The 56,165-nt window shown below is 68.2% G+C and carries 55 protein-coding genes, 1 tRNA gene and 1 other RNA gene (1 of these 57 running past the window's edge); 32 read left to right on the top strand and 25 right to left on the bottom strand.

Annotated features, from left to right (window positions below):
• Positions 1–308, top strand: partial view of a dihydrolipoyl dehydrogenase gene (gene lpdA, locus RS85_RS06980; RefSeq protein ID WP_046012720.1) — the end only. 1,066 nt of this gene lie to the left of the window's left edge; the window shows 308 of its 1,374 coding nt (coding positions 1,067–1,374); its start codon lies beyond the left edge, outside the window; the stop codon is at positions 306–308.
• Positions 309–375: 67 nt separating this feature from the next.
• Entirely contained in the window at positions 376–2,199 is a 1,824-nt protein-coding gene (gene sucB, locus RS85_RS06975) for a 2-oxoglutarate dehydrogenase, E2 component, dihydrolipoamide succinyltransferase (protein WP_046012719.1), read from the top strand.
• A 10-nt stretch (positions 2,200–2,209) separates the two neighbouring features.
• On the opposite strand, the gene RS85_RS06970 is transcribed toward sucB, so the two are convergent.
• Positions 2,210–3,652, bottom strand: coding sequence for a hypothetical protein (locus RS85_RS06970; protein ID WP_046012718.1), 1,443 nt, complete (start codon positions 3,650–3,652; stop codon positions 2,210–2,212).
• Positions 3,653–3,815: 163 nt separating this feature from the next.
• Here RS85_RS06970 and RS85_RS06965 point away from each other — a divergent pair, with 163 nt between their 5' ends.
• Positions 3,816–4,526: a DUF4191 family protein gene (locus RS85_RS06965; protein WP_046012717.1), complete on the top strand. Its 711-nt coding sequence runs from the start codon at positions 3,816–3,818 to the stop codon at positions 4,524–4,526.
• Between the two features lie 61 nt (positions 4,527–4,587).
• On the opposite strand, the gene RS85_RS06960 is transcribed toward RS85_RS06965, so the two are convergent.
• On the bottom strand, positions 4,588–5,775 hold the full coding sequence (locus RS85_RS06960) for a RimK family alpha-L-glutamate ligase (RefSeq protein ID WP_046012716.1): 1,188 nt from the start codon (positions 5,773–5,775) through the stop codon (positions 4,588–4,590).
• Positions 5,776–5,792: 17 nt separating this feature from the next.
• Between RS85_RS06960 and RS85_RS06955 the strand changes: the two genes are divergently transcribed.
• Positions 5,793–6,281, top strand: a complete 489-nt coding sequence (locus RS85_RS06955; protein ID WP_046012715.1) for an ATP-dependent zinc protease family protein — start codon at positions 5,793–5,795, stop codon at positions 6,279–6,281.
• A gap of 25 nt (positions 6,282–6,306) precedes the next feature.
• Here the strand turns inward: RS85_RS06955 and RS85_RS06950 are convergent, their stop codons facing one another.
• Positions 6,307–6,735 (bottom strand): RDD family protein, encoded by a 429-nt coding sequence (locus RS85_RS06950; protein WP_046012714.1) that lies wholly within the window; start codon positions 6,733–6,735, stop codon positions 6,307–6,309.
• A gap of 121 nt (positions 6,736–6,856) precedes the next feature.
• Here RS85_RS06950 and glnA (RS85_RS06945) point away from each other — a divergent pair, with 121 nt between their 5' ends.
• A complete protein-coding gene (gene glnA / locus RS85_RS06945) occupies positions 6,857–8,281 on the top strand; it encodes a type I glutamate--ammonia ligase (RefSeq protein WP_046012713.1) in 1,425 nt (474 codons plus the stop codon).
• 50 nt (positions 8,282–8,331) lie between these two features.
• Here the strand turns inward: glnA (RS85_RS06945) and RS85_RS06940 are convergent, their stop codons facing one another.
• Positions 8,332–9,180 (bottom strand): tyrosine-type recombinase/integrase, encoded by an 849-nt coding sequence (locus tag RS85_RS06940; RefSeq protein ID WP_235282364.1) that lies wholly within the window; start codon positions 9,178–9,180, stop codon positions 8,332–8,334.
• Between the two features lie 234 nt (positions 9,181–9,414).
• On the bottom strand, positions 9,415–10,074 hold the full coding sequence (locus RS85_RS06935; protein ID WP_268748001.1) for a helix-turn-helix domain-containing protein: 660 nt from the start codon (positions 10,072–10,074) through the stop codon (positions 9,415–9,417).
• Positions 10,075–10,180: 106 nt separating this feature from the next.
• Here RS85_RS06935 and RS85_RS06930 point away from each other — a divergent pair, with 106 nt between their 5' ends.
• From RS85_RS06930 to RS85_RS06870, 13 genes are all read left to right on the top strand, one after another.
• Complete coding sequence (locus tag RS85_RS06930; protein WP_046012710.1) at positions 10,181–10,381, top strand: helix-turn-helix domain-containing protein; 201 nt, start codon at positions 10,181–10,183, stop codon at positions 10,379–10,381.
• Positions 10,378–10,878 carry a hypothetical protein gene (locus RS85_RS06925; protein WP_046012709.1) on the top strand — a complete coding sequence of 167 codons (501 nt, stop codon included), beginning with the start codon at positions 10,378–10,380 and terminating at the stop codon, positions 10,876–10,878. Before RS85_RS06930 ends, RS85_RS06925 begins: the two co-directional genes overlap by 4 nt.
• Before the next feature lie 999 nt (positions 10,879–11,877).
• Positions 11,878–12,204 (top strand): hypothetical protein, encoded by a 327-nt coding sequence (locus RS85_RS06920; RefSeq protein ID WP_152642356.1) that lies wholly within the window; start codon positions 11,878–11,880, stop codon positions 12,202–12,204.
• Positions 12,201–12,920 (top strand): hypothetical protein, encoded by a 720-nt coding sequence (locus RS85_RS06915; protein WP_046012707.1) that lies wholly within the window; start codon positions 12,201–12,203, stop codon positions 12,918–12,920. The genes RS85_RS06920 and RS85_RS06915 overlap by 4 nt, the downstream gene beginning before the upstream one ends.
• Positions 12,917–13,255 (top strand): hypothetical protein, encoded by a 339-nt coding sequence (locus RS85_RS06910; RefSeq protein ID WP_046012706.1) that lies wholly within the window; start codon positions 12,917–12,919, stop codon positions 13,253–13,255. The genes RS85_RS06915 and RS85_RS06910 overlap by 4 nt, the downstream gene beginning before the upstream one ends.
• A gap of 197 nt (positions 13,256–13,452) precedes the next feature.
• A complete protein-coding gene (locus RS85_RS06905; RefSeq protein WP_046012705.1) occupies positions 13,453–13,743 on the top strand; it encodes a hypothetical protein in 291 nt (96 codons plus the stop codon).
• Positions 13,740–13,937, top strand: coding sequence for a hypothetical protein (locus tag RS85_RS06900; protein ID WP_046012704.1), 198 nt, complete (start codon positions 13,740–13,742; stop codon positions 13,935–13,937). The genes RS85_RS06905 and RS85_RS06900 overlap by 4 nt, the downstream gene beginning before the upstream one ends.
• The gene (locus RS85_RS06895) at positions 13,937–14,737 is read left to right on the top strand and encodes a hypothetical protein (RefSeq protein ID WP_046012703.1); all 801 of its coding nucleotides are present in this window, start codon (positions 13,937–13,939) and stop codon (positions 14,735–14,737) included. The genes RS85_RS06900 and RS85_RS06895 overlap by 1 nt, the downstream gene beginning before the upstream one ends.
• A gap of 306 nt (positions 14,738–15,043) precedes the next feature.
• A complete protein-coding gene (locus RS85_RS18955; protein ID WP_052703464.1) occupies positions 15,044–17,917 on the top strand; it encodes a phage tail tape measure protein in 2,874 nt (957 codons plus the stop codon).
• The gene (locus tag RS85_RS06885; RefSeq protein ID WP_046012702.1) at positions 17,917–18,351 is read left to right on the top strand and encodes a hypothetical protein; all 435 of its coding nucleotides are present in this window, start codon (positions 17,917–17,919) and stop codon (positions 18,349–18,351) included. Before RS85_RS18955 ends, RS85_RS06885 begins: the two co-directional genes overlap by 1 nt.
• A gap of 382 nt (positions 18,352–18,733) precedes the next feature.
• A complete protein-coding gene (locus RS85_RS06880) occupies positions 18,734–19,858 on the top strand; it encodes an AI-2E family transporter (protein ID WP_046012701.1) in 1,125 nt (374 codons plus the stop codon).
• Positions 19,859–19,947: 89 nt separating this feature from the next.
• A complete protein-coding gene (locus tag RS85_RS06875; RefSeq protein ID WP_046012700.1) occupies positions 19,948–20,436 on the top strand; it encodes a pyridoxamine 5'-phosphate oxidase family protein in 489 nt (162 codons plus the stop codon).
• A 260-nt stretch (positions 20,437–20,696) separates the two neighbouring features.
• Positions 20,697–21,836 carry an AI-2E family transporter gene (locus RS85_RS06870; RefSeq protein ID WP_442921928.1) on the top strand — a complete coding sequence of 380 codons (1,140 nt, stop codon included), beginning with the start codon at positions 20,697–20,699 and terminating at the stop codon, positions 21,834–21,836.
• Between the two features lie 10 nt (positions 21,837–21,846).
• On the opposite strand, the gene RS85_RS06865 is transcribed toward RS85_RS06870, so the two are convergent.
• From RS85_RS06865 to RS85_RS06850, 4 genes are read right to left on the bottom strand one after another with little or no spacing between them, the layout of a single operon-like run.
• Positions 21,847–22,767, bottom strand: coding sequence for a diacylglycerol/lipid kinase family protein (locus RS85_RS06865; RefSeq protein ID WP_046012698.1), 921 nt, complete (start codon positions 22,765–22,767; stop codon positions 21,847–21,849).
• A gap of 49 nt (positions 22,768–22,816) precedes the next feature.
• Positions 22,817–25,792, bottom strand: a complete 2,976-nt coding sequence (locus tag RS85_RS06860; protein ID WP_046012697.1) for a bifunctional [glutamine synthetase] adenylyltransferase/[glutamine synthetase]-adenylyl-L-tyrosine phosphorylase — start codon at positions 25,790–25,792, stop codon at positions 22,817–22,819.
• A 9-nt stretch (positions 25,793–25,801) separates the two neighbouring features.
• Complete coding sequence (gene glnA, locus RS85_RS06855) at positions 25,802–27,139, bottom strand: type I glutamate--ammonia ligase (RefSeq protein ID WP_046012696.1); 1,338 nt, start codon at positions 27,137–27,139, stop codon at positions 25,802–25,804.
• A 2-nt stretch (positions 27,140–27,141) separates the two neighbouring features.
• On the bottom strand, positions 27,142–27,369 hold the full coding sequence (locus tag RS85_RS06850) for a hypothetical protein (protein ID WP_046012695.1): 228 nt from the start codon (positions 27,367–27,369) through the stop codon (positions 27,142–27,144).
• A 68-nt stretch (positions 27,370–27,437) separates the two neighbouring features.
• On the opposite strand from RS85_RS06850, the gene ppgK reads away from it, so the two are divergent.
• A complete protein-coding gene (ppgK, locus tag RS85_RS06845) occupies positions 27,438–28,184 on the top strand; it encodes a polyphosphate--glucose phosphotransferase (RefSeq protein ID WP_046012694.1) in 747 nt (248 codons plus the stop codon).
• A 53-nt stretch (positions 28,185–28,237) separates the two neighbouring features.
• Here ppgK and RS85_RS06840 read toward each other — a convergent pair whose 3' ends face one another.
• The 5 genes from RS85_RS06840 to RS85_RS06825 form a co-directional block, all read right to left on the bottom strand.
• Positions 28,238–28,792 carry a hypothetical protein gene (locus RS85_RS06840; RefSeq protein ID WP_046012693.1) on the bottom strand — a complete coding sequence of 185 codons (555 nt, stop codon included), beginning with the start codon at positions 28,790–28,792 and terminating at the stop codon, positions 28,238–28,240.
• A gap of 94 nt (positions 28,793–28,886) precedes the next feature.
• Positions 28,887–29,243, bottom strand: an RNA gene (rnpB, locus tag RS85_RS18965) — RNase P RNA component class A.
• A gap of 43 nt (positions 29,244–29,286) precedes the next feature.
• Positions 29,287–30,984 carry a bifunctional 3'-5' exonuclease/DNA polymerase gene (locus RS85_RS06835; RefSeq protein WP_152642354.1) on the bottom strand — a complete coding sequence of 566 codons (1,698 nt, stop codon included), beginning with the start codon at positions 30,982–30,984 and terminating at the stop codon, positions 29,287–29,289.
• Positions 30,985–31,018: 34 nt separating this feature from the next.
• The gene (locus RS85_RS06830; protein WP_046012691.1) at positions 31,019–31,753 is read right to left on the bottom strand and encodes a zinc ribbon domain-containing protein; all 735 of its coding nucleotides are present in this window, start codon (positions 31,751–31,753) and stop codon (positions 31,019–31,021) included.
• Between the two features lie 37 nt (positions 31,754–31,790).
• Complete coding sequence (locus RS85_RS06825; protein ID WP_046012840.1) at positions 31,791–32,204, bottom strand: YchJ family protein; 414 nt, start codon at positions 32,202–32,204, stop codon at positions 31,791–31,793.
• A gap of 73 nt (positions 32,205–32,277) precedes the next feature.
• On the opposite strand from RS85_RS06825, the gene RS85_RS06820 reads away from it, so the two are divergent.
• On the top strand, positions 32,278–33,117 hold the full coding sequence (locus RS85_RS06820) for an aldo/keto reductase (RefSeq protein WP_046012690.1): 840 nt from the start codon (positions 32,278–32,280) through the stop codon (positions 33,115–33,117).
• Between the two features lie 6 nt (positions 33,118–33,123).
• Here RS85_RS06820 and RS85_RS06815 read toward each other — a convergent pair whose 3' ends face one another.
• Positions 33,124–33,963, bottom strand: coding sequence for a helix-turn-helix transcriptional regulator (locus RS85_RS06815; RefSeq protein WP_046012689.1), 840 nt, complete (start codon positions 33,961–33,963; stop codon positions 33,124–33,126).
• Positions 33,964–34,063: 100 nt separating this feature from the next.
• On the opposite strand from RS85_RS06815, the gene RS85_RS06810 reads away from it, so the two are divergent.
• Positions 34,064–34,828, top strand: a complete 765-nt coding sequence (locus tag RS85_RS06810; RefSeq protein ID WP_046012688.1) for an SDR family oxidoreductase — start codon at positions 34,064–34,066, stop codon at positions 34,826–34,828.
• Between the two features lie 15 nt (positions 34,829–34,843).
• On the opposite strand, the gene RS85_RS06805 is transcribed toward RS85_RS06810, so the two are convergent.
• The 3 genes from RS85_RS06805 to RS85_RS06795 form a co-directional block, all read right to left on the bottom strand.
• Entirely contained in the window at positions 34,844–35,797 is a 954-nt protein-coding gene (locus tag RS85_RS06805; RefSeq protein WP_046012839.1) for an L-lactate dehydrogenase, read from the bottom strand.
• A gap of 103 nt (positions 35,798–35,900) precedes the next feature.
• Entirely contained in the window at positions 35,901–36,788 is an 888-nt protein-coding gene (locus tag RS85_RS06800; protein WP_046012838.1) for a TIGR01777 family oxidoreductase, read from the bottom strand.
• A 25-nt stretch (positions 36,789–36,813) separates the two neighbouring features.
• Positions 36,814–36,886, bottom strand: a tRNA-Val gene (locus RS85_RS06795).
• A 154-nt stretch (positions 36,887–37,040) separates the two neighbouring features.
• Between RS85_RS06795 and aceE the strand changes: the two genes are divergently transcribed.
• The 6 genes from aceE to RS85_RS06765 all read left to right on the top strand — a co-directional run bounded on the left by aceE (position 37,041) and on the right by RS85_RS06765 (position 44,664).
• Positions 37,041–39,767, top strand: a complete 2,727-nt coding sequence (gene aceE / locus RS85_RS06790) for a pyruvate dehydrogenase (acetyl-transferring), homodimeric type (protein ID WP_046012687.1) — start codon at positions 37,041–37,043, stop codon at positions 39,765–39,767.
• A gap of 31 nt (positions 39,768–39,798) precedes the next feature.
• Complete coding sequence (locus RS85_RS06785; protein ID WP_046012686.1) at positions 39,799–40,998, top strand: PucR family transcriptional regulator; 1,200 nt, start codon at positions 39,799–39,801, stop codon at positions 40,996–40,998.
• A gap of 101 nt (positions 40,999–41,099) precedes the next feature.
• Positions 41,100–42,020 carry an ACP S-malonyltransferase gene (locus RS85_RS06780; RefSeq protein WP_046012837.1) on the top strand — a complete coding sequence of 307 codons (921 nt, stop codon included), beginning with the start codon at positions 41,100–41,102 and terminating at the stop codon, positions 42,018–42,020.
• Positions 42,017–43,018 carry a beta-ketoacyl-ACP synthase III gene (locus RS85_RS06775; RefSeq protein ID WP_046012685.1) on the top strand — a complete coding sequence of 334 codons (1,002 nt, stop codon included), beginning with the start codon at positions 42,017–42,019 and terminating at the stop codon, positions 43,016–43,018. The genes RS85_RS06780 and RS85_RS06775 overlap by 4 nt, the downstream gene beginning before the upstream one ends.
• Before the next feature lie 67 nt (positions 43,019–43,085).
• The gene (locus tag RS85_RS06770; protein ID WP_017830435.1) at positions 43,086–43,334 is read left to right on the top strand and encodes an acyl carrier protein; all 249 of its coding nucleotides are present in this window, start codon (positions 43,086–43,088) and stop codon (positions 43,332–43,334) included.
• Between the two features lie 91 nt (positions 43,335–43,425).
• The gene (locus RS85_RS06765; protein ID WP_046012684.1) at positions 43,426–44,664 is read left to right on the top strand and encodes a beta-ketoacyl-[acyl-carrier-protein] synthase family protein; all 1,239 of its coding nucleotides are present in this window, start codon (positions 43,426–43,428) and stop codon (positions 44,662–44,664) included.
• Positions 44,665–44,735: 71 nt separating this feature from the next.
• Here the strand turns inward: RS85_RS06765 and yczE are convergent, their stop codons facing one another.
• A complete protein-coding gene (gene yczE / locus RS85_RS06760; RefSeq protein ID WP_046012683.1) occupies positions 44,736–45,401 on the bottom strand; it encodes a membrane protein YczE in 666 nt (221 codons plus the stop codon).
• 96 nt (positions 45,402–45,497) lie between these two features.
• On the opposite strand from yczE, the gene yczR reads away from it, so the two are divergent.
• Complete coding sequence (gene yczR / locus RS85_RS06755; RefSeq protein WP_046012682.1) at positions 45,498–46,901, top strand: MocR-like transcription factor YczR; 1,404 nt, start codon at positions 45,498–45,500, stop codon at positions 46,899–46,901.
• Between the two features lie 152 nt (positions 46,902–47,053).
• Here the strand turns inward: yczR and RS85_RS06750 are convergent, their stop codons facing one another.
• Positions 47,054–47,557 (bottom strand): DUF3145 domain-containing protein, encoded by a 504-nt coding sequence (locus RS85_RS06750; protein ID WP_046012681.1) that lies wholly within the window; start codon positions 47,555–47,557, stop codon positions 47,054–47,056.
• Between the two features lie 196 nt (positions 47,558–47,753).
• Positions 47,754–48,527 carry a hypothetical protein gene (locus RS85_RS06745; protein ID WP_046012680.1) on the bottom strand — a complete coding sequence of 258 codons (774 nt, stop codon included), beginning with the start codon at positions 48,525–48,527 and terminating at the stop codon, positions 47,754–47,756.
• A 175-nt stretch (positions 48,528–48,702) separates the two neighbouring features.
• On the opposite strand from RS85_RS06745, the gene RS85_RS06740 reads away from it, so the two are divergent.
• From RS85_RS06740 to RS85_RS06730, 3 genes are read left to right on the top strand one after another with little or no spacing between them, the layout of a single operon-like run.
• Positions 48,703–50,706, top strand: coding sequence for a DUF262 domain-containing protein (locus RS85_RS06740; RefSeq protein ID WP_046012679.1), 2,004 nt, complete (start codon positions 48,703–48,705; stop codon positions 50,704–50,706).
• Positions 50,706–51,962: an alpha/beta fold hydrolase gene (locus RS85_RS06735; protein WP_046012678.1), complete on the top strand. Its 1,257-nt coding sequence runs from the start codon at positions 50,706–50,708 to the stop codon at positions 51,960–51,962. The genes RS85_RS06740 and RS85_RS06735 overlap by 1 nt, the downstream gene beginning before the upstream one ends.
• 54 nt (positions 51,963–52,016) lie before the next feature.
• Positions 52,017–52,301, top strand: a complete 285-nt coding sequence (locus RS85_RS06730) for a hypothetical protein (RefSeq protein WP_052703462.1) — start codon at positions 52,017–52,019, stop codon at positions 52,299–52,301.
• Between the two features lie 66 nt (positions 52,302–52,367).
• On the opposite strand, the gene RS85_RS06725 is transcribed toward RS85_RS06730, so the two are convergent.
• The 3 genes from RS85_RS06725 to glgA all read right to left on the bottom strand — a co-directional run bounded on the left by RS85_RS06725 (position 52,368) and on the right by glgA (position 54,725).
• Entirely contained in the window at positions 52,368–52,628 is a 261-nt protein-coding gene (locus tag RS85_RS06725; RefSeq protein ID WP_046012677.1) for a type B 50S ribosomal protein L31, read from the bottom strand.
• 109 nt (positions 52,629–52,737) lie between these two features.
• Positions 52,738–53,523: an ABC transporter ATP-binding protein gene (locus tag RS85_RS06720; RefSeq protein WP_046012676.1), complete on the bottom strand. Its 786-nt coding sequence runs from the start codon at positions 53,521–53,523 to the stop codon at positions 52,738–52,740.
• Between the two features lie 17 nt (positions 53,524–53,540).
• On the bottom strand, positions 53,541–54,725 hold the full coding sequence (gene glgA / locus RS85_RS06715) for a glycogen synthase (protein WP_046012675.1): 1,185 nt from the start codon (positions 54,723–54,725) through the stop codon (positions 53,541–53,543).
• A 70-nt stretch (positions 54,726–54,795) separates the two neighbouring features.
• On the opposite strand from glgA, the gene RS85_RS06710 reads away from it, so the two are divergent.
• Positions 54,796–56,037 (top strand): glucose-1-phosphate adenylyltransferase, encoded by a 1,242-nt coding sequence (locus tag RS85_RS06710; protein ID WP_046012674.1) that lies wholly within the window; start codon positions 54,796–54,798, stop codon positions 56,035–56,037.
• On the opposite strand, the gene RS85_RS19225 is transcribed toward RS85_RS06710, so the two are convergent.
• The coding region (locus RS85_RS19225; RefSeq protein ID WP_152642353.1) for an integrase core domain-containing protein at positions 56,034–56,165 on the bottom strand (132 nt) is incomplete at its 5' end. The two genes, RS85_RS06710 and RS85_RS19225, sit on opposite strands and share 4 nt — an antisense overlap.

The following is a 56,165-nucleotide window of genomic DNA, read 5'->3' as shown; positions in this document are numbered from 1 at the left end:
CTGCGGTCACCGAGCACGGCGCGGATGCCGTCGCCTCCTACGAGTACAACCTCGCCGGCAACGGCAAGAGCGAGATCATCGGAACGAGCGGCCTGGTCAAGGTCGTCCGGCTCAAGGACGGGCCGGTCATCGGCGTTCACCTGCTCGGCGACCGTGTCGGCGAGCTGATCACCGAGGGTCAGCTCGCGGTCGCCTGGGAGGCGCATCCCGAAGACATCGCTCCCCTCATCCACGCGCACCCGACACAGAGCGAAGCCCTGGGCGAAGCCTTCCTCGCTCTCGCCGGAAAGCCGCTGCACGCCCTCTGAGCACCAACCGGTGCCCGAGTCACTAAGCTAGATACGCGTCATACAACTTCTTGAAGGAGACTCAGTCATGAGCACATCCGTGGTCCTCCCCGCTCTCGGTGAGAGCGTCACAGAGGGTACGGTCACCCGCTGGCTCAAGCAGGTGGGCGACACCGTTCAGGCGGATGAGGGCCTGCTCGAGATCTCGACCGACAAGGTCGACACCGAGATCCCCTCCCCGGTCAGCGGAGTGATCGAAGAGATCCTCGTAGCCGAGGACGAGACCGTAGAAGTCGGCGCACTGCTCGCTCGCATCGGTGACGGCAGCGCCGCGGCCCCCGCGTCGGACGCTCCGGCTGCAGCCGAAGCCACCCCCGCGGAAGCCGCGTCTGCGGAAGCTTCGCCGGCCGAAGAAGCACCCGCCGCGCCTGCAGCAGAGCCCGCTCCTGCGGCTGAGGCCGCGCCTGCTGAGGCCGCACCCGCCGCCGCTCCTTCGGAAGACGCGAAGGACATCGTGCTCCCCGAACTCGGTGAGAGCGTGACCGAAGGCACCGTGACGCGCTGGCTCAAGCAGGTCGGCGACACCGTCGAAGTGGATGAGGCCCTGCTCGAGATCTCGACCGACAAGGTCGACACCGAGATCCCGTCCCCGGTCGCCGGCGTGCTGCAGGAGATCGTGGCCGCCGAAGACGAGACCGTCGCCGTCGGCGCTGTTCTCGCTCGCGTCGGTTCGGGCGCTGCTCCCGCAGCTGCTCCTGCTGCCGAGGCTCCTGCCGCTGAGGCTCCCACGGCCGCCCCCACCGAGACGCCCGCTTCTCCCGCCGAGGCCCCGGCTGCTCCTGCGGCCGAGGCTCCGGTCGCTCAGGCTCCGGCGGCTGAGGCCGCACCTGCCCCTGTCGCTCCCGCGCCTGCGGCAGCACCAGCCGAGCCGGCACCCGCCGCGGCGTCGACTCCTGCTGCGGAAGCAGCTCCGGCGCCGAAGCTCAACCTGCCGACGGAGAGCGACAACCTCTACGTCACCCCGCTCGTGCGCCGCCTGGCCGCGCAGCAGGGCGTCGATCTGGCGTCGGTCACCGGTACCGGCGTCGGTGGTCGCATCCGCAAGGAAGACGTGCTCAAGGCTGCGGAGACCGCTTCGGCTGCTCCCTCGGCGTCAGCGCCCGCCGCCGCTGCGCCCGCCCCGCTCGAGGTGTCGCCGCTGCGTGGTACCACGCAGCCGATGTCGCGTCTGCGCAAGGTGCTCGCGAAGCGCGCAGTCGAGTCGATGCAGCAGACCGCTCAGCTCACCACTGTCGTCGAGGTCGATGTGACTGCTCTCGCGGAATACCGCGACAGCGTCAAGGCGTCGTTCCTGGAGAAGACGGGCGACAAGCTGTCGTTCCTGCCGTTCTTCGCTCTCGCGACCGCTGAGGCTCTGCAGGCGTTCCCCATCGTCAATGCCACGGTCGACGGCGAGAACATCGTCTACCCCGCGAGCGAGAACGTCTCGATCGCGGTCGACACGGAGCGCGGCCTGCTCACTCCGGTGCTGCGCGACGCGGCGTCGAAGAACATCGCTCAGATCGCCCGCGAGATCGCTGATCTCGCGGCGCGCACGCGTGACAACAAGCTGAAGCCCGATGAGCTCGCCGGTGGGACCTTCACGCTGACCAACACGGGATCGCGTGGCGCGCTGTTCGACACTCCGGTCGTGTTCCTTCCGCAGTCGGCGATCCTCGGCACCGGTACGGTCGTCAAGCGTCCCGGTCTGGTGAAGGTCGGCGGCGCTGACGCGATCGCGGTCCGCTCGTACGTGTACCTCGCGCTGTCGTACGATCACCGGATCATCGACGGTGCAGATGCCGCGCGGTTCCTCGGCGCCATGAAGGCACGCCTCGAGGCGGCGCAGTTCGCCGCTCAGCTCGGAGCCTGACGCCACAGCATCACCCTGGCTGGTCCGCGACGCCGTAGACGTCGCGGACCAGCCATTTCTCGTCCTGCCGCACGAGGACCATCATCTGATCGGCTGCCTCGGTCTCGACGTCGTCACCCGGTGCGGCGGCGGCGCTCGAGGAGCCGACGCGGATGACCGCGACGTCACCGTACTCATCGACCACCTCGAAGGTCGGATCACGTCCCGCCGTCACGGCCAGCGCTTCCACCACCCCGATGGAGCCCTCGGCCACCGCTGCCGGGCAGACGAGGTCACCAGCGGCCCGGCATCCATCGATCACCGCCAGGAGTGCGGCGGCCGCGCCCGCCGGCCCCTCCTGCGCCGGCGGAGCGGGAGCGGCGGCGTCCTTTCGCTCCGCGTGGTCCGTGCTCGGAGTCGCCGATGCGGCATCCGATGGCTGAGCGAAGGGTCTCTGCTCCCGCGCGGCGTTCGCAGACTTCGTCGCCTCGCCTGTGGGCCACAGCAGACCCCCGACGAGGACGGCTGCCGCTGCGGCCCCGGCGAGGATCAGCACGCGACGGCGACGCGGAGGGACCGCGCGGTCGGTCCCCGGTTCCGCGGGCCTCTCGGGCGACCCGGTCGTGATCGAGTGGCGCCCGCGGATGCGGGATCGGACGACATCGAGAGCCGACATCAGAACTGCGGAGCCGTCCGCGAACAACGCCCGCGACCCGCGTGGCCCCGAACGTCGCCGATCGCCCCGCCGCGAAGCGCGGCTCGGTGACGCGGCATGCTCCGCCGCTGCCGCCCGCGCGACGTCTCGTGAACGTTCCGGCGCGAGCGTCTCCCGTCCGAGCGGCCGCGGCGCGGCGATCGCCAAGAGCTCCTGCTCCCACTGCTCCAGGAGTCGTCGAGGCACGCGCGGCTGGGAGAGCGCCTTCTCGAGACCCTGCTGCATCGCCCGGAGCGCCCGTCCCAGCGTCTTGTCCCCGCAGTGCTCGGCGAGCCTCGTGACGATCCCCGCCGCCCCCGCTCGCGGATCGTCACCCTGACCGATGACGAAGACGGGGCGGCCGCCGTCGGTCAGCCACCACATCCCCGTCTGCACCTCGTCGACGCCTGCTCCGAGCTCGTCGAGTCCCCGCAGCAGGCTCACGACGAGCGTGCTGCACTCCCCCGACGACAGGGCGGAGCCTGCGGCCATGCGACGGACCAGGAGCCCCAGCACCCGGTCCGTGCACCACGGCAGCAGAGCGTCGTGGCCGTCGCGACGCCGGATGACGTCGACGGGACCCACGACATGCTCCGCCCCCGCGAATCGCCACCCCACCCATCCGGCGAGAGCGGTGGCATCCACCCGCACGGCCACTTCGTCCCCACGAGTGACCAGTGCGCCGGCGAACGGGCCTTCTGTCGGGTCGAGGATTCGGACCACCCGATGCGCTCCCGGGAGGAGCGCGGTACTCCGGTCTTCGATCTCGACGTCTGCCATGCCTCCATCACAGCCCAGCGTCCACCCTCGCGGCAGCGATCCGGCAGGATGTGGACGGATCACCCGCAGTCGAACGATTGTGCAGGACGGGTCGCCTGACAGATCGCTCCGCTGGACGCGAACTCGGCATCACAGCATCCGTGAACTGGGTAGGCTGGTGCCCATGGCAAAGCGTGCTCCCGAACCCGAGAAGCGTCCTGGGTTCTTCTCCCAGATCAAGTCCCTCTTCCGGTTCACTCGCGAGGCGTACCCGTGGCTTCCGTGGGTCCAGGTCGGCATCCTCATCGCAGGTGTGCTCCTCGGCCTCATCGCCGGCTACCTCATTCCGCCGTTCCAGATCTGGACGCTCGTGCTGTGGGGCATCACCGGTCTCATGCTGGGTGTCCTGGGGGCCCTGTTCCTGATGACGCGCATGTCCACTTCGGCCATGTACACGAAGATCGACGGCATGCCCGGTGCCACGGGCCATGTGCTCAGCACCAGCCTCGGCCGCAGCTGGCAGGCCGCCGAGACGCCGGTCGGCATCAACCCGAAGACGCAGGAGGCGGTGTACCGCACCGTCGGACGCGGTGGCATCGTCGTCGTCGGCGAAGGCGCCCGCGGACGGCTCACGCGGCTCGTGAATGAGGAGCGCAGCAAGGCGCAGCGCGTCGCCCACGGTGTTCCCGTCACGGTCCTGTACGTCGGTCACGGCGAGGACGAGGTCCCGATCGCTGACCTCTCCAAGACCATCAAGAAGCTGCCGAAGGCGATCGACAAGACCACGATGGCCGCCGTCATCCGACGCATCGACTCCGTGTCGCAGTCGGTGTCGTCACTGCCGATCCCGAAGGGCATCGACCCGACGAAGGTCCGCGCTCAGCGTCCACGCTGAGCCGCAGCATCCGCCACGAAAGCGCGGCCGCCCTCTCCCGAGGTGAGGCCGCGCTTTTCGTTCACTCGGAGAGAGGCTGACGCGGCAGGCGACGGACCTTCGCCCTGCGTCGGCGACGCTCAGGCACCATCGAACGCATCTCCTCGAGCTTGCCGAAGCAGAAGAGCCGGTCGTCTGCCTCGAGCACGACGTGCTTGCGCGGGTTCGGGATCACGCTGACACCGCGGTGCAGGGTGAGCACCGTGATGTCGCGCTCCCAGAGCCCCGCCTCCCCCAGCGTCTTGCCGACGAGGTCGACCGCGCCGTGCACCATGAGCTCTGCGACGCCGTAGCCGGTGGAGACCGTCAGACGCTGTCGCACGTCGATCTCGGGGAACGCCACCTGGCCGGCGATGTAGTCGATGATCGCGCCGGCGACATCGAGCTTGGTCGCGGTCTCGATGCCCTGCAGGCCCGGCGAGGAATTGACCTCCATGACGAGCGGACCGTCCTCGCCCTCGAGCATGTCGACACCGGCCACCCGCAGGCCCATGATCTGTGCCGACCGTACGGCTGCACGCTCGTAGACCGGATCGAGCTCGATCGCCGCGACCGATCCACCCCGATGCACGTTCGACCGGAACTCGTCGCCGGCCGCGGACCGCCGCATGGCCGCTACCACGCGGTCCCCCACCACGAGAGCGCGGATGTCACGCCCGCGGCTCTCGGAGATGAACTTCTGGATGAGCACGTTCTGCTTCGTCGAATGCAAGGTCTCGATGATCGCCTCGGCGACCTTCACCTGCGGGGCGAGGATGACACCGATGCCCTGCGTTCCCTCGAGCAGCTTGATGACGACCGGTGCACCGCCGACCCGCTCGATCGCGGGACGCACGTCCGCGCGATTGCGCACGAAGGCCGTCGGCGGCATGGCGATGTTGTGTCGGGACAGGATCTGATTCGCCCGCAGTTTGTCGCGCGCGCTCGAGATGCCGTTGGCGGTGTTCGGCGTGTACACGTCCATCTGCTCGAACTGTCGCACCACGGCGGTGCCGAAGTACGTGATCGAGTTCCCGATGCGCGGCAGGATGGCGTCGTAGTCGCTGAGCTGACGGCCCCGGTAGTGAAGATCGGGTTCGTCGGACGTCAGATCGATCGCGAAGCGCAGGGTGTTGAGCACCTTCACGTTGTGACCGCGCTGAAGCGCAGCCGCACGCAGTCGCTGGGTGGAGTACGCCTGGGGCGCGCGGGAGAGCACAGCGATCTTCACGGAGGATTCCTGCCAGGATGGGTCGAGTGAACAAGTCTCCCCATTCAAACACCCTTACGGGGTGGCGCGAGTGGGTGAGTCTGCCCGATCTCGGAGTCGATTGGCTGAAGGCCAAGATCGACACCGGCGCTCGCACCTCCTCGCTGCACGCGTTCGATGTGCACGAGTTCGAACGGGAGGGCGAGGACTGGGTCCGCTTCCGGGTCAAACCCTGGCAGGACAGCCAGGAGGATGCCGTCGTCGTCGAGACTCCCGTGCACGATCGGCGCGCCGTGCGCAGCTCTTCAGGGCACGCGCAACAGCGTCTCGTCGTGAAGATGCTGATCCGTCTGGTCGACCGTGAGGTGCTCGCCGAGGTCACGTTGAGCAATCGTGACGAGATGGGCTTCCGAATGCTGATCGGACGTGAAGCCCTGCGGCACGGCTACATCGTCGACCCGGCACGGTCGTTCCTGGGCGGACGCGCGCCGCGCGAAGCCCGCCGCCGCAACCGCGGGCGGGTCTGACCCGAAGCCGCAGGCGGATCCGGAGTCAGGCGCGGATCAGCACCGTGCCGACGAGCTTGTCGTGCAGGCCTCGCTGATCTGCATCCCAGATCACTGCGGGCACGACGACGATCAGCAGCAGTGTGCGGACGATCGGACGCCACAGGCCGACCCATCCGCCGTCGAGCCGCACGACACGCATGCCGAGGATGCGATGCCCCGGGCTGCCGCCGGCCGTCGGGATGAACAGGATCTGCAGGAGCGCGAACACCAGCATCGGCGCGAACTGCGAGAGCCCGGCCTCGGTCGGCAGCGCGAACTGGTCGAAGCCGAGGAAGGCCGTCGCGATGATGGTCGCCGCGGTGTAGTCGATCGCGAGAGCGCCGATGCGGCGACCGACTCTGCCGATGCTCCCCGACCCCGTCGCCGGCAGTCCGAGTCGCTCGCCGGGGTATGTGTTCACAGCATCAGTCACCGCTCCAGCCTAGGCGACCCCTGTAACATGCCCGAAACAATACGGACACCCCGGAGAAACGCCCCGGCCGTACTGTGCACAATGGCCGTGAAGCCATCGATCCGCAATCCAGGAGTCGTACATGTTCAAAGATTCGTCCGAGGTTCTGAGCTACATCAAGGAGAACGAGGTCAAGTTCCTCGACATTCGCTTCACCGATCTCCCTGGTGTGCAGCAGCACTTCAACATTCCTGCGGCGACGGTCGATGAAGCGTTCTTCACGGAGGGCCAGCTGTTCGACGGCTCGTCGATCCGCGGCTTCGCCAGCATCCACGAGTCCGACATGCAGCTCATCCCGGATGTCACGACGGCGTACATCGACCCGTTCCGCGAGGCGAGCACCCTCGTGATGATCTTCGACATCTACAACCCGCGCACCGGCGAGATCTACTCGAAGGACCCGCGCCAGGTCGCCAAGAAGGCCGAGAAGTACCTCTCCTCGACCGGGATCGCCGACACCGCGTTCTTCGCTCCCGAGGCCGAGTTCTACATCTTCGACGACGTGCGCTACTCCGTCACCGCCGGCGAGAGCTTCTACAAGGTCGACTCGGAAGAGGCTGCCTGGAACACCGGCCGTGAGGAAGAGGGCGGAAACCTCGCCAACAAGACGCCCTACAAGGGCGGCTACTTCCCCGTCTCCCCCGTCGACAAGACCGCCGACCTGCGCGATGACATCACCCTCAAGCTGATCGACGCCGGATTCATCCTGGAGCGCTCGCACCACGAGGTCGGCACCGCGGGCCAGCAGGAGATCAACTACCGCTTCGACACGATGGTCCACGCGGCGGACGACATCCTCAAGTTCAAGTACATCGTCAAGAACACCGCCAACGAGTGGGGCAAGGTCGCGACCTTCATGCCCAAGCCGCTCTACGGCGACAACGGCTCCGGAATGCACACGCACCAGTCGCTGTGGGCAGACGGCAAGCCGCTCTTCTACGACGAGGCCGGCTACGGCCAGCTCAGCGACATCGCGCGCTGGTACATCGGCGGCATCCTGGCGCACGCGCCGGCCCTGCTCGCCTTCACGAACCCGACGCTGAACAGCTACCACCGTCTGGTCAAGGGCTTCGAGGCCCCGGTCAACCTGGTCTACTCGGCCGGCAACCGCTCCGCCGCGATCCGCATCCCGATCACGGGCTCCAACCCGAAGGCCAAGCGCATCGAGTTCCGCGCGCCCGACGCCTCCGGCAACCCGTACCTCGCGTTCGCCGCGCAGCTGATGGCGGGCCTCGACGGCATCAAGAACCGTATCGAGCCGCACGAGCCGGTCGACAAGGACCTCTACGAGCTTCCCCCCGAGGAGGCCAAGGGCATCCCGCAGGTCCCGAACTCGCTGCTGGACTCGCTGGACGCACTGGCGGAGGACCACCAGTTCCTCCTCGAGGGCGGCGTGTTCACCAAGGAGCTCATCGAGACCTGGATCTCCTACAAGTACGAGAACGAGATCCTGCCGATGGCCCAGCGCCCGCACCCGTTCGAGTACGAGCTGTACTTCGGGGTGTAGCGGAAAACCGCGGGATTTCGGGCCTTAGTCCGCAGGAGGTCCGCAGAATCTCAGATTGAACCCGTCTCAGCGTCGCGCTGGGGCGGGTTCTTTCGTGCTCTCAAGACGTCGTCGACGGCCGCGCGCGACGACTCGTCGCGGTCCGGCCACATGTGCCCGTACGTGTCGAGCGTGGTCTTCGCCGATGCATGGCGGAGCCGCGTCTGCACGGTCTTGATGTCGAGACCCGCCGCGATGAGCAGGGAGGCAAAGTAGTGACGGAGGTCGTGAATCCGGAAGCCCTCCGGCAGGCCCTCCACGGTGACTCTCGCGCTCTTGAACGCTGTCTCGATGGTGTACGGCGCGACCGGCCTTCCGAACGCTCCCACGACGATGGTGTCGCTCCCCCACTGCACTGGGTTCGCGTTGAGCATGAGGGCCAGATCCGCAGGGATCGGGATGGCCGTCTTGCTCGTCTCGGTCTTGAGCTCGTCGCCGGGGTACTGGATGGCCGGCGTGATGATGCCGCGCATGAAGTCGACGTCGGAGACACGCAGGGCGGCGATCTCGGCCACCCTCAGCCCCGCAAACGCCCCGAGCAGTACCACGGGTCGGAAGTACTCAGGTAGGGCATCGTGAAGCGCCCACACCTGCTCCGTGGTCGCGACGTACGCACGTTGCTTCGGCGCCGCCGGAGACGTGCGCCTCGAGCACGGATTCTTGGCGACGAGGCCATCGTGCTGAGCGTCCGCGAAGAGCTGCGAGAGGCGTCGGTGCAACGCGTAGACGTACGAATCTGCGTAACCGCGTGCCGCGAGAGCGACGACCCACGAACGGACCTCAGACGGACGCACATCGCGCAGCGGTCTCCCCCCGAGATCCTCGACGATGACACGCACATGCACGCGGGCCTGTCGCACCGTCGACGCCCTGTGACGCTCGTACCCAGCGAGCCACGTTTCCGCCCACTCCCCGACCGTGACGCGCGCCTTCGATGGAGCAAGGTGCGTACCAGTGACCAGCTCCGCAGTACGCTCGTCGAGCCACGCCTGCGCCTCCCGCTTTGTGTCGCGGTGCGCCGAGTGCTCCCGACCAGTTTCGTCGCGATAGCGGGCGCGCCAGACCCCGTCAGGTCTTTGCTTGACGCTCGCCACTCAATCCCCCGGCACTATCGCGGCCGGTTCGAGTACACCGGCGTCGCCGCCCGCGCTGACGAACGAGCGGACCGCGATCTCGTGAGTGCGCATCTCCGCGTCGTGCTGCTGTAGAAGCGCTCGCAGGCTTGCGCTGGCTGACGGCGAAGTTCGCGCCACCGCCTCGACCAAGGCGACCCCGGCGGCATCAGTCGCCGCCTCCGCGCCACCGAGCGCGCGCGACAGCCCAAGATCCGAGCCGACGAGCGAGACATAGGTCTGCATCTCATCCCGGAGATGTCGAATGCGCGTCCGAGCCTCCTCGACCTGCCGCCCCCACAAGAGCAACTCGGCAGCGCGCTTGCCACCACTCGTCTTGGGTGCCCCCAGCCCGCGAGAAAGCCATCGTGTCGCCGCTGAAATGGTGATCACACGTGAGCCGACCTGGATCTTCCTGAACGGGCGAGACACGTCGAACAGGAGCGCGCTGGGTGGCACATCGAGAGCATCGCTGATCGCGAACAGTTCGGTCACACTCAGATCCGAGCGTCGACCGTTCTCGATGTTGGCGATCACCGAGCGGGTCAGGCCCGCGGCGTCGGCAAGCACCTGCGCGCTCATGCCGGAGAGCTTTCGGTACGCCTGGATTCTTTGACCAAGGCCTTCATCATCTTGTGCCACGAAGACACACTATCGCGAAGCTTGCGCCAATTTCAATCACGTGCGACACTGTGCATCAAGGACACATACGAACTCCGTATGTGTCATCACCACACAGGAGGATTTCATGAGCATGCACGCACAGGCCGAGCGACCGCGCTTCTATTTCGTCCCCGAGGTCGCGATCGAACTCCGCCGCTCCGAGGCATCCGTGCGCTGGCTGATCGCCACGAAGCGCATCAAGACCGGCAAGATCGCCGGCCGCGTCGTCGTGAAGCCCGAGGATCTCGACGCCTTCATCGAGGCAGGATTCGAGGAGTCGAAGTGACCGTCGAGGCGGCGGCGGAGTGGGCGCTCGCATACGTTGCTCATCGAGAGACGCTCAGCACTGCCCTCGAACAGAGTCCCAAGTTCAACGAGTGGGCGAAGTCGCAAGAGGGCTTTCGCACAATGAAGGCCTGCCTCGACGAGGTGCTCCGCGACGCGGAGATGCCCGCGTTCCCGCTCTCAGCGCTCCCCTGGTGGGCCGTGAGTAGCGAGACCCACTGGAGCTCCAGTGGCGGCGAGACCGCAGTGATGTTCTATGGGCGGGAACACCGCTCGGGCGAGGTGAGCGCCATGCTCGAGGGCGGTCTGTACGTCACCGTCGGCGAGAACGAGAACGGCGACCCGATCGGCACCATGCACTGGTGGGAGGACGCCGTGTTCGCACGCTTCCCCGATGACCTGGAGATCCGCACTCCCGAGCAGGCCGCAGCGTACGCAGAAGTGATGAGATCCGTCGGCGACGAACTGCGCGAGATCCGGCAGAGGGAGCAGGAGTGATGATGGGCGCAGGCCTCGCGAAGGCGGCCTACCTGGCCGCAGCAAAAGCCGGGGTCGACCATGCTCCGACCCGGGTTCTCGTGTACATGGCTCTCGTGGCGCTGGACTCCGACCCCGAGCCGAGCTACTTCGGTGGCCGCACGGCGCTTGCCGAATCCCTCGGCGCCCCCGCCACGACCAGCGGGTTTCGAGCCGTGGACAGAGCCATGTCGACGCTGTCGAGGCGCGGCTTGACAGCGCTTGCCCGCAAGGGTGCCCCGGGTCGCCACTCCCGATATCTGCTCCGGGACGAGACGGGATCGCCGCTCTCCGCGGACACACCACGGTCAGCGTCGGGTGATCGGCGAACACACCACGGTGAGCGGGTTGTGAATAACTCGGAACACACCACGGTGAGCGGTCGAACACACCACGGTGAGCGGTCAGAACACACCACGGTGAGCGTGGACCTGAGGAGTAGGGAGGATAAAGAGGAGGAGACGCGCGCGAGCGCCCCCACCCGAACCTGTCGTCGCCATTCGAGCTGGGAGCACGATCAACCGTGCCGAGCGTGCGCAGCTGACCGTCGAGCTGCTGAGGCGCTCGCTAACGTGCGTACTCCGTCGACGATGAGTCCTCGAGTCCTCGACTGCGGGTCCGGAAACCATCGCCTCCTTCCCGACAAGACCTGCATGGTCTGCGAGTACCGCGATCCGCTCTGGGACGTCGCATGAGCGAGATCAGTGAGGCGTATGCCGATCTCGGTGGGGGGGTGCAGAGTCGGCAGGGCCTTTCGAGGCGGGCTGGCATCCGTCGACCGGACACCAGCCAGGGGTGCGGACCAGTACGTACCCCTGGCGGAGTGTGTAGCCAGCATCTGTTCGACCCGGTGTCGGGCTGGTGCGGGTGCGGCACACGCGACGACGGCAAGCTCGCGGAGGGTTCCCCTGCGTGGCGTGCTGCCCTCGAGGCCAGGATGCCCGGGGCGGGAAAGTGACCGGCTTCCCTCCCCCGGTCGCCGTGCTCGAGCGCCTCGAAGGCTTGGCGATGATCGCGGCTGAGACTCTCGTCGATGAGCAGGTAACGCTCATGCGAGACAGCCCTCGCGAGTACCTCGCGCTCGCCGACGCCACATCGGACCTACCGGCGCTCTGCGTGGACGACGCCCGCTACACGTTCGACCGCCCCGCCTTGCTCACGGTCGTTGACACAGCCGAGATGCGCGCCATCTGTTCGATGTGTCACGCCGTGGTGCAGTGCGACGCCTTCGCGACCGCCGCACTCCCCCCGGTCGGCTTCTGGGCCGGCCGCCAGTACCCAGAACCGAAGGACGACACCGCCGCATGATCGAACGACCCTGCATCCGTGGGTGCACCGTCCCCGGCCTGCACTACGCCGCATGCGAGAGCTATGGCCGCTCCGACGGCCTCTGCACCGGATGCGTGACCGCCGCCTCGCGAGACGACGCTCTCGTGTGCGGACGATGCTACGGCCGACTGCACCGCACCCTGGACCGTGCGCCCGAGCTCGTCGAGCACGTTCGCACCCTCACGGGCAACGTCAGCGCGAAACGCTACGACAGCGAGGTCAGCCACGGTGCCGCAGCCCACACTCGCGCCCCCGCGTCCGCCGACATGCTCGACGCCTACCGCGACGTCATGGCGACCATCGGCGTGAGCCACCTCGCGACGCTGGTGACGCCTGAGAGCGCCCGTACCGCGGCGGAGGGTGCCGTCCGCGAGCTCCTCGCCCACTTCGATCAGATCGCCAACGACGCGGACTCGTTCGCCCAGTGGTGGCAGATCGTCGTCGCTCAAGAGGTGCCCACCCACCCGGAGTTCTGGACGATCAGCCGCGTCCTCGCCCGGTGGCCGCTCCAAGACCGCCGACGGTGGGCATCCGCACCCTGCCCCGCCTGCGACCTGATGAGCGTCTCGATCACCCCGCCCGCACGACCGCTCGCACCCGTCTGGTACTCGTGCACCTCCTGCGACTGGGAACGCAACGACCGCGACGACGAGGGGCTGTGGGAAGCCCTGTTCGGCACGAGGGAGGCATCATGACCGACACCCGCAATTACCCGAAGATCGCCGAAGGCCTTCGCCGACGAGCTCGTGCCGCCGAGGCGCAGCGCGACCGCCTGCGCGGGGCCGTCGAGACGCAGAATCAGATGCTCCTCGGGATTGTGCTTCGCGACGTCCTCGCTGACCCCGCCGACTTCGCCCGCTTCGTCGACGTCGACGCCTTGCATTCCGCGGACGGCACGCTCGTTTGGGCCGAGATTTGGGCGACCCTCGACCGTCTGCTCGCTGATCGGCCGTATCTCGCGGCCACGGCAACAGATTCACCACGCCCACGCGGCCGACGTGCGCTATCTTGGTTCTCGACGGGAGCGTGATCGGCTGTATGGGTCGCTCGCTTCGACGGTCAGAAGTCTCCTGGTTGGGGAACACGCGGACGGGCCTGAGCGCCGCGCGTGCAGTCTCACACCTTTCGGAGACACGCATGTTCAATCGTCAACCGGCGCTGACTTCTCTCACCGCCCCTCCCGCCATCGCACGCGCGACCGCTATGGTTCACGCGGCGCGAGCAGCTATGCCGGCCGTCACCGTGCACCCGAACCACCCCGGGCGCCAGGCGGCGGCACCGTCCCTCATGGATCGCTTGGCCGACCGTCTCGGACTCGCCGCAGGATCGACTCCTGCCGCGGCGCTGGCCGCGTTCGACGCCCAGCGAGCCGCCCGCGTTCAGGCCCCCGCAACCCTCGCCGCCCGCGCGGGTTGGGCCGCGCCCGCCAACGTCGCCCCGCGTCCCGCCGCGCCCTCGGAGAGCGCCATCGCCGCGCTCGCCGCGAAGGCCGGCTGGACCACCCGCGGGAAGGCATGACCGTGGACGTCAACACCTACATCCACGGCGACGCGCAGTACGTCGTCCTCGCGCCCTGCGTCGTCGTCGACCTCGTCGGAGGCGACGTGCGACAACGGTACGTCTACCGCAACGGCTACTTGCCCGCCAACACCCGCCCCACGCAAATCGAGCACCTGCTCGAACAGCACTCCATCGAGAAGGTCGAGGCCTGATGATGTCTTGGACCAACATCCGCGATTTCGCCAAGCGCTGCCAGGCGCTGGGTATCACCGTGCCCGAACCCGTCGTGCGAGGACTCCACCTCGCCGGAGTCGCCTCCGCCCACGAGCAGGCACCATCCGGTCGCCTGATCGACATGACCGACGACGAGCTGCGCGACCGCGTCACGGACATCGCCATCCGACTCCACGACCGCGACGGCATCGGTTCCAACCGAGGCATGGCACCCGGCGTCCGCAAGGTGCAAGAGGATCTGCTGCGCGAGGTCGTCATCGACACCGTCCCGCACCTCGAGGAGTTCATCACGGATCTGCGGCCACGCTTCGAGGAAGCGATCGCCCCGCTCGTCGACGCCGCACAGAACCACGGCATCACCTACGCCACGACGTCGGACTTCGTCATCGACCAGGACGATGCGACGATCGCCGCGTACCGAGCCGCGAAGCGCGCCTGGTTCGCCGTGCAACCGATCGCCTCCTTCCGGATCGACATCTCGAAGACGTTCGGTCTCGAGCCGACAGGTGGGATGAGTAACGACTTCTCGGTTCTGTTCGCCGCGGGAGACAACTGGGGCCACGGTGGCCGCTACTACCTCGAGGGCAAGACGCAGTCTCACCTCGACTGGTTCGCGCTCACGGCCGGCGGTGTGACGCTCAACGGCATCACCGACGTCCACAACAAGCTGCGAGCACGGAGAGCACGGCCGAACACCGTCACGGCGGATGCGGATGGCGATCTCGTCTTCGTAGAGATCCCGGCGTACGGACCGATGCCGACCTTCCCTCGCTCATGACCAGACTCTCGTACGTGTCGCCCGCCCGCCGTCCTCTTTCCGGTATGGGGCCTTCACGTACGACGCTTCACACGGTGGGAGTGGAACCCACCAGAGGAAGCAACACAGATGGGGCCGAAGCTGGGCGGGGTCGGCCCCTCACACACGCTCAGACAAGCGCACACGAGACCGAAGGACACCCCATGCCCCCGAAAATCCAGCCCCAGACGCGGAGGACGGCACACCGCCGGGTGGGTGTTCCTCTCTCCCCGATAACTCCGATAGGGGGTCGCGCGTACGCGTGCGCGCGCGAGGAGGTGATTCCTGATGGCGAAACTCACCGTCGCTGACCTCGAGGTTCTGTTCTCCGCGAACGTCGACAAGGTCGAGAAGGCCGAGAAGCAGATCGTCGCGATCGGCAAGAAGATCGAGAGCAAGCCGCTCACCCTCGACGCCGACGCCAAGGGCGTGCTCGGCAGCATCGAACGCGTCGAGGCGCGAGCCAAGAAGCTCGTCTCCGAGCGCGCCGTCCTGAAGCTCGACGCCGACGTGTCCCGCGCCGAGAAGAACCTCGGCCGCGCCATCGACCGCCTCGAGGATCTCCACGTCCGCGCTGAGGGTGGTATCGACGTGACCGCCGACGTCCGCCGCGCCGAGGCGTCGATCCAGCGGTTCGAGCGCCAGCTCGAGGGACTGAAGCAGGCGCGCAACGTCGTCGACGTCGACGTCGACCCGGAACCCGCAGAGTCGAACCTGAAGCGGTTCCTCAGCTTGTTCCGCAAGAAGACCGAGGAGGCCGGGTCCGAAGGCGGCCGCTCGCTCGGGCAGGGCCTCGACGCGGCCACGCGCGGCGCAGGTCAGAAGGTCGGCGACGTCGTCGGCGGCGACATCGAGTCCACCCTCGTCGACGCCCTCTCCGCGATCCCGATCGCCGGTGGAATCATCCTCGCCGGCGTCGCCATCGGCAAGGCCATCACGGGCGCGATTCAAGACGGCCTCGCGGTCGAGAAGAACACCGACCGACTGCAGGGCCTCACCGGCATCACCGAAGCCGAGGCACTGCGCCTCGGCCGCGCATCCGGCGAGGCATACGCGAACAACTTCGGCGACTCCATCGAATCCAACATGGATGCCACCCGGCTCGCCCTGCAGTTCCGCATCCTCGACCCCTCGGCCACGACACGCGACGCACAGCTCGTCGTGCAGGGACTCGCCGGAATCGCCGACGTGCTCGGCGAAGACGTCGAGCCAGTCGCTCGCACGGTGGCGCAACTGCTCCGCACGGGTCTCGCGGCCTCCGCGAAGGATGCGTTCGACATCCTCGCCACCGGCGCCCGCGAGGGGGTCAACATCGGTGGAGATCTCCTCGATACCTTCGATGAGTACAGCACGCAGTTCCGGAAGCTCGGTCTCGACGGGCCTCAGGCACTCGGCCTGATCTCCCAGGGACTTCGCGCGGGAGCTCGGGACAGCGACGTCGCAGCTGACGCGCTGAAAGAGTTTGCGATCCGCGCCATCGACCCGGCCATGAAGCAGGGATTCGAAGAGGTCGGCTTTTCCTGGGACGATCTCTCACGTCGCATCGCTGAGGGTGGCCCCACGGCCGCCGCCGCGCTCGATGAGACCCTCGACCGCATCCGAGAAATGCCCGATCCTGCCCAGCAAGCTGCGGCTGCGATGGCGCTGTTCGGCACCCAGTCGGAGGACATGGCTGCAGCACTCCTCAGCATGGATCTCTCGACCGCGGTCGAGCAGCTCGACGGCGTGCAAGGAGCCGCGCAGCGCATGTTCGACACCCTCGCCGACAACGATGCTTCGAAGATCGAGCAGGCTGGCCGGAACATCGAAGTCGCCGCCGACGGCATCAAGGGCGCTCTCGCCGCCGCGTTCGGAGAACCGCTCGAGAACCTCGCGACCTGGGTCTCGCAGAACCGAGGCCCGCTGACGCAGTTCCTCCTCGACCTCGCGAACGGTGCCCTCGATTTTGGGGCATCGATGGTCACCAGCGCCGCGGACGCGACCGAAGCGATCGGAACGTTCATCGCCGGGCCGATGGCAGACCTCGTCGGGTGGCTCGGCTCGATCTCGAACAGCGAAGAACTCAAGACGCTCGCCGACGATATGCGCGACTTCGACGAGACGACGGCAACCGCCGCCGACACCATGCGCACCGACTGGCTCGGCTCGATCGAGCAGGCCCGAGGCGAACTCAACAAGTGGGGCGAACCGGTCGTCATGCTCGGCTACGCGAATGACGCGGCCCTGCGCACCGCGGAGTCGGTGGCGAAGGTCGGCATCGCGGCGGATGGCACCGCCTTCTCGCTGACAAGCTTCGACACTGCCAACCTGGGCGCGACGGCGTCCGGTCGGGCACTGCAGGAGCAACTCGACGCGTCCGCTGCGGCACTCGCGGCCGAGTACGAGGCGGCTATCGCGGCCGGCGACTCGCAAGCCAACCTGCAGGACCGATATACCGCGACGCGAGATGCGCTCATGGGACAGCTCACCGCGCTGGGACTGAACACCGAGCAGGCGCAGGCGCTCATCGACACGGTTCTGCAGACGCCCGAGGAGGCGTCGACGACCTACACGTCGAACGCGGACACGGAGACCGGCAAGGTCATCGATCTCGGCAACCGCATCATCACCCTTCCCGACGGCAGCACCGTCATCTACGCCGACACCTCGCCCGCTCGAGGGATGATCGACAGCCTGATCACGACGAGCAACGGCAAGCAGATCAAGATCAAGGTGTTCGCCGATGGCTCCGGGTTCAAGCTCCCGGGTGGGCGCACGGTGACGGCTCAGGCGAACGGAGGCGTCGTCGAGTTCATGGCGAACGGCGGTCTCACGCCGATGTCGTCGCTCGCGCAGATGGTCCCTCAGAACACCTGGCGCGTCGTTGGCGACCGGAGCGACGTCCCCGAGCTGTTCGCCCCGCTCGACGGGTCGGCGCGCTCCTGGGCACTGCTCATGGAGGGCTTCGCCCGGATGCCGGGAAGCCCGCCGCAGATGATGGCGAACGGGGCCGTCACGGGCGGCGGGGCGCTCGGCGACATGGCCACGCTCATCAATGAGATCCGCGCCCTGCGCGGCTCACTCAGCCGGCCGAACGTCAGCCTCTCTGGCAACATCGAGCGCGAGTGGCTCAGCGCGATGCGAGAGCTTCGCGATGACGAGGGCACAGAAGGGATCGGCTGATGACCTCGACCACGCGGTACGTCCAGGCCCTCCGCGTCGCGAACCTACTCAGCGCCGCAGCACCCGCACCCCTGGCCCCGCTCGCGCTCGGCGCCTTCGCAGAGCTCGCCGATCTCACCACCGTCGAGCAGATGAGCCTCTGGGCATATCGCCACTCCATCCGGACCCGGAGACGTGAACGCCACATCCTCACCGTCCTCGCGGCATTCACCGCGGCGGCGATCACAGATGGCCCGAGCCGGTTCCACAGCCTGCAGCTCCGCCCGGACGCGACAGCGATTGACACGATGTGTGGGCAACTCATCACGACCGCCGCGAACGGCGACGCCGATACCGTCGACGCCCTCACGCACGTCTGGGCCGCCAACCCTCACCACATCCGGCAAGCCGTGCTCCTGCAACTCCTCGCCACGGCGCAGCACCGCGCCAACTAGCGCCCCGGGTGAGGTGGCGGAGCACCACCTCACCCGTCGCGTGCACCAGGTCGACGCGTCGCGGAGGACCTGCGCGACGCGTCGCAGGCGGCCGTCGACGACGCGTCGCGCTGCTCTCGAGCGACGGGTCAGGTCCGCAGAAAGTCCGCAGAACGCTCACGCCAGGGTGAGGGCGACCACCATCCCACATCACAAAATCCGCGAGATTCCGCGGATCTCATCAGTCGGCAACTCCCGCCACCCACCGGTGCAGAGTCCGAGCTGTACTTCGGGGTCTGACACCTCGCATTCCACTCAGAAGCCCGTTCCGGCGTCAAGCCGGGGCGGGCTTCTTTTGTGTCGCGATACGGTTGCATGTCAGCGGCTTTCAGAGGAGTGCAGGATGATGTTCCCGATTTTCGGACGACCGCAGGATCCCATCGCACCCCCGGAGAAGGGGCTGTGGTCTCGCGGCTTCGGAGTCGTCGCCACGCGCAGCCTGCAGACGCTCACCGTGCTGGCGCTCGTCGCCGTCGGCGTGCTCGTCATCACCCAGCTGTCGCTCGTCTTCATCCCCGTGACGATCGCGCTGATCCTCGCCTGCGCGATCCACCCGCTCGTCAACCTGATGCGTCGCCGCGGGATGCCGTCGATCCTGGCCACCTGGATCGCCCTCATCGGGATCATCGCGATCCTCGGCAGCGTGGTCTGGGTGATCGTGCTCACGGTCCGCACCCAGTGGGACGATCTCGTCGACTCCGCCACCACCGGTATCTCTGAGGTGACCGCCTGGCTCGGCACACTGCCGTTCGACACCGCCGCCATCGATCTGGACGACGTGTGGGCGCAGGCCCAGGACTTCCTCACCAGCGCGTCCTTCGGGCAGGGCGCACTGGCCGGTGTGTCCGCGACGGCGAGCTTCTTCACCGGCCTCGCATTGATGATCGTCGTGCTGTTCTTCTTCCTGAAGGACGGTCCGCGCATCTGGGAGTTCCTGCTCCGTCCCTTCAGCGGTGAGAGCTACGCCCGGGCGCGACGCATCGGCGACAAGAGCGTGGACGTGTTCGGCAGCTACGTCCGCGGCACCTCGATCGTGGCCGCCGCAGACGCCCTCGGCATCGGGATCGGCCTCGCCATCCTGCAGATCCCGTTGGCACTCCCCCTCGCCGTGATCGTCTTCCTGACCGCGTTCATCCCCCTGGTCGGCGCGACCGCCGCCGGCATCCTCGCCGCTCTCGTCGCCCTCGTCACCCATGGCCCGGTCGCCGCCCTGATCGTGGTCGGCATCGTCGTTCTCGTGAACCAGCTGGAGGGCAACTTCCTGCAGCCGGTCGTCATGGGTCGTTCACTGAAGCTGCACGCTCTCGTCATCCTGCTCGCGCTGACCGCCGGCACCATCCTCGGCGGCATCGTCGGCGCCGTCCTGTCCGTTCCTCTCGCCGCTGCCGCCTGGGGCGTCATCACGGTGTGGGACGGGCCGCACACACCCGCCCGGCCGTTCCGGCAGAAGCGCGACGAGAGCGTCTAGTGCGCTGACGTCCGGGTCGCAACCCCCTCGGCTTCCGAGGTCGCCCCGCGCAGGATGAGAATCCGACAGACGCGAAAGGGACGACACTCATGACCGACAACACCCCCACCCAGCGGGTCGCCGAGCTGATCAAGGACTTCCGCTTCGCGATGTTCACCACGCGCAACGCGAACGACCGGCTCGTCGCCCACCCGCTCACCGTCCAGGAGACCGAGTTCGACGGCGACCTCTGGTTCCTCGTGTCCAAGAGCGCGTCGTTCATCGTCGATCTCGCTCGCGATGAGCGTGCCGGGGTCTCGCTGAGCTCGAACGACTCGTGGGTGTCGCTCTCCGGCACCGCGGGCCTGGTGGAGGACAAGGCCAGAGTGCACGAGCTGTGGAGCCCCACGGTCGAGGCCTGGTTCACCAACGGCCCGGATGACCCCGACGTCGGACTGCTGAAGTTCTCGGCGGAGTCCGCCGAGTACTGGGACAGCCCCGGCGGGAAGATCGCCTCGCTCTTCAGTTTCGTGAAGTCGAAGATCACCGGCCAGCCGTACGACGCCGACAACGAGACCGTCGAGCTCTCCGGCAACTGACGCCACACGATCTCCCCCGCGCGACGGATGCGCGGGGAGATCGCCGTGCGTAGCGTCGAACTCATGCTTCGGAATCTCCATCGGGTTGTGTTTGGGCGTGGCGTACGACGCCGCTGCGAACAACTCTGACGACACGAAGACGGGTGACGGCGAGGAGTGAGCCCGCGCTCCGCGCGTGTCCCCCGGGATGACGGGGCGGATGGTGGATGATCGAGTGATGGGTTCGCAAGCCGACCGGGGGAATCATGCGCCGTAGACGAGTGACGACGAACACCGCGCCTGCGGTGGACCTCGTGCAGCAGACCAAGCCCGTACAACCGTCGAACGGGGTGGCGGCGTATGCCCGCACCAACCCGTTCATGTTCGGACTTCTCGGAGCCCTCGGCGTACTGGTCGCGCTCGTCATCGGCGGCATCGTGGACCAGCTCGCCACGGTCCTCGTGTACATCGGCGTCGCGATCTTCCTGGCGCTCGGCCTCGACCCGATCGTCACCTTCATCGAGAAGAAGCTCCCCCGCGCCGCAGCCGTCGCCATCGTCGTGGCCGCCGTGGTCGCGGCGTTCGCCGGCATCATCCTCGCCATCATCCCGCTCCTCGTCGAGCAGATCAGCAACCTGATCAAGGACGGCCCTGACATGGTGCAGGACTTCATGAACTCCGCCTGGTTCAAAGACGTCAGCGGTCAGTTCGGTTCCACGATCGAGGATGCCGTGCAAGGCGTGCTGTCGTTCGTGCAGGACCCGGGCAACTTCGCCGACATCGGCGGCGGAGTCTTCGCCGTGGGCGCGGGCATCGCCGGCGGCTTCACCGGCATCACCATCGTGCTGATCCTCACGCTCTACTTCATGGCGTCACTGCGCAGCATGAAGCGCACGGCCGCCCGGTTCGTTCCGGCGTACCAGCGCGACACCTTCCGCGAGCTGCTGGACGACGTGTCCGGCGCGGTCGGCCGCTACGTCATCGGACAGGCCAGCCTCGCGCTCATCAACGGCGTGCTGAGCCTGATCTTCCTCAGCATCATCGGCGCCCCCGTGCCGGGACTGCTCGCGCTGATCGCGTTCATCGGCTCGATGATCCCGCTGGTCGGAACCCTGTCGGCGTCGATCATCATCTCGCTGATCTGCCTCTTCGTCTCCCCGGTCACAGCACTGATCTCGATCGGCTACTACCTCGTCTACATGCAGATCGAGGCCTACGTGCTGTCGCCGCGCATCATGAGCAAGGCGGTGGCGGTGCCCGGAGCCCTCGTGGTGATCGCGGCGGTCGCCGGTGGCGCGCTCGGCGGCATCCTCGGCGCACTGGTGGCCATCCCCGTCGCCGCCAGCATCATCATCATCGTGCAGAAGGTGACGTTCCCGGCTCAGGACCGCAAGCTCGTCGCGCCCGAGGTCACCCTCTGACCGGCCGATCTCAGCGGACGAGCAAGGCCCCCGGCTGCACGCGGACGTCGAACGACTCGACCTCGCCGATCTCCTCGCCGTCGATCTCGAACATGAGCGGTGTCGCGAGCTGGACTGAGAGGGTCTCGACGGGCAGGTGACGCGCCGAGTCCGTGCTGACGGCTTCGTCGTCGGCCGCGAAGAAACGACGGATGCCGTTGTCCCAGACGAACGAGCGCAGCGTGTCGAGCCACTGCAGCACACCGTCTGCGCTGATCATCAGCACATCGAGCTTCCCGTCATCGATCACGGCATCGGGGAGCAGCCGGATGCCGCCCTGGATCATCCCGCAGTTGCCGATGAGCATGGTGTGGCCCCGCGCCGCGACAGCCTTCTCTCCGTCGATGGCCAAGGTGATCTCCGTCATCTCGGTGCCGGCGAGGGCACGGCCCATCGCCTCGACATAGGCGAGCCAGCCTGCTTTCGACTTGAGGTCGTCGTCGGTCTCCACGAGCATCTGCGCGTCGATGCCGAAACCCACCATCACGGCGAACGCGTGCTCTGTGCCGTCGTAGGAGACCCAGCCCAGGTCGATGCGCTGCGGATCGCTGTCGCGCACGCGCGTCAGCGCCGCCGTCACGGTGTTCAACGGGATCTGGAGGTTACGGGCCAGCAGGTTTCCCGTCCCCTGCGGCACGATGCCCAGCGCGGTCTCGGAGCCGGCCAGCGACTCGGCCACGGCGCGGACCGTGCCATCACCGCCGACAGCGATCACGATCTCACGACGGTCTTCGAGCGCCTCGCGTGCCATGCCGCGACCCGGGTCCTCCGGAGTGGTCTCCCACCACCGGATATCGTACTGATCGTCGAACACGGCGCTCACGGCATCCTGCAGAACAGCCTTCTCGACCTTCGAGGGGTTCCAGACGATTCCGATGCGCGCGTGGGTCATATCGTCAGCTTGGGTCACGGCGTCCGATACTGCAAATCACCCTGCGGACTCAGCCGTAGAACAGCTGCTCGAAGGCCTTGCGCGCCCGCCGGGTGACCCCGAGGTAGTCCTCATCCAGCTGCGACGCCGAGCGGTCTGGGTAGCTCAGCAGTCGCGCGATCGCGTCCAGCTGACGACGATCCGAGGGCAGCACGTCGCTGGTCTTCCCCGTCAGGAGGGTGATCGCGGAGCGCAGGCGGCTCGCGAGACGCCAGGCCTCCCTGAGCCGCTCGGCATCCGCCGCGGGAACAAGGTCCGCGGCCACCGCGGCATCCAGCGCGGACAGCGTCGACGTCGTCCGCAGCCCGGGAATCTCGTTCGCGTGCTGGAGCTGAAGGAGTTGCACGAGCCACTCGACGTCGCTGAGCGTGCCCGGCCCCAGCTTCAGGTGACGTCGGGGGTCGGCGCCCTGCGGCAGCCTCTCGCCCTCGACTCGCGCCTTGATGCGCTTGATCTCCCGCGTCCCCTGCAGATCCACCGTCTCCGGATACCGGATCGAGTCCGCGAGGGCGGTGAACCGGGTGATGAGCTTGGAGCTGCCGGCGACGCCCCGAGCACGGAGGAGCGCCTGCGCTTCCCACGACAGCGACCAGCGCCGGTAGTACTCGGTGTAGGCCTCGATCGACCTGACGACCGGGCCTTGGCGGCCTTCCGGGCGGAGATCCGCGTCCAGGTCCAGCGGCACCCGATGATCGGTGAGGTGCTCGCGCAGGCCCGCGACGATCTGCGTGGAGAGCGTCTGCGCGCGCTGTCCGTCGATCCCGTTCGCGTCGTACACGTAGAGGATGTCGGCGTCGGATCCGAAGCCGAGTTCGGCACCGCCGAAGCGTCCCATCGCGATCACTGCGAAATCCAGTGCAGCGTCCTCCGCGGGCACGACCTCACGGATCACGGCGCGCAGGGCCGCCTGGATCGTCGCCTCGGTGATCTCGGTGAGAGCCGTCGCGACCTCCTCGATGGTCAGCACGTCGAGCACGGCCCCCATGGCGGTGCGCAGCAGCTCCCGGCGCCGCAGCGCCCGCACGGCGCGCAGCGCGTCGGTCACCGTCTCGTGCCGGGTCTGGATCGCGCGAGCCTCCTCGTCGAGAGCCGCTGCACCGCGAGGACGAAGCTTGCCCGCACTGTCGAGCCACGCGACGGATTCGGGTATCCACTCCATCAGCTCGCCGATGTACCGCGAAGACGACAGCAGGCGCGTGAGGCTCTCGGCGGCACCCGACGAATCGCGCAGCATCCGGAGGAACCAGGGGGTGTCGCCGAGTCGCTCGCTGATCCGCCGGAACGCGATCAGAGCGTAGTCAGGATCGCTGCCGTCGGCGAACCAACGCACCATGATCGGCATCAGCGCCCGCTGGATCGTCACCTTGCGGCTGAGCCCGGTCGTCAGTGCGCCGATGTGCCGGAGCGCCCCCGCAGGATCGCGGAACCCGATCGCGGCGAGGCGGTCGTGCGCCTGCGCCGTGGAGAGCGTGCGCTCGTCCTCGGGAAGGCTGGCGACCGCGCTGAGAAGAGGACGATAGAAGAGGCGCGTGTGGATCTCGCGGACGTCACGGCGCACGCCTTCCCACCGCGTCCACACGCCGTCGCCGCTCTCGGCGAGGGCTGTGCTGCGCGCCAGCACGCGGAGCCCGGCAGGCGTCCGCGGCAGCAGGTGGGTGCGGCTCAGCTCGCGCAGCTGCAGGCGGTGCTCCATGAGCCGCAGGATGCGGTAGTCGTCGGCGAATGTGGCGGCATCCGCTCGCCCGATGTATCCGCCGGCAACGAGCGCGTCCAGACTCTCCAGCGTGCCGCGTGTGCGCAGCGACTCATCGGTGAGGCCGTGGACCAGCTGCAGCAGCTGCACGGTGAACTCGATGTCGCGCAGTCCGCCCGCGCCGAGCTTCAGCTGATACGGCGCGTCGTTCGGATCGATGTGCTCGGTCACGCGCTCGCGCATGCGCTGGACGCTTTCGACGAAGTCCTCGCGCGCCGCGCTCGACCAGATCTTCGGCTGCACCGCGGCGATGTACTCGGCACCGAGCTCGGCGTCGCCGGCGAGTGGTCGCGCCTTGAGGAGCGCCTGGAACTCCCAGCTCTTGGCCCAGCGGTCGTAATAGGCGAGATGCGACGCGAGCGAGCGCACCAGCGCGCCCTGTTTGCCCTCGGGCCGCAGGTTGGCGTCGACCTCCCACAGCGGCGGTTCCACCTCGATGCTGTCGAGTCCGCGCATGGTCTCGCGGGCCAGTCGCGTCGCGATGTCGATCGCCCGAGCCTCCGTGACGACTTCCTCATCGCCCGTGCCGCCGACGAAGATCACGTCCACGTCGCTGACGTAGTTGAGCTCGCGGGCGCCGGCCTTCCCCATGCCGATGATGGAGAGACGCGTCGCGGCGATCTGCTCCTCCGGCGTGGTCTCGCGAAGGCGAGCCCGCGCGATCGCCAGCGAGGCTTCCAGGGCGGCGCCGGCGGCATCGGACAGCGCGGCGGACACCGCGGCGACCACGGTCTGCGGTTCGGGGTGGGTCAGGTCGTAGGCAGCGATGGCGGCGAGACTGCGACGGTACGCGACCCGGATCGCCACGACCGCCGCGTCATCCCCCGCCCCCGCGAAACCGTCTCGAGTGCCGACCGCGGCCAGCAGCTGCGCGCGGAGCGCCTCCGGCGACGGCAGCGCGGCGAGGGGCTCTTCCAGCACCGAGAGTTGACCCGGATGCCGGAGGAAGAAATTCGCAAGCCCTTCCGAGGCGCCGAAGACCCGCCACACGCGATGACGCGCCGCGGCGTCGTCGAGCAGCACCCTCAGGGGGCCGGCGTCACGACGCGCGACACGGACCATGCCGCGCACGGCGGCGTCGGGGTCGGCGGCATCCGCTCCTTCGAGCAGCGAAGATCGAGAGATCCCGAGGATCGTCGCCAGCTCGGACAGGGATGCTGCCGCCTCGCTGAGTTCGGCGAAGCCGAGCCTGGCCAGCGCGGAGAGGGAGACGGAATCGTCCGGTCGGGCCATCGGCGCGGGTCAGAGCAGTTCGAGGTTGCTCTTCAGCTCGAACGGGGTGACCTGACCGCGGTAGGCCTCCCATTCCTTGCGCTTGTTGAGCAGCACATAGTTGAAGACCTGCTCCCCCAGCGTCTCGGCGACCAGCTCGGATGCCTCCATGTACTCGAGCGCGTGATCGAGGCTCGCCGGCAGCGCCTCGTAGCCCAGTGCGCGCCGCTCGGCGTCGCTCAGCGACCAGACATTGTTCTCGGCCTCGGGCGGGAGCTCGTAGCCCTCCTCGATGCCCTTGAGTCCGGCCGCCAGCAGCAGCGCGTAGGCGAGGTAGGGGTTCGAGGCGGAGTCGATCCCGCGGTACTCCACGCGCGACGACTGGCTCTTGTTCGGTTTGTACATCGGCACGCGGATGAGGGCCGACCGGTTCGCGTGACCCCAGGTGACGAAGCTCGGCGCCTCGTCGCCGCCCCAGAGCCGCTTGTAGGAGTTGACGAACTGGTTGGTGACCGCGGAGATCTCGTTCGCGTGCCGCAGCAGACCGGCGATGAAGTGACGACCGGTCTTGGAGAGCTGGTACTTCGCGCCCTCTTCGTAGAAGGCGTTCTGGTCGCCTTCGAAGAGCGACATGTGCGTGTGCATACCACTGCCCGGCTGATCGCTGAGCGGCTTCGGCATGAACGTCGCATAGACGCCCTGCTCGATCGCCACCTCCTTGATCACCGTACGGAAGGTCATGATGTTGTCGGCCGTCGTGAGCGCATCCGCGTAGCGGAGGTCGATCTCGTTCTGGCCGGGGCCGCCCTCGTGATGGCTGAACTCGACCGAGATGCCGAGATCCTCCAGCATCCGCACCGAACGACGACGAAAGTCATGCGCCGTGCCACCGGGGACGTTGTCGAAGTACCCGGCGGAGTCCACCGGCACGGGGCCCTCAGGGCCGAACGACGAGGACTTCAGCAGGTAGAACTCGATCTCTGGGTGCGTGTAGAACGTGAATCCCGCATCCGCGGCCTTCGCCAGCGTGCGCTTGAGCACGTGACGCGGATCGGCGACGGCGGGCTGGCCGTCAGGCGTCGTCAGATCGCAGAACATGCGCGCGGTCGGATCGATCTCGCCCCGCCATGGCAGCGTCTGGAACGTCGTCGGGTCCGGCTGCGCGAGCAGGTCGGACTCGTAGGTGCGGGTGAGCCCCTCGATCGCCGAGCCGTCGAAGCCGATGCCCTCGGCGAAGGCGCCCTCGACCTCGGCGGGCGCGATCGCCACCGACTTGAGCGTGCCGATGACATCGGTGAACCACAGGCGCACGAACTTGACGCCGCGTTCTTCGATGGTCCGGAGGACGAAATCCCTCTGCTTGTCCATGACTACTCTGCGCCCTGGCCCTGTGCGTCGGTGGACTTCGCGTCCCAGCCCTGCTCGGCGGCCTCTTCCTCGGCCCAGGCGCGCGAACGTGCCTGGAGCACCTCGGGCGCACGGGCGGCCTCGGCTTCCGTGTCGAAGGGGCCGACCCGGTCGACGGAGGGTGAGATCATGCCGAACTCGACCTGACCGGTCTCGGAGTTGTACCAGTACTTTGCGTCGCCGTCAGACATGGCTGTCCCTTCTTCGCGTGATGTCATCGATCCTACTGGCGTGTGCGGCGGTCGCTAAGCTATCGCTCATGGCAAAAGCGATCGGCGTCGATATCGGCGGCACGGGAATCAAAGCAGGAATCGTCGACCTCACGCACGGCACCATGGCCTCTGATCGCGTGCGCGTCCCCACTCCGGAGGGCGCGGCACCGCAGGACGTGCTTCTGGCCGTCCAGTCGGTCCTGAAGACCCTCGATGTGCACGACGCGACGATGCCCCTCGGCGTCGCCTTCCCGGCCATCGTCAAGCGCGGCAAGACACTGTCGGCCGCGAACGTCTCCAAGGAGTGGCTCGACTTCGACGCGGAGCGCTTCTTCCGCGACGGCCTCGGACGCAACATCGTCTTCGTGAACGATGCGGATGCCGCCGGCGTCGCGGAGGCGCGCCACGGAGCAGCCAGGGACGTGCGCGGCCTCACGCTCCTCACCACTCTCGGCACCGGCATCGGCTCGGCCTTCATCTATGACGGCGTGCTGCTCCCGAATACCGAGCTCGGCCACCTGAACTTCGGCGAGTTCGACTCGGTCGAGCAGTGGGCGGCGACCTCGGCGCGCGAGCGGGAGAACCTCAGCTGGGAGGCCTGGGCAGAACGGTTGCAGGCGTTCTACTCGCACATCGAGTTCCTCTTCAGCCCCGACCTGTTCGTGGTCGGCGGCGGCGTCTCCAAGAACGCCGGCGACTTCCTGCCGCTGCTCGAACTCAAGACCCCGATCGTCCCGGCGATCCACCGCAACAACTCGGGCATCATCGGCGCGGCATCCCTCGCCGGCGACTAGCCCTTCGACGCTGACGGCCGGGAGGCCCCGCTCATCGAGCGGGGCCTTCCGCGTCAATTCTGCGGGGGAAGGATGAACGTCGTCTCGTACGCGCGCACCTCGCCGTCGACGTCGCCCACGCTCGTGATCATGTGGGGACTGAGGTTCAGCGTGTCGCCCGCGTAGAGCGGGGTGAGGTACGCCTGGCTCGTCGGGTCGGTCGAGTACAGCGTCCCTCGGCGGACAGCGTTCAACGCCGCGAACGGATAGGCGCTCACGCACAGTCTGTCGATGATCGCTTCGGTGTGGTCGTCGGGTGCGACGAGATACGACGCGAGAGTGCCGTCCGAAGCGTACGCCACCGTCCCGTTCGCGCCCTCGCGGGGTCCCCTGTCGACCATGCCTGCGAACAATCCCACGTCGAGCGGCTCACCGGGAAGGACGTCGGCGTTCTCCGGCCGGCATTCGGGAGTCGACGCCGGTGAGGGCGGTGAGCTCGGCGTCTGCTCGGCGGCCACGGCCACGGGTGTCTCGACGGTGTGCGGCACCGGCGTGGTGCAGCCCGTGAGCACGACGGCGGACAGGACGACGAGGAGTGCCGCGGCTACTCCGGCTGTGCGGTTCGACATGAAGGGCACGCTATCGGCACACCGCCCGGAATGCCATCGTCGGACACGATCGGCGCGGCTCTCTGGAAAAGGGTCCTGGTCGGCAGGTGAAGTGCGAATGGGCCGACCTGTACGCCGGGTTCTGTTCCGGGGTTCTTCGCCCCTTCGACGGCCATCTCTCTCGGCGACACGTTGCCGTGGCACTCTAGCGGTCTACCCGAGGACTCGGCGGGCCGCGTCAACATCCTCTGTCTGACCTTGCTCCGGGCGAGGTTTACCTGGCGGGTCATGTCACCATGACCCCCGGTGGTCTCTTACACCACCCTTTCACCCTTACCCCTTGCGGGGCGGTCTGCTCTCTGTGGCACTTTCTCGCGGATCACTCCGGGTGGGTGTTACCCACCGCCCTGCCCTGTGGAGCCCGGACGTTCCTCGGTGCGGTTTCCCGCCACGCGGCCGTCCAGTCGACCCATTCGCGAGTCCAGTCTACTTTCTCCGGACCGCGACCACGGCGGTCACTTCTCGGCCGACTCCGCGATGCGGAGGTCGAGCGGCACGTCGATCGGGAAGTCGCCGAACAGGCGCCGCGTGGCGACAGCGGCGGCCACCCGCACGGCGTCGGCCGCGGCTTCGGCCTGCTCCTCGGGAACGTGCAGGATGACTTCGTCGTGCAGGAAGAAGGCGAGGTGCGGCTGTCGCGCGAACGGACCGGATGCCGCAACAGGGACTTCCGATTCCGGAGCCCGCTGCAGTCGGTGCCGGATCTCGGCCAGCCAGATCAGCGACCATTCCGCCGCGGTCCCCTGCACGATGAAGTTGCGCGTGAACCTGCCCCAGTCCCGCGCTCGGCGACGGGCGAGCGCGACCTCGGCAGGATCGGCATCCGCGCCGGTCGCCCGCGACTGGAGGTCTGCCCACTCCGCGGAGGGCCTCGGGGAGGATCGACCGAGCCACGTCGAGACCACGCCACCGTCCTCGCCGGTGCGCGCCGCTTTGTCGACCAGGGCCATCGCGCGCGGGTACACCTTGCGCAGCCGAGGAACGAGGCGCCCGCTGTCGCCGGTGGTCGCACCGTACATCGCGCCCAGCACGGCGTACTTCGCCTCCTCGCGCGTGCCGACCGCGCCGGAGGCGACGACCCCCTCGTACAGGTCGCTCCCCTGGGCCGCCCGGGCCATCGCCTTGTCACCGGCCATGGCCGCCAGCATCCGCGGCTCGAGCTGCGCCACATCGGCGACGACGAGGGTCCAGCCGGGGTCGGCGCGGACGGCCGGACGAAGGCTGCGCGGAAGCTGCAGCGCTCCGCCGCCCGCAGACGCCCATCGTCCGGTCACGACGCCGCCCGGGATGTAGACCGGCCGAAACCTCCGGTCGTGCACCCATTCCGCCAGCCACGCCCAGCCGTTGGCGCTGAGCAGCCGAGACAGCTTCTTGTAGGCGAGCAGGGGCTCGACCACGGCGTGCGACTGCGAGGCGAGCTCCCACCTGCTGGTCGACTCGACCTGCACACCGACGCGATGCAGGGCACGGAGCAGCTTCGGCTGGCTGTCGAGGTGCAGGGTCGAATCACTGAGGATCGCCCGCACGCGGTCGCCCAGCTCCACCATCCGGCTGGGCAGCCCTCCCGCGACGGGGCGCGTGCCGAGCGTCTCGGTCAGAATCGCATCGTGCACGCCCTCGTCCCAGGGCAGGCCCGCCGCCCGCATCTCCTCGGCGATCAGCCCGCCCGCCGATTCCGCGGCGCAGAGAAGGCTGAGGCGGCCATCCCGCTCCTGAGCGATGACCCGGCGCTGCGCCCGGAACTGCTCGAGGACCTCGGCGACGGGGTCGTGCTCGTCATCGTGTCCGAGGACGTCGAAGAGTGCGGGCGCGGCATCCGTCGGGTCCTGACGAATCCACGTGGCGGACGGAGGCAGCGGTCTTGCCACCGCGTCGGTGTCGCGCAGGATCGCATGGCACAGGAGCAGATCGTGCGTCCTGCCGAGTCGCACCCCGCCGTCGAGCAGCAGCGGATAGAGGTCTCGCGCACTGCGGATGACCCAGCGTGGGGAATCCGTCTTCTCGAGATCGGCGACCCAGGTGAGCAACTCCGCGGGCGTCAGCGTCAGACGGCTGCGCTCCTCATCGGCCTCGTCGAGTTCGACGGCCGTGAACCGGCCGCCGTCGACCGCGACGAGCGCGATCCGCCGGCCCGGCGATGTCCGAGGGCTCATCGACGCACTCATCGCCGTCGAGCGCGGACTCTGCTCAAGCGAGCCCGGATTCCTCGGTGCGCACCAGGATGCATCCGCACTCGGGGCAGAAGACGACGAGATCGTCCTTCGCACGACGGATGTCGTTGAGGTCGGTGCTCGGAAGCACCATCCGGCATCCTTCGCAGGTGGCACGCGTCAGCAAGGCCGCGCCGGCACTGTTCGCCGCGCGGCGCGTGTACTCGGCCAGGAGGTCGGCCGGCACCGTCGCCACGACAGCCGCGCGGTCCCGCGCGAGCTCGGCGCCCCGATCCGTCGCTGCGGCGACATCGGCCTTCGCCTGGGAGGTGAGGGCAGTGCCCTCCGCCGTCGTGGTCGCCAGGAGCGCCTGCTGCGCGGCCACCGCGGCTTCGGCCTCTTCGAGGCGGCCCATGACATCGAGCTCCGCATCCTCAAGATTGCTCTGCCGACGAGCCAGGCTCGCCAGTTCGTGCTCGAGGGCCTGCGCATCCTTCGAGTTCGTGGAGGCGGCCAGCCGCTCGGCATCGCGATTCCGGCGCTGCTCCACGACGGCGACATCGGACTCCAGGCGCTTCAGTTCGGTGCGCACGTCGTCACGGACGCCGGTCAGCGAGGTGAGCTCGCGCAGCTGCTCCTGACGGATGGCGACGAGCTCGGTGATCCGCGCCCCCTGGCTGGGCTGGGTTCGGGCACGCTCAGCCTGCGCGATGCGCCGGTCGAGGTCGGCGATGTCGAGCAGAGTGCGCTGGTTCTCGGGGCTGGCGTTCACGCTCTCAAATCTAGCCGCTGCCCGGCCATCCCGCCCGTCACCGCACGTCGCCGTCGACGTAGAACCACTGCCGGTCCTCGCGCACGAACCGGCTGCGCTCGTGCAGAGACCCGCGCTCCGCGCCCTGGCGCCAGTACGCCTCGAACTCGACGACGCCGTCCCGGTCGAACGGTCCGCCGGCGACCGTGCGGAGGATGACGAGGCGCCGCCAGCTCAGCTGAGGATCGAACTCGAGGGATGCCGGGCGGGTCGACGCATGCCAGGAGCGGAGCAGATGGTCCGCGTCCTCAAGCACGAAGGCGGTGTACCGCGAGCGCATCAGCCGCTCGGCCGTCGGCGCGGCGGCGCCACCGAGAATCGGCCCGCAGCAGGCCGTGAAGACGTCCCCGGACGAACAGGGGCAGCGCGCGACGACGGGCGCGGGAGCAGCGGCGGGATGAGCGGAATCCATGAGAGCCAGCATCACGCAGAGCGGCGCCGCCGTCCAACTACGCTGAAGAGACACCTGCAACGAAGGAGAACCGATGACCACCGTCCCCACCTTCACCGCCCACAACGGCTTCGCCCTGCCCGCCATCGGCCTCGGCACCTATGGGCTGAACGGAGACGAGGGCGCCGCCGCCGTCGCGGGAGCCCTCGACGCCGGGTACCGCCTGATCGACTCGGCCTTCAACTACGAGAACGAAGGCTCCGTCGGTCTGGGAGTCGCGGCCTCCGATGTCGCACGGGAGGAGATCATCGTCACGACGAAGCTCCCTGGTCGCCACCACCCGACCGCGAAGGCGCGGACGAGCATCGAGGAGAGCCGGTCGCGACTCGGTCTCGACATCACCGATCTGCACCTCATCCACTGGCCGAACCCGAGCCAGGACGAGTACGTGCAGGCGTGGGCCGCCCTGGTCGAGGCGCAGGAGCGCGGCATCGTGCGTCAGATCGGCGTGTCCAACTTCCTGCCGGAGCACCTCGAGCGCATCGAGCGCGAGACCGGCGTGCGCCCGGTCGTGAATCAGATCGAGCTGCACCCGTACTTCCCGCAGGAGGAGCAGCTGGCATACCACCGCGAGCACGGCATCCTGACCGAGGCGTGGAGCCCGCTCGGACGTGCGAAGGAGCTCATCGGCGAGGCCGTGGTCGCCGAGATCGCGGCAGCGCATGGCATCACTTCGGTGCAGACGGTGCTCGCCTGGCACGTCGCACGCGAGACCGTGTCGATCCCCAAGGCCTCGTCGCTCGAGCACCAGGTCTCGAACCTCGCCGCCGCCGAGATCGTCCTGGACGACGCGGAGGTCGCCGCGCTCACCGCGCTCGGCCGCCCCGACGGACGTCTCTTCGATGCGGACCCTCGCACGCACGAGGAATCCTGATCAGGCTCAGACGACCTGGGTTCCGAGCACCCGCACCAGTTCGAGCTTGCTGGCCGCCTCGCTCCCGGGCGCGGCGGTCAGCACGATCAGCGCCTGCGACTCGTCCTCGGTGAACAGCGCCTGACAGTCGACCTCGATCTCGCCCAGCTCGGGGTGGACGAGCACCTTGTGCTCCTCGAACCGCCGTCTGACCTCCTGGTCCTGCCAGAGCTCGACGAACTCGGGGCTCTGTCTGGCGAGCTCCTTCACGATGTCACCTGCTCGCGAGCGAGTGCCGAGCAGTCCCTGCGCCGCACGCAGCGAAGCCACGAGCGATCGACTCTGCCGCGCGTGATCCCGTTCGGGGTAGCGGCGCCGCTCGGTCTCGGGGAAGGCGAACCAGCGGTAGATCCCGCTGCGCTCGATGCCCGTCCACTGCTCCGCGTCGCCCAGCAGCGCGCGAGCCGCGTCGTTCTGCACGAGCACCTCGTCGAGCACCGACACCACGAAGGCCGGCGCATCGTGGAGCCGATCGAGGATCCGCAGCATCCCCGGGCGGACGTGGGGTGACGTGGAACCGGCTCGGTCGGGCGCACTGTATCCCGCCACGCGGTGCAGGTAGTCGCGCTCGTCGGAGGTGAGCCGCAGCGCCCGCGCCAGGGCGGCGACGATCTGCAGGCTGGGCTGCGGGCCGCGGTGCTGCTCCAACCGCGTGTAGTAGTCGGTCGACATGGCGGCGAGCTGGGCGACCTCTTCGCGGCGGAGTCCCGGAGTCCGCCGTCGTGGCCCCGCGCTCAGACCGACGTCGCTCGGCTGCAGCATCTCGCGCCTCCGCAGGAGGAACTCGGCCAGCGCTTGTCGATCCACCACTGAAGTATCCCCCGGGCGGCCGATCGCATCCAGGGATCGCCGCTCCCTGGATGAGCGGTCTCTGGCGGGCGCGCGGCAGCCGATCGAGGCTGGACGCATGAACATCACCGGAAACACCATCTTCATCCCCGGAGCCACGAGCGGCATCGGCCTCGCTCTCGCCCGCGCTCTGCGCGTCAAGGGCAACACCGTGATCGTCGGCGGGCGGCGGACGGCGCTGCTCCGCGAGATCGTAGCGAGCGATCCCGGCATCCACACCGTGCAGATCGATACGACGGATGCCGACAGCATCCGCTCCGCCGCCTCCGAGGTCCTCTCGGCGCACCCCGACCTCAACGTCATCATCGCGATGGCCGGCGTCATGCGCGTCGAGGACTGGTCGCAGCCGGCGGGCTTCCTGGCGACCGCGGAGGAGACGATCACCACCAACGTGCTCGGACCGATCCGTCTGATCGGCGCTTTCATCGAGCACCTGCGCAGCACGCCGGATGCCACGATCATGACCGTGTCCTCCGGTCTCGCCTTCGCTCCCCTGGCTGCCACGCCCAGCTACAACGCGAGCAAGGCGGCGATCCACATGCTGAGCGAGTCCCTGCGTCTGCAGCTCGCCGGCACGAGTGTGAAGGTCGTCGAGCTCGAGCCGCCGTCGGTGCAGACCGACCTGCTGCCCGGGCAGCGGGACAGCGACTTCGCGATGCCCCTCGACTCCTTCATCTCCGAGGTCGTCGGGCTGATCGAGGCGCAGCCGGATGCCGCCGAGATCCAGGTCGAGAACGTGAAGTTCCTGCGCTACGGCGAGGCGCGCGGCGACTACGACCAGGTGGTCGCGACGCTCAACGGCCGCGACCCGCACGGGCGCTGAGCGCACCCGCCGAGGTCAGCTGTCCAGCGTGGCTCTGACCTCGGCGAGGGCGTGCGCGGAATGACGGAACAGCTCGAGCTCCTCCGGGGAGAACGACGTGTTCCGGATCGGGACCGCTCCGGATGCGCTCACGATCGACGGCACCGAGAGCGCCACGCCGTCGACGCCCTGGAAGTCCCGCAGCACCGTGCTGACGGGCATCACCGCGTGTTCGTCGCGGAAAATCGCCTCGACGATGCGCGCACTCGACAGCCCGATCGCGTAGTTCGTCGCGCCCTTCCCCCGGATCACCTTGTAGGCCGCGTCGCGCACATCGACGGCGATCGTCTGCAGCTCCTTCAGCGTGAAGCGCGGGTGTCCTGGAAGCTCCCAGTCGAGGATGGGAACCGTGCCGATCGTGGCGCGCGACCACAGGGGGAACTCGGTGTCGCCGTGCTCGCCGACGATGTGCGCGTGCACGCTCGCGGTCGACACCCCGGCGCGTTCCGCCAGCTTCCAGCGGAGACGGGACGTGTCGAGCACCGTGCCGGAAGCGAAGACGCGCTCAGGCGGCAACCCGGTGACCTCCTGCGCGATGACCGTGAGCACGTCGCACGGATTCGTCACGATGACGTAGATCGCGTTCGGCGCGACCTCGAGCAGCTGCGGCATCATGGTGCGGATGATGCCCGCGTTGACCTCGGCAAGCTCGGTGCGCGTCTGACCAAGGTTCTGCTTGGCGCCCGCCGTGATGACGACCACATGCGAACCCGCCGCGACCGTTATGTCGCTGCCCCCGATGATGTCGCTCGTGCCCGTGAACTGCGTGCCGTGTGCCAGATCGAGGACCTCGGCCTCGACCTTCTCGGTCGCGATGTCGTAGAGGGCGATGTGGCGGGCGGAGCCGCGGATGAGGGCGGCGTAGGCGGCGCTGGATCCCACGCTTCCCGCACCGACGACCGTGAGCTTCGAGTTCTCGATGATCTCCATGCGCTCAGTCTCGCAGTCGGCGAGGTCCGCGCTCACGGTGGATCAGAAACGCTGGTTCAGCCGTCGATTCACAAGCACATTCGATCCACGCTGGGCTGATGGATCACACCGCGGAGGCGACCGCCTCGGCCGCGGTGGGGTGCGTGAAGACGAAGCCGGACGTCTCCAGCACGGTCGGACGCACGTCGGCGTCGGTGAGGAGGAGCGAGTCGGCCGCGGCGCCCAGAGCGAGACGCAGCGCCCAGGCGGGCGCGGGCAGCCAGAAGGGCCGGCGCATCGCGCGCGCGAGAGCGCGGCCGATGTCGTTCGCCGAGGCCGGCGTCGGTCCGGTGAAGTTCACGGGCCCGGCGATCTTCTGATCGATGACGTGGCGGATGCCGCGCACCTCGTCTTCGAGCGACATCCACGGCCAGATCTGCGTGCCTCGGCCCAGCGGCCCCGCGAGCCTGAAGCGGGTCAGCTGGATCATCGGCTTGAGGACGCCCTGGCGATGGATCACCGGCGCGGTCCGCAGCAGGGCGACCCTGGTATGGTCCTCGGCACGGCGCGCCTCGGCCTCCCACTGGACGCACAGTTCAGCGAGGAAGGTCTGTCCGGCCGGCGAATCCTCGGTCAGCTGCTCCCCGGGCGCTGAGCCGTAGTAGCCGACGGCGGATGCCGAGATCAACGCCGGAGCATCCTGGCGCAGAGCGCGCAGGGCGGTCGTGATCGTACGCGTGCTCTTGAGTCGCGAATCGACCAGCTCGGTCTTGTACCGAGGCGTCCACGGCAGCCGTCCGACGCTCGCGCCGCCCAGAGCGACGACAGCCTCCGCGCCGTCGAGCACGTCCGGATCGAGGTCGCGCTCCCCCGGCGCCCATTGCCGCTCGGTGTCGTCCTTCGGGGGCCGCCGCACGAGCGTCGTCACGTCGATGTCGTCGGCGCGGAGCGATGATGCCAGCGCGCTGCCGATCAGTCCGGATGCTCCGCTGATGACGATGCGTCGCGCCATGGTCGCTCCCGTTCCTCGTCCGAGGTGGGCCCTGCCGGGATCGAACCGACGACATCCACGGTGTAAACGTGGCGCTCTACCAGCTGAGCTAAAGGCCCTGGTGCTTCCAGTGTATCGGGCACCCGTTGCGCGCTCGTGTCGTGGAAGAGGGATAGGCTGAACCCGGCGCGCGTTGTGCACAGCCGACAAGGCTGCCCGCGTCGCTTCCCGTTTCCTTGGCATGACCTGCCAGCTTGACGAAAGGTTCGCCCCGTGACCGTGCACGACCAGGATCCGTATTCCCAGGGCCCCCAGGACAGCGATCCGGAAGAGACCGGCGAGTGGCAGCAGTCGCTCGATGAGCTGGTGGATGCGAAGGGCCACGGACGTGGCCGCGAGATCATGCTCAGCCTGCTCAAGCGCTCCAAGGAGCTGCACCTGGGCGTGCCGATGGTTCCGACGACGGACTACATCAACACCATCGCCCCGGAGAACGAGCCCGAGTTCCCCGGCGACGAAGAGGTCGAGCGCCGCTACCGCGCCTGGATCCGCTGGAACGCGGCCATCACGGTGCACCGCGCGCAGCGCCCCGGCATCGGCGTCGGCGGCCACATCTCCACGTATGCGTCCTCGGCCGCGCTCTACGAGGTGGGCTTCAACCACTTCTTCAAGGGTGCCGACAACGCCGGCGGTGCCGACCAGATCTTCGTGCAGGGTCACGCCTCCCCCGGCACCTACGCCCGTTCCTTCCTCGAGGGTCGCCTGACCGAGGACCAGCTCGACGGATTCCGCCAGGAGAAGTCGCACGCCCCGAACGGCATCCCCTCCTACCCGCACCCGCGCCTCATGCCGGAGTACTGGCAGTTCCCGACCGTCTCGATGGGTCTCGGCCCGATCAACGCGATCTACCAGGCGATGTCGAACAAGTACATCGAGAACCGCGGCATCAAGGACACCTCCGCCTCGCACGTCTGGGCCTTCCTCGGCGACGGCGAGATGGACGAGGTCGAGAGCCGCGGTCAGCTGCAGGTCGCGGCCAACGAGGGTCTCGACAACCTGACCTTCATCGTGAACTGCAACCTGCAGCGTCTCGACGGCCCGGTGCGCGGCAACGGCAAGATCGTCCAGGAGCTCGAGTCGTTCTTCCGCGGTGCGGGCTGGAACGTCATCAAGGTCGTCTGGGGGCGCGAGTGGGACGACCTGCTCTCCCGCGACACCGAGGGCGCGCTGCTCAACCTCATGAACGTCACCCCCGACGGCGACTTCCAGACCTACAAGGCGGAGTCGGGCGCGTACATCCGCGAGCACTTCTTCGGCCGCGACGAGCGCGCCGCCGCGCTCGTCAAGGACTACTCCGACGACGACATCTGGAACCTCAAGCGCGGAGGCCACGACTACCGCAAGGTCTACGCCGCCTTCAAGGCTGCGACCGAGCACAAGGGCAAGCCCACCGTCATCCTCGCCAAGACCGTCAAGGGCTACGGGCTGGGTCCGCAGTTCGAGGGTCGCAACGCGACCCACCAGATGAAGAAGATGACGCTGGACAACCTCAAGACGTTCCGCGACGCCATGCACATCCCGATCACGGATGCGCAGCTGGAGGAGAACCCGTACCTGCCCCCGTACTACAACCCGGGACCCCAGGACGAGACGATCCAGTACATGCTCGAGCGCCGCAAGGCACTCGGCGGCTTCCTGCCCGAGCGCCGTTCCACCCACGTCGGCCTCTCGCTGCCCGACGACTCGGCGTACGCCCTGCCCAAGAAGGGCTCCGGTACGCAGGAGATCGCCACGACCATGGCGTTCGTCCGTCTGCTGAAGGACTTGCTGCGCTCGAAGGACTTCGGTCACCGCATCGTGCCGATCATCCCGGACGAGGCGCGCACCTTCGGCATGGACGCGTACTTCCCGACGGCGAAGATCTACAACCCGAACGGCCAGCACTACACCTCGGTCGACCGGGAGCTGCTCCTCGCCTACAAGGAGAGCCCGCAGGGCCAGATCGTGCACGTCGGCATCAACGAGGCCGGCGCTCTCGCGGCGTTCACCGCCGCCGGCACGTCGTACGCGACGCACGGCGAGCCGCTCATCCCGATCTACCTCTTCTACTCGATGTTCGGCTTCCAGCGCACCGGCGACGCCCAGTGGGCCGCCGGCGACCAGATGGCTCGCGGATTCATCATCGGCGCCACGGCCGGTCGCACGACGCTGACCGGTGAAGGCCTGCAGCACGCCGACGGTCACTCGCATCTGCTGGCGGCGACCAACCCGGCGACGGTCTCGTACGACCCGGCATACGGCTACGAGATCGCGCACATCATGCGCTCCGGTCTCGAGCGCATGTACGGCGGGAACCACGAGGACCCGAACGTCATGTATTACCTGACGGTGTACAACGAGCCGCTCATCCAGCCGAAGGAGCCGGAGGACGTCGATGTGGACGGCATCGTCCGCGGCATCCACCGCGTCTCCGTCGGCGAGGGCGAAGGCCCCCGCGCCCAGCTGTTCGGCTCGGGTGTCGGTCTGCCCTGGGCGCTCGAGGCGCAGCAGCTGCTGAAGAACGACTGGGGCGTGATCGCCGACGTATGGTCGGTCACCTCCTGGACCGAGCTGCGCCGCGACGGCCTCGCCGCCGACGAGCACAACTTCCTCTACCCGGAAGAAGAGCCCCACACGGCCTACCTCACCCAGAAGCTCCAGGGCGCCGAGGGCCCGGTCATCGCGGTCAGCGACTTCATGCACGCCGTCCAGGACCAGATCCGCCCGTGGGTGCCGAACCGCTTCGCCACGCTCGGCGCCGACGGCTTCGGATTCTCCGACACGCGTGCCGCTGCTCGTCGCTTCTTCAAGATCGACGGTCCGTCCATGGTCGTGCGCACGCTGCAGGCCCTCGCGGAGGACGGCGTCGTCGATCGGTCGCTCGCCGCGCAGGCGATCCAGAAGTACAGCCTGCACGATGTGAACGCCGGCACCAGCGGCAATGCGGGCGGGGAGAGCTGAGTCCTCGGTGACAGCTTCGTCTTCCCGCGACATGGACAAGGCCGCGACCCTCACCTGGCTGCGCCGGATCTCCGGCGACATCGCCTCGGTGACGATCAAGCGGCTCGAAGACACGCTGCCCTGGTACGCCGACATGCCACCGGCCCGCCGCTCTGCGGTCGGGCTGGTGGCACAGGCGGGCATCACCTCGTTCATCCAGTGGTACGAAGACCCCACCTCGACGCCGTGGATCGCGGCCGACATCTTCGCCGCCGCTCCCCGCGAGTTGCTGCGCAGCGTCAGCCTCCAGCAGACCCTGCAGCTGATCCGCGTGACAGTGGAGGTCACAGAGGAGCGTGTCGCCGGTCGGGGAAACGACCTCCGCGAGGCGATCCTGCTGTACTCGCGCGATGTCGCGTTCGCCGCAGCCGACGTCTACGCCCGCGCCGCCGAGGCCCGCGGGCTGTGGGATGCCCGACTCGAAGCCCTCGTCGTCGACTCGATCCTCACGGGCGAGGCCGATGAGGAGCTGCCCAGCCGCATCGCGGCCCTCGGCTGGCACGGCCACGGCGAGGTCGCGGTGCTGGTCGGCACGACTCCCCCGCAGTTCGACGTCGACCTCGTCCGCCGCACGGCGCGCAAGCTGGCCGTCGATGTGCTCATCGGCGTGCAGGGTTCCCGTCTTGTCCTCGTGCTCGGGCGTGCCCGAGCAGAGGGACAGGAAGGCGAAGGCGAGGAAGAACTCGGCTTCCAGGAGATCGCCACCCGGCTCGAGCCGTCGTTCGGCCCGGGCTATGTCGTCTTGGGGCCGGCGGTCGCCGCACTCGTCGATGCGAGTCAGAGCGCCCGTGCTGCCCTCGCAGGCTTCGCCGTCGCCCGCGCGTGGCGCAGCGCACCACGACCTGTCGAGGCCGACGACCTGCTCCCGGAGCGCGCCCTCGCCGGGGACCCGCTCGCCAAGCAGACGCTCATCGAGCGAATCTTCCGCCCACTGCAGGCGCACTCCACGGATCTCGTGACGACGCTGTGGAGCTATCTCGACAACGGCCGCTCCCTCGAGGCGACCGCCCGCGAGCTGTTCGTGCACCCGAACACCGTGCGCTATCGCCTGAAGCGGGTGAGCGAGGTCATCGGCTGGGACGCCACCGGCCCGCGTGAGGCCCTGATCCTTCAGACGGCGCTGATCCTCGGCTCCATCGGCGTCGCCGACCAGGCGCGTCGTCGTCCCACGCTCCGCCGTACCCCGCGCTGAGCACGCGCAGACGCCCTGCCTGTACGCCATACACAAGGGTTTTCGAGAATCTTGTGATGGATCATCCACCGCTCAGCGCGAATCGTTGGCAGACTGAGGGTGTGATTGTCGTCGTATGCCCGGGACAGGGCTCGCAGACCCCCGGATTCCTCGCCCCCTGGCTCGAGCTCGACGGGGTGACCGAGCGCCTCGCCGCGTATTCCGAAGCGGCCGAGGTCGATCTCCGCGAGCACGGCACGAACTCGGATGCCGACACGATCCGCGACACGCGCATCGCGCAGCCGCTGATCGTCGCGGCCTCGCTGCTCGCCGGCGATGCCCTGGCGGAGCGTGCGGGACGCCGTCCTGACGGGATCGCGGGACACTCCGTCGGCGAGATCGCCGCACTCGTCGGCAGCGGCGTGATCGACGCCGAGACCGGCATGCGTCTGGTCGGCATCCGCGGACGGGCGATGGCGGATGCCGCGGCGCAGACACCGACCGGCATGAGCGCGGTACTCGGCGGCGACGAGTCGGCGATCCTCGAAAGGCTCACCGAGCTCGGACTCTCCCCCGCGAACTACAACGGCGGCGGCCAGCTCGTCGTCGCCGGTGAGCTCCCCGGACTCGAGGCCCTCGCGACAGACCCCGTCAAGGGCACACGTGTGATCCCCCTGCAGGTCGCCGGCGCCTTCCACACGACGTACATGGCGGCGGCGGTGACCGCACTGCGCGACGCCGTCGCGGCCGTGGCTCCCGCCGATCCCTCCATCGCGCTGTGGACCAACCGCGACGGCTCCGTCGTCGACAGCGGCCCCCGTGCGCTCTCCTACCTGGTCGACCAGGTCTCGTCCCCCGTGCGCTGGGACCTCTGCATGAACTCGTTCGCCGACGCCGGGATCACCGGGTTGATCGAACTCGCCCCGGCAGGTGCGCTCACCGGGCTCGCGAAGCGCGGCCTCCGCGGCGTGCCCACCGTCGCCGTCAAGACCCCCGATGACCTCGACGCGGCCGTCGCGCTGCTGAACGGAGAAGCCGCATGAGCATCACCCTCGCCCAGGTCGCAGGCCCCGCCTACACGCGCATCTACTCCTTCGGCGCCGCACGCGGTGAGAACGCCGTCCCGAACGACGACCTCATCGGCCCGATCGACTCCAGCGACGAGTGGATCCGCCAGCGCACCGGCATCATCACCCGTGCCCGTGCCGACAAGGGCACCGACGCGATCGATCTCGCCACCATCGCGGCGGCCGAGGCCATCGAGAAGTCCGGCGTCGCGGCCGACCAGGTCGACCTCGTGATCGTCGCGACGATCAGCAACCCGAAGCAGAGCCCCTCGGTCTCGGCGATCGTCGCGGACCGTGTCGGTGCGAACCCGGCGGCCGCGTACGACGTCAACGCCGCCTGCGCGGGATACGCCTACGCCATCACGCAGGCCGACGCCCTGATCAAGGCGGGAGCCGCGCGCTACGCGCTCGTGATCGGCACCGAGAAGCTCTCCGACGTGGTCGACCCGGCAGACCGGAGCATCTCCTTCCTGCTCGGCGACGGCGCGGGCGCAGCCCTCATCGGCCCGAGCGACACCCCCGGGATCGCCCCGGCCGTCTGGGGGTCGGACGGCTCGAAGGCGGATGCCGTCGGCATGAACGGCACCCTTACCCAGTTCCGCGACGGCGAGGTGCCGTGGCCCACGCTCCGTCAGGAGGGCCAGACGGTCTTCCGCTGGGCGGTCTGGGAGATGGCGAAGGTGGCCCGAGAGGCACTCGACAAGGCCGGCGTGGGACCGGACGACATCGCCGCCTTCATCCCCCACCAGGCCAACATGCGCATCATCGACGAGTTCGCGAAGCAGCTGAAGCTGCCGGAGACCACGGTGATCGCGCGCGACATCGAGACCACCGGCAACACCTCCGCTGCCTCCATCCCGCTCGCGAGCCACCGCCTGATGGCCGAGCACCCCGAGCTGTCGGGCGGACTCGCCCTGCAGATCGGCTTCGGCGCGGGCCTCGTCTTCGCCGCACAGGTCATCGTCCTCCCCTGAGATCGCGCGACCTTCTCTAGACTGTTCCACGGTTCCGAATACAACCCGTAAGAAAGAGGAAGACCACATGGCTTTCACCAACGATGAGGTCCTCGCCGGCCTCGCAGAGCTGATCACCGACGAGACGGGCATCAACGCCTCCGAGGTCGCCCTCGAGAAGTCCTTCACGGACGACCTCGACATCGACTCGATCTCGATGATGACGATCGTCGTCAACGCCGAGGAGAAGTTCGGCGTCACCATCCCCGACGACGAGGTCAAGAACCTCAAGACCGTCGGCGACGCCGTCAGCTTCATCGTCGCAGGCCAGGAGTAATCCCCGCAGGATGCCACCCCCGCCACCGCGGGGCGTGGCATCCTCTGCCTTGCCCTCATCCTGCTTCATCCGCTCGACAAGGAACCACACCATGACCAAGCGCATCGTCGTCACCGGCATCGGCGCCACGTCCGCCATCGGCGGGACCGCTCCGGAGAACTGGAGCAACCTGCTCGCAGGCGTGTCCGGCACGCGTACCCTCGAGCACGACTGGGTGCAGCAGTACGAACTCCCCGTCACCTTCGCCGCCGAGGCCATCGTCCGGCCCGAAGAAGTGCTGCCGCGGCACGAGGCGAAGCGTCTCGACCCGTCTTCTCAGTTCGCGCTGATCGCCGCCCGCGAGGCCTGGGCCGACGCCGGATCCCCCGAGGTCGACCCCGAGCGCCTCGGAGTGGACTTCGCCACCGGCATCGGCGGACTCTGGACACTGCTCGACGCGTGGGACACGCTGCGCGAGAAGGGACCGCGGCGCGTCATGCCGCTGACCGTCCCGATGCTCATGCCGAACGCCGCCGCAGGCAACCTGTCGCTGCAGTTCCACGCCCGCGCCTACGCCCAGACCGTCGTGAGTGCCTGCGCGTCCAGCACCGAGTCGATCATCCACGCGTTCCACCACCTGCAGGATGGCGACGCCGACGTCGTCATCGCCGGCGGCACCGAGTCCGCGATCCACCCGATCACCATGGCGTCGTTCGCCTCGGCGCAGGCCCTGTCGCGCCGCAACGACGACCCCGCACACGCTTCCCGCCCGGGCGCCATCGACCGCGACGGCTTCGTCATGGGTGAGGGCGCGGCCGCGCTGATCCTCGAGACCGAGGAGCACGCGAAGGCTCGCGGCGCGAAGATCTACGGCTACGTGCTCGGCGGCGGCGTCACCGCGGACGCGTACCACATCACCGGGAATGACCCCGAGGGCACCGGCGCCGCGCGCGCTGTCACCCAGGCCCTCGCAGAGGCCGGCGTCACCGCCGATCAGGTCACCCACATCAACGCGCACGCGACCTCGACCCCGGTCGGCGACCCGAACGAGTACGTCGCCCTGAAGAAGGTCTTCGGGGACCGGATCGACGAGATCCCCGTCTCGGCCACCAAGGCCTCCACGGGTCACCTCCTCGGCGGCACCGGCGCCCTGGAGGCGATCTTCTCGCTTCTGGCGCTGCGCGACCGCGTCGCTCCGCCCACGATCAACATGACCGAACCCGACCCTGCTGTGCCGTTCCGCCTCTCCGGCGAGCCGACACCGCTCGGCGACGGCCCGCAGATCGCCATCAGCAACTCGTTCGGCTTCGGCGGCCACAACGCCGTCGCCGTGTTCGCGAACGCAGACTGACCGTCTGGCACGCGTGAACGAGAGAAGGCCCCGAGAGATGACTCCCGGGGCCTTCTCTCGTCTGCGGCGGCTCAGCGGGCGGGCGCGGTGGCCACCCGACGGGAGCGCTCCTCGCGGCGCCGGGTGACACGGGGCAGGAACCAGCCGATGAGCGGGCCGACTCCCAGGGCGAACAGCACTGTGCCGACGCCGACCGGGCCGCCGAGCACGAAGCCGACGAGCAGTACGCTCCCCTCGATCAGAGTGCGCACGATCCACACCCTCCACCCGGTGACGCGGACCAGTCCCGTCATCAGGCCATCGCGCGGTCCAGGCCCGAAGCTCGCGGCGATGTACAGCCCGGTGGCGAACGCGAGCAGCACGAGTCCGACGATGAACATCGGCGCACCGACCCAGATCGACGGCACGGGTGGAATCACCGCCAACGTCAGGTCGGCGCTGGGCCCGACCAGGAGAGCGTTGAGCAGTGTGCCGACGCCGACCCGTTGGCGCAGCGGTATCCACAGCAGCAGCACCACGATCGAGACGAGCACCGTCACCGTCCCGTAGCCGATGCCGGACTGGCCGGCCACGCCGAGCGCGAGCACGTCCCATGGAGCAACGCCGATTCCAGCCCGCACCATGAGCCCCAGCGCGACGCCGTAGAGGAAGAGGCCGACGAGCAGCTGCACGGCGCGCTCGATGAGGTCACGACGGCTCGTCGCGACGACGGGGAGGAAGAGGGAACGCAAGGGCATGTCTCCATCATCGCTGCCGTGAGCAACGCCGACCCGAGACCACTCTCCGGAAAGTGGCCTGCCTCTCCGAGTCCACTTCTGCGGCAGACTGGACCGATGACGTCACGACTCGTGGAACAGCTCGGTGCTCAGAACGCGGCAGGCGCGACCGCCGCCGCGCTCGCGGCGCAGATCCGGGCACTGATCCTCGACGGACGGCTCACGGTCGGCGAACGGCTGCCGAGCGAGCGCAGCCTGGCTCTCGAACTCCGACGCGCGCGATCCACCATGACGCGCACCTACAGTCTGCTGGAGAGCGACGGCTATGTGACACGGCTGCACGGCGGCGGCACGCGGGTCGCGCTCCCCCAGCGCGGGACGTTCACCCCCGGGCTGGACGACGACGACGCCATCGACCTGTCGATCGCGGCGATGGACTCCACCCCGGGGCTCTACGACGCCACGGTGCGCTCGCTGCCCCGGCTCGCAGCACTGCGGAACACGAGCGGCTACTCGCTCCGCGGACTCCCGGAACTCCGCGACGCCGTCGCACAGCGCTTCGTTCAGCGCGGGGTTCCCACGACCGCCGACGACATCATCATCACCTCGGGCGCCCTGCACGCGCTGAACCTCGTCCTCGCGGCGCTCGGCGGACGAGGGGACCGCGCCGTGGTCGAACAGCCGACCTTCCCGCACGCGCTCGACGCGCTGCATCGCAGCGGCTATCGTCTGCTCCCAACCCCGGTCGGCGTCGACGGATGGGATGCGCGTCATCTCACCGACCTGCTGCTGCGAACCCGTCCCACTGCGGCGTACTTCATCCCCGACTTCCACAACCCCACCGGCGCGACGATGACCGATCTCGACCGCGAGCACCTCGCGACCACGGCCCGCAACACCGGGACGCACGTGATCGCCGATGAGACCACATCCGAGCTCGACGTCGACCGTGGATGGACGCCTCGTCCGCTGTCGGCGTTCAGTCCGAAGATCGTGACGATCGGGTCGATGTCGAAGATCGCGTGGGGCGGCCTGCGCCTCGGCTGGATCCGCGCCGAGCGGTCCGTCATCTCCCGGGTCCTCGCGATTCGCCCGTCATTCGAACTCGGCACGGCACTCCTCGATCAGTGCATCGCGGTCGAGCTCCTCGACGAGATGCCCGCTCTCTCGGCACACGTGCGCTCACGGCTGCAGCGAGGACGCGCCGCGGTCGCCGCCGGACTCGAGACGATCGGCGGACTGCGGATGCCGAGCACTCCCGGCGGCCTCTCCGCCTGGGTCGACCTCGAGGCCCCGATCTCGACGAAGCTCTCTCTGGCCGCGCGCGAGCATCAGCTGATCATCCCTCCCGGTCCGCGGTTCTCCACGGGCGGTGTGCTCGAGCGCTTCCTTCGGGTTCCGATCACGCACCCGCCGGAGAAGACCGCCGCTGCCATGGAGAGACTGGGCCGCGCCTGGGCGGACCTGCGCGAGGGCGGCTCCGTGAAACGTCCCGTCGAGACGCACGCCGCGGTCATCTGAGCGCTCTCCGCTTGCTCCCCGTAGCGACGAAGACCCCGCCCCTCGGGGCGGGGTCTTCGTCATGTGAAGCGGGGAAACGTCTTCTCAGCGTCCGGGACGAGTCACCGGCATCCGATACTCACGCCTCCGCGCTCCAGGCTTGTGTGCGGCGGTCACCCGACCTTGTGGAGCCAGACGACGCGCGCGTCGTCGCTGGCGTGACGGAACGGCTCCAGCTCCTCGTCCCAGGCCGAACCGAGGGCGATGTCCAGTTCGCGCTGCAGCTCGACCGCGTTGCCTCCGGCGATCTCCATCGCGTAGCGGATGCGGTCCTCTCCGATGACGATGTTGCCCGCGGCATCCGTCTGGGCGTAGTGGATGCCGAGATCGGGCGTATGCAGCCAGCGTCCGCCGTCACTGCGCGGAGTCGGGTCCTCTGTCACCTCGAAGCGCAGATGCTCCCAGCCTCGGATCGCGGTCGCGAGAGCAGCGCCCGTACCGACCGGGCCGTCCCAGTAGAACTCGGCGCGGCGAGCACCGTCGAGGACGGGCTGCTCAGTCCAGTCGAAGTTCACCGCGCGCCCGATAGCGCGTCCCACCGCCCATTCCAGGTGCGGGCAGAGCGCGCGAGGCGCAGAGTGGATGAACACCACTCCGCGTGCGTAAGCCGTCGCCATGATCTCTCCGTTTCATCAGGTGCGTCTTCCCCAACGACCTGAAACCACGAGAGTGGCGTGAATATGCGGTTATGGGCCCATTCTCGCCCAGTCCGGGCGAAATCACAAGCGTGTCATTCAGAACGGAGAAGGCCCCGATCGAATCGACCGGGGCCCTCTGCGCTTCGGCGGGCTCAGCGCACCCCCGATCCGTGGCTTACGCCTCGCTCATCGCCTGCTTGACCTGCTGGCCCTTGGCCGCGTAGTACGCCGCACGCGCAGCATCCTTGCGGGCCTGCTCGGCGTAGCCGAGCTCGAGCGTCTCCTGGTCGACCTCGTAGTTGGGCACGTCGTCGGTGCCGTTGTACTTCTCGATGTACGCGTCGAGCTCGGGGCCCGAGGTCCACGAGGTGATGAGGCAGTAGCGCGGCTCGTCGCCGTTGTGCGTGGCCGCGTGCCACAGGCGCTGCGTGTCGACGATCAACTGAGCGCCGGCGGGCAGCGCGATGCGGTACTCGATGCTGGGGTCGGTGCGGTTCTCGCGCAGGACGAAGTAGCTGTCCTTGTCGTCGGTGAGGTTGAAGAAGCCACGAACGACCCAGCCGGTGCCGTCGGGATTCAGGCGGTTGTTGTCATCCTGATGCAGGTTGTACAGGCACTCCCCGTACGGCGTGGGCTGCAATTCGATGACGCGGCAGCGACCGACGTTGGCACCCGGCTCCTGCGCTCGGCGGGTGAGGTTCGGCGCCTTCTCGACCTGCGAGTCGATCCAGACGCCGTCCTTGTCGGTGCGCGGCGGCTTGTGATTCCAGAAGCCGTTGCACTCGATGTCTCCGAATGCGCTCGCGAGCGGAGCGAACCGGGTGTCGCCGGACGACTTCCAGTCGTTGTACTCGATGTCGAGCCACTCCTTGGGGTCGAGCTCCTGGTTGTAGCTGTCGAGGACGACGAATCCCTTTTCCTCGAGGGCAGCGGACTTGATGTATCCCATGATCTGAGTCAGATCCTTTCATCGGGGGCCAGCACGTTTTAACAGGCCCTGATAAGGCAAGCCTAACAGCGACCGCCCGGCGCTCCTCGGAGGTCGGCCGTGCATAACCGAATAGACTGATCCGGGCCCTCGGCGAGTCCTCGGGGCCCGCTCTACGGGAGGACGAGACACCAGCATGAGCACCGCGACCAACGTCGAGGCGACAGCAGTCAACACGATCGAATGGCTCGCGGCGGGCACGACGACCATCGTGGTCCCGGTGTATCAGCGGCAGTACCGGTGGGACATCGGCGGCTGCGAACGGCTGCTCTCCGACATCCGCGCTGTCGCAGCCCAAGACGACGAGCACCGGCACTTCATCGGGTCGATCCTGTCTGCACAAGACGGCCCCGAGCCCGGCGCCGACCTCATCCTCATCGACGGCCAGCAGCGCATCACCACGCTGATGCTGCTGGTCGCTGCCCTCCACCACGCCGTCCGCGACACCGATCCGACGCTGGCGGCGGAGCTCGAGCGGGTGCTGGTCCGGCGCGACGCGCCCGATCGCACGAAGCTGCGACCCCACGACGCCTGGGCCGAGCTCTACGAATCCGTCGTGCTCGATCGCCGGGACGACTCCGAGCGGGAATCGCGCTTCGACGACAACTACGCCTTCTTCCGCAGCCAGATCCACGCGGAGGAGACGGCGCGCATCTGGCGCGGGCTGCAGAGGCTGGAGCACGTCTCGATCACGCTGGGCGCGAAGGCGAACGCGCAGCAGATCTTCGAGAGCCTGAACTCCACGGGCGAACCGCTGCGCGACCATGAGTTGATCCACAACTACATCCTCATGGGGCTCACGCATGCAGAGCAGCTCGACGTGGAAGCCCGCTTCTGGCTGCCGATCGAGCAGCACACGGGCGAGGCGATCGGCGCGTTCTGGCGGCACTACCTCGTGATGACGACCGGTCGAGAGCTCGCGGCCGACGGCGAGCACGGCGTCTACAGCGCCTTCCGCCGCTCGTTCCCCCGTGTCGACGTCGCGCGGCTGCAGGCGGATGCCGAGAACTGGCGGCACTACGCCGAGATCTACGGCATCCTCCTCGATCCTTCGCGGGAACCGGATGCCGAGATCGCTCGACAGCTGCGGTACGTGAACACCTTCGGGCGCTCCACGTACCCGCTGGTGATGAGCGCGTACAGCGACCACCGCCGCGGCATCATCGCGCGGGACGAGCTCATCGAGACGCTGGAGTGGATCCAGGCGATGCACCTGCGACGCACGCTCGTGAACCTTCCCGGCGAGCGGCTCATCGCACGACTCTGCCGCGCGCGCTCCGGCGGCCGCGACGCCCTCGCTCGGGCTTTCGCCCGGATCACCCCCTCGGACGAGCGCGTCAGCGCCGTGCTGAAGTACAGCGAACTCCCCCACGCCGCCTACGTGCTCGGACGGATAGAGGAACTGGACGACGTCGACGGCTTCGATGTCGAGCACGTCGTTCCCACCGTGCCGGGCGACGCTTGGACGGGCGACGGCCTGCGCCCCTGGAGCGAGTACTCCGAGGACGAGCAGAACAGCCACCGCGCGCTCGCCCCCACGCTGGGCAACCTGACGCTGCTCGAGCAGCCGCTCGCAGAGCGCGTCTTCGGAGCCTCGTTCCCGGTCAAGCGCACCGAGGCCTATGACCGCAGCGCCGTCCCCGGCACGCGTGCCCTGGGCGAAGCCCCGTCGTGGGGCACCGCATCGATCACCCAGCGCACGGTCGCCCTCACCGCCCGGCTTCTGCGCGTCTGGGCACGGCCCGAGCTGCCGGAGATCGACGACGACGGCCTGACGCCGATCCTCGACGCCGTCCGCCGGCGCGGATGGCCGGCCGGCTGGGAGCGCGAGTTCGACTACGTCGAGTACCGCGGCGAGCGGTGGGAGGTGCCCGACGTGAAATACCTGTTCAATCGGGTGTTCCGCCGCGCCTGGACTGACAGCCGTCCCGCGGCGCTCACGTATTGCGCGCGTCACGGCGGGCCGATCTACGACGAGATGGCCTGGAAGGGGCAGTGGGATGAGCTCGACGGCTCCCATTTCCTCTACATGGGCTGGGACGCGAACTACATGATGACCGCGGTGCAGGGGGTGCTGGAGGAGTCCGGCATCGCCTCCGAGGTCTTCGTCAAGTACTCCTACATAGGGAACGTGATGTGATGACCACCGCCAAGACCGCCACCCGTCGGATGCTGGATCTGACCGTGGAAGAGCACACCCTCACCGTTCCCCTCGTGTGGGGAGACGCGTCGGATCACCGTACGATCGACGTGTTCGCGGCCGTCGTGTCGCGCGAGGGCGGTGAGGATCTGCCCTTCCTCGTCTTCCTCCAAGGCGGCCCGGGGCACGAGGCGCCCCGCCCGTTCCAGTCCCCCGCCGCGCCTTCGTGGCTCGACGCGGCCCTCGCCCACTACCGGGTGGTGCTGATCGACCAGCGCGGCACCGGTCGGTCCACTCCTGTCGGCGACGACGACCTCGCCCGAGGCGCCGCGGCGGTCGCGGAGCATCTCACCCACCTGCGCGCGGACGGGATCGTCCGCGACTGTGAAGCTCTACGAGAGCACCTGGGGGCTGTGACCTGGAGCGTGCTCGGCCAGTCGTTCGGCGGCTTCACCACGCTGGCCTATCTGTCGACCGATGCCGGCTCCCTCGCGGACGTCTACTTCACCGGCGGACTCAGCGCGGTCGGCCGCCACCCCGACGACGTGTACTCCCTCTGCTACGACAAGATGCGCGCGGCATCCGAGCGGTACTACCGCCGCTTCCCGGAGCATCGGGGTGCGATGCGCCGGCTCGTCGACCGAGCGGATGCCGGTGACATCGTGCTTCCCGATGGCGAAGTCGTCTCACGCTCGCGGCTGCGCTCGCTGGGCTCCGCACTCGGCACGAACGACGGCTGGCAGACCGTCTGGTCGCTTCTGGAGCGCGATCCGCGGTCCAACGCCTTCCGCTACGACCTGATGCACGCGATGCCCTACGGCGGACGGAATCCGATGTACTTCGCGTTCCACGAGTCGAGCTACGCCGACGGCGACGCGACGCGGTGGTCTGCGGAACGCACCGAACCCGAGGACTTCCGCGACGACCCCACGCTCTTCACGGGCGAGCACATCCGCCGGGAGTGGACGGAGACCGTCCCCGCCTTCCAGCCCTGGCGCGATGTCGTGCTCGAACTCGCCGAGTTCGAATGGCCGAAGCTCTACGATGGGGCGGCGGTCTCGGCATCCGGAGCCACGGGCGCCGCAGCCGTCTACGTCAACGACGTGTACGTGCCGCTCGAGTTCTCCCTCGAGACCGCACGGCTCCTGCCGGGCGTCGACCTCTGGGTCACGAGCGAGCACGAGCACAACGGGCTGCGCTCGGGTCCGGTGCTCACGCACCTGATCGACCTCGCGCACGGACGGCGCGTGCGCTAGGAATCTCCCCCTCCGGACAATGCCACGGCAGCTCGCCGTGCCTATCGTTGTCGTATGACCGATGTGATGGCGTGGCTGACGCTGGCGCTGGTCCTCGCCATGGGGCCGGCGCTGCTCGTGCTCGGCATGATACACACGTTCTCCCGCAAACCCGTCGAGGAGAAGTACGAGAACTCGACGGCAGGCGGCATCGGCGGAGCGTTCGACGCCGTGTGGTCCCCCTCCGCGCACGAGGCCGGCCAGGAACGGGATCGGCAGACGCAGCGGACCGCTCCCGCACCCTCCCCCGGCGATCAGCCGAGTCGGATAGACGGCCACCGCATCGTCATCGACATCTGAGCGGCACCCGAGGACGACGAAGGCCCCGCACTCCGAGGAGTACGGGGCCTTTGCAGACGGAGATCGTTACTTGGATCCGCCGAAGCCCTTGAAGCGCTGGTTGAACTTCTCGACGCGACCGGCCGAGTCCATGATGCGCTGCTTGCCCGTGTAGAACGGGTGCGAGGCCGAGGAGATCTCGACGTCGATGACGGGGTATTCCACACCGTCGAGCTCGATCGTCTTGCCACCGGCCACGGGAACCGTGGAGCGCGTGAGGAAGGTCTCGCCCGAGCCGAGGTCGCGGAACACGACAGCCTGGTAGTCGGGGTGAATGTCAGTCTTCATGGGATTCCTTAGTTGCTGCCCTGGATTGTGCCAGGGACGAGGGAAGTCTGCGGCGCTGGGCGCACCAAAGGTCGATTCTATCAGTTCTCGGCCGCTCCGACGAACCCGCTCAGACGGCGGCGCGCGCCGCGTAGCGGCCTTCTTCGCTGCTGAGCGTGATCGGCATCCCGAAGGCTTCGCTGAGCGACTCCTCCGACAGAGCCTCGGCGATCGGCCCCGCGGCGACGACCCGCCCCTCGCGCAGCAGCATGACGTGCGTGAATCCGACCGGGATCTCTTCGACGTGGTGCGTGACCATCAGCATGGCCGGCGTCGTCGGAGATGAGGCGTAGCCGCTGAGCAGCGCGAGCAGTTCCTCGCGCGAACCCAGATCGAGGGATGCCGTGGGCTCGTCGAGGAGCAGCAGCTCGGGATCGGTCATCACGGCCCGGGCGATCTGCACGCGCTTCTGCTCGCCGTCACTCAGAGTGCCGAACGTGCGCTCCGCGAGATGCTCGAGTCGCCAGTCGCCGAGGACCCGCAGCGCGCGTCGCTCATCGATGTCCTCATAGTTCTCGTTCCACCGTCCGAGCACGGAGAACGCGGCGGTCAGGACGGTATTGAGGACCGTCTCGTCGCGCGGCACGCGCTTGGCCATGGCGGAGGATGCGAAACCGATGCGCGGTCGCACCTCGAACACGTCGGTGCGGCCCAGCGTCTCGCCGAGGATCTCGACCGCTCCGGATGTCGGGTGCATGAGCGTGTCGGCCAGCTGGAGCAGTGTCGTCTTACCCGCACCGTTGGGTCCCAGGATCACCCATCGCTGGTCGTCCTGGACCTCCCAGGTCACGTGATCGATGATGTTGCGACCCTCGCGGCGCACGACGACGTCGGTGAATTCCAGAGCGCTCGGCATGCTTCCAGCCTATCTGCTCAGCTGATGAGCTCCGCGTAGAGCGCGCGGGTGGTGTCGGCGATCGCGCCCCAGCTGAAGTCGTTCCGTGCGCGCTCGCGTCCGGCCGCGCCGTACTCGCGCGCGCGCTCCGGATCCATCGCCACCTCGGTGAGCACGGCAGCGAGATCGGCGATGTAGCGCTCGGGATCGACGGGCGTCCCGGTACCGTCCTGCAGCTGATCGATCGGCACAAGTCGCCCGGTCACGCCGTCCGCGACGACCTCGGGGATCCCCCCGGTCGCGGTGCCGACGACGGCTGCACCGCAGGCCATGGCCTCGAGATTCACGATCCCGAGCGGCTCGTAGACCGACGGGCAGACGAACGTCGTCGCCGCGGTCAGGATGGCGGACAGCTCGTCTCGCGGCAGCATCCGCTCGATCCAGATCACGCCGTCGCGGCTCTGCTGCAGCAGCCGCACGCCCTCCTGCACCTCCGCCATGATCTCCGGGGTGTCCGGTGCGCCGGCGCACAGCACCAGCTGCACCTCGGGCGGCAGCAGCCGCGCCGCCTGAAGGAGATACGGAAGACCCTTCTGCCGAGTGATCCGGCCGACGAAGACGACCGACGGGCGAGCCGGATCCATCCCGATGGACTGCAGGAAGGCGGCATCCTGCACCGGGCGCCAGCGCTCGACGTCGATGCCGTTGTGGATCACGCGCACCTTGGCGGGGTCGACCTGCGGATAGCTGCGCAGGATGTCGGCGCGCATTCCGGCGCTCACCGCGATCACCGCGGCCGCGTTCTCATACGCCAGCTTCTCGATGCCGCTCGACACCGCGTAGCCGCCGCCGAGCTGCTCGGCCTTCCAGGGGCGCAGCGGCTCGAGGCTGTGCGCGGTGAGCACGTGAGGGATGCCGTGCAGCTGCGACGCGAGGTGGCCCGCGAAGTTCGCGTACCAGGTGTGGCTGTGCACGATGTCGGCATCCGTGATCGCTGACACGATCTCGAGATCCGTGCCCAGAGTCTGCAGCGCGGCGTTCGCGTCGGCGAGCTCCGACGGCGCGCGATAGGAGAACGTGCCGGGCTCGTCCCGCGCGGCTCCGAACGCCCGGACCCGCACCTCGATGCTCTCCCGCAGGGCGGTGACGAGCTCGGCCACATGGACGCCGGCCCCGCCATAGATCTCCGGCGGGTATTCCTTGGTGATCATCTCGACGCGCATGCATTAGACGCTAGTGACTCACTTGTCCAGACGCTAGTTCCGCGGCCTTCCTGGCATCTAGGGTGGACCCATGTCCGCTCCAAAGAAGGTCTTCGGAATCATCCTCGCCGGCGGCGAAGGCAAGCGGCTCATGCCGCTGACGGCCGATCGCGCCAAACCTGCTGTGCCTTTCGGCGGACAGTACCGATTGATCGATTTCGCCATCTCGAACCTCATCAACTCCGGCCTCCGCCAGGTCGTCGTCCTGACGCAGTACAAGTCGCACAGCCTCGACCGCCACATCTCGCAGACGTGGCGGATGTCGGCGCTCCTCGACTCGTACGTGACCTCCGTGCCCGCGCAGCAGAGGCTCGGCAAGCGCTGGTTCTCCGGATCCGCTGACGCGATCCTGCAGAGCATGAACCTCATCAACGACGAGAAGCCCGACATCGTCGTCGTCATCGGCGCCGACCACGTCTACCGGATGGACTTCCGGCAGATGCTGGAAGCGCACATCGCCTCAGGGGCGAAGGCGACCGTCGCGGGCATCCGTCAGCCGCTGGCGCTTGCCTCGCAGTTCGGTGTGATCGACGCCGACGCCGAGTCCGGCCGCATCAAGCAGTTCCTCGAGAAGCCGACCGACATCGCCGGGCTCGAGGATTCGCCGCACGAGGTGCTCGCCTCGATGGGCAACTACATCTTCGACGCCGACGCGCTGATCGCCGCCGTCGAGGCCGACGGGGAATCCCCCACCTCGGGGCACGACATGGGTGGAGACATCGTCCCCTACTTCGTCGACCGCGGCGAGGCCGGCTATTACGACATGAAGCGGAACGAGGTGCCCGGTTCGTCGCCGCGCGACCGCTCGTACTGGCGAGACGTGGGAACGATCGACTCGTTCTTCGATGCCCACCGCGACCTGATCTCGACCCTGCCGATCTTCAACCTCTACAACATGGAGTGGCCGATCCACTCGCAGGCCGTCAACTCGCCGCCGGCGAAGTTCGTGCGCGATTCGGTCGGCCGCATCGGCAACGCGATCGACTCCATCGTCTCGCTCGGGTCCGTGCTGTCCGGCACGCATCTGGAACGCAGCGTCGTCGGGCCGTGGACCCTCGCGGGTGGCGGCTCGACCATCACCGACTCGGTCGTCTTCGACCACGTGCATGTCGGGCAGGGCGCGAGGATCCATCGCGCGATCCTCGACAAGAACGTCGTGCTCGCCGACGGTGCGACCGTCGGCGTCGACCGCGAGCGAGACCTCGCGCGCGGCTTCACGGTCACCGAGTCGGGGATCACCGTCGTCGGCAAGGGCGTCTTCATCGAGCGCTAGGTGTTCTTCCCCGTGAGGTTGTGAACGCGGTCTGAGGGTGTTTGGCCGCTGATGCCGGTGTGGGGTCTGTGGTGATTGTAGTGATGGAGCCAGGTGTCGTAGGTTGCTGCTCGGGCTTCGTCGCTGGC

It is taken from the genome of Microbacterium sp. SA39, from assembly GCF_000967865.1.
Taxonomy (GTDB): Bacteria; Actinomycetota; Actinomycetes; order Actinomycetales; family Microbacteriaceae; genus Microbacterium.
This window is presented reverse-complemented; position numbering and strand designations above follow the sequence as displayed.

What these genes read in the sequence shown, in the direction of transcription:
- RS85_RS06775 (WP_046012685.1), top strand. Translation starts at nt 42,017, where the DNA reads ATGAGCATCACCCTCGCCCAGGTCGCAGGCCCCGCCTACACGCGCATC.
- RS85_RS06835 (WP_152642354.1), bottom strand. Translation starts at nt 30,984, where the DNA reads ATGAGCCCTCGGACATCGCCGGGCCGGCGGATCGCGCTCGTCGCGGTC.
- RS85_RS06785 (WP_046012686.1), top strand. Translation starts at nt 39,799, where the DNA reads ATGGACAAGGCCGCGACCCTCACCTGGCTGCGCCGGATCTCCGGCGAC.
- RS85_RS06905 (WP_046012705.1), top strand. Translation starts at nt 13,453, where the DNA reads ATGCCGGCCGTCACCGTGCACCCGAACCACCCCGGGCGCCAGGCGGCG.
- RS85_RS06900 (WP_046012704.1), top strand. Translation starts at nt 13,740, where the DNA reads ATGACCGTGGACGTCAACACCTACATCCACGGCGACGCGCAGTACGTC.
- RS85_RS06910 (WP_046012706.1), top strand. Translation starts at nt 12,917, where the DNA reads ATGACCGACACCCGCAATTACCCGAAGATCGCCGAAGGCCTTCGCCGA.
- RS85_RS06710 (WP_046012674.1), top strand. Translation starts at nt 54,796, where the DNA reads ATGTCCGCTCCAAAGAAGGTCTTCGGAATCATCCTCGCCGGCGGCGAA.
- RS85_RS06725 (WP_046012677.1), bottom strand. Translation starts at nt 52,628, where the DNA reads ATGAAGACTGACATTCACCCCGACTACCAGGCTGTCGTGTTCCGCGAC.
- RS85_RS06965 (WP_046012717.1), top strand. Translation starts at nt 3,816, where the DNA reads ATGGCAAAGCGTGCTCCCGAACCCGAGAAGCGTCCTGGGTTCTTCTCC.
- RS85_RS06930 (WP_046012710.1), top strand. Translation starts at nt 10,181, where the DNA reads ATGAGCATGCACGCACAGGCCGAGCGACCGCGCTTCTATTTCGTCCCC.
- glnA (WP_046012696.1), bottom strand. Translation starts at nt 27,139, where the DNA reads ATGGACAAGCAGAGGGATTTCGTCCTCCGGACCATCGAAGAACGCGGC.
- RS85_RS06875 (WP_046012700.1), top strand. Translation starts at nt 19,948, where the DNA reads ATGACCGACAACACCCCCACCCAGCGGGTCGCCGAGCTGATCAAGGAC.
- RS85_RS06895 (WP_046012703.1), top strand. Translation starts at nt 13,937, where the DNA reads ATGATGTCTTGGACCAACATCCGCGATTTCGCCAAGCGCTGCCAGGCG.
- RS85_RS06850 (WP_046012695.1), bottom strand. Translation starts at nt 27,369, where the DNA reads ATGTCTGACGGCGACGCAAAGTACTGGTACAACTCCGAGACCGGTCAG.
- glnA (WP_046012713.1), top strand. Translation starts at nt 6,857, where the DNA reads ATGTTCAAAGATTCGTCCGAGGTTCTGAGCTACATCAAGGAGAACGAG.
- glgA (WP_046012675.1), bottom strand. Translation starts at nt 54,725, where the DNA reads ATGCGCGTCGAGATGATCACCAAGGAATACCCGCCGGAGATCTATGGC.
- RS85_RS06765 (WP_046012684.1), top strand. Translation starts at nt 43,426, where the DNA reads ATGACCAAGCGCATCGTCGTCACCGGCATCGGCGCCACGTCCGCCATC.
- yczR (WP_046012682.1), top strand. Translation starts at nt 45,498, where the DNA reads ATGACGTCACGACTCGTGGAACAGCTCGGTGCTCAGAACGCGGCAGGC.
- RS85_RS06865 (WP_046012698.1), bottom strand. Translation starts at nt 22,767, where the DNA reads ATGACCCACGCGCGCATCGGAATCGTCTGGAACCCCTCGAAGGTCGAG.
- ppgK (WP_046012694.1), top strand. Translation starts at nt 27,438, where the DNA reads ATGGCAAAAGCGATCGGCGTCGATATCGGCGGCACGGGAATCAAAGCA.
- RS85_RS06820 (WP_046012690.1), top strand. Translation starts at nt 32,278, where the DNA reads ATGACCACCGTCCCCACCTTCACCGCCCACAACGGCTTCGCCCTGCCC.
- RS85_RS06730 (WP_052703462.1), top strand. Translation starts at nt 52,017, where the DNA reads ATGACCGATGTGATGGCGTGGCTGACGCTGGCGCTGGTCCTCGCCATG.
- RS85_RS06810 (WP_046012688.1), top strand. Translation starts at nt 34,064, where the DNA reads ATGAACATCACCGGAAACACCATCTTCATCCCCGGAGCCACGAGCGGC.
- RS85_RS06840 (WP_046012693.1), bottom strand. Translation starts at nt 28,792, where the DNA reads ATGTCGAACCGCACAGCCGGAGTAGCCGCGGCACTCCTCGTCGTCCTG.
- RS85_RS06915 (WP_046012707.1), top strand. Translation starts at nt 12,201, where the DNA reads ATGATCGAACGACCCTGCATCCGTGGGTGCACCGTCCCCGGCCTGCAC.
- RS85_RS06750 (WP_046012681.1), bottom strand. Translation starts at nt 47,557, where the DNA reads ATGGCGACGGCTTACGCACGCGGAGTGGTGTTCATCCACTCTGCGCCT.
- RS85_RS06745 (WP_046012680.1), bottom strand. Translation starts at nt 48,527, where the DNA reads ATGGGATACATCAAGTCCGCTGCCCTCGAGGAAAAGGGATTCGTCGTC.
- RS85_RS06880 (WP_046012701.1), top strand. Translation starts at nt 18,734, where the DNA reads ATGATGTTCCCGATTTTCGGACGACCGCAGGATCCCATCGCACCCCCG.
- RS85_RS06740 (WP_046012679.1), top strand. Translation starts at nt 48,703, where the DNA reads ATGAGCACCGCGACCAACGTCGAGGCGACAGCAGTCAACACGATCGAA.
- RS85_RS06805 (WP_046012839.1), bottom strand. Translation starts at nt 35,797, where the DNA reads ATGGAGATCATCGAGAACTCGAAGCTCACGGTCGTCGGTGCGGGAAGC.
- RS85_RS06860 (WP_046012697.1), bottom strand. Translation starts at nt 25,792, where the DNA reads ATGGCCCGACCGGACGATTCCGTCTCCCTCTCCGCGCTGGCCAGGCTC.
- RS85_RS06825 (WP_046012840.1), bottom strand. Translation starts at nt 32,204, where the DNA reads ATGGATTCCGCTCATCCCGCCGCTGCTCCCGCGCCCGTCGTCGCGCGC.
- RS85_RS06885 (WP_046012702.1), top strand. Translation starts at nt 17,917, where the DNA reads ATGACCTCGACCACGCGGTACGTCCAGGCCCTCCGCGTCGCGAACCTA.
- RS85_RS06970 (WP_046012718.1), bottom strand. Translation starts at nt 3,652, where the DNA reads ATGGCAGACGTCGAGATCGAAGACCGGAGTACCGCGCTCCTCCCGGGA.
- sucB (WP_046012719.1), top strand. Translation starts at nt 376, where the DNA reads ATGAGCACATCCGTGGTCCTCCCCGCTCTCGGTGAGAGCGTCACAGAG.
- RS85_RS06955 (WP_046012715.1), top strand. Translation starts at nt 5,793, where the DNA reads ATGGGTCGAGTGAACAAGTCTCCCCATTCAAACACCCTTACGGGGTGG.
- RS85_RS06800 (WP_046012838.1), bottom strand. Translation starts at nt 36,788, where the DNA reads ATGGCGCGACGCATCGTCATCAGCGGAGCATCCGGACTGATCGGCAGC.
- RS85_RS06735 (WP_046012678.1), top strand. Translation starts at nt 50,706, where the DNA reads ATGACCACCGCCAAGACCGCCACCCGTCGGATGCTGGATCTGACCGTG.
- RS85_RS18955 (WP_052703464.1), top strand. Translation starts at nt 15,044, where the DNA reads ATGGCGAAACTCACCGTCGCTGACCTCGAGGTTCTGTTCTCCGCGAAC.
- RS85_RS06770 (WP_017830435.1), top strand. Translation starts at nt 43,086, where the DNA reads ATGGCTTTCACCAACGATGAGGTCCTCGCCGGCCTCGCAGAGCTGATC.
- yczE (WP_046012683.1), bottom strand. Translation starts at nt 45,401, where the DNA reads ATGCCCTTGCGTTCCCTCTTCCTCCCCGTCGTCGCGACGAGCCGTCGT.
- RS85_RS06720 (WP_046012676.1), bottom strand. Translation starts at nt 53,523, where the DNA reads ATGCCGAGCGCTCTGGAATTCACCGACGTCGTCGTGCGCCGCGAGGGT.